The organism is Peribacillus sp. 05N428, from assembly GCF_056397085.1.
In genome coordinates, this window is sequence record NZ_JBFTMS010000025.1 from 1 (window position 1) to 57,671 (window position 57,671).

Sequence of the window (57,671 nt, forward strand, 5' to 3'; positions counted from 1 at the left end):
GTAAGGTAAGATCCCTGAAAGATGATCAGGTTGATAGGTCAGAGGTGGAAGCATGGTGACATGTGGAGCTGACTGATACTAATAGATCGAGGACTTAACCAACGCTTTTAAAAAAATGAAATACCTTCTTATTATCTAGTTTTGAAGGAATGAATTCTTCAAAAATGAATATAGTCTGGCAATGATGGCGAAGAGGTCACACCCGTTCCCATTCCGAACACGGAAGTTAAGTTCTTCAGCGCCGATGGTAGTTGGGGGTTTCCCCCTGTGAGAGTAGGACGTTGCCAGGCTGTTCATTTAAATCTTTAATGGGTTTTAGGAAACATTATATTATTCCGCAGTAGCTCAGTGGTAGAGCATTCGGCTGTTAACCGAACGGTCGTAGGTTCGAGTCCTACCTGCGGAGCCATATGCTTCCATAGCTCAGTAGGTAGAGCACTTCCATGGTAAGGAAGAGGTCAGCGGTTCGAATCCGCTTGGGAGCTTCCCGATCTATCTATGAACAAAAAAACAGTTCGGCCCGTTGGTCAAGCGGTTAAGACACCGCCCTTTCACGGCGGTAACACGGGTTCGAATCCCGTACGGGTCACCATTTTAAATCATTAATCCGGAGGATTAGCTCAGCTGGGAGAGCATCTGCCTTACAAGCAGAGGGTCGGCGGTTCGATCCCGTCATCCTCCACCATTTTATTCTTTACTTGCCGGTGTAGCTCAACTGGTAGAGCAACTGACTTGTAATCAGTAGGTTGGGGGTTCAAGTCCTCTTGCCGGCACCATTTACAACCATATATTGCGGAGGGGTAGCGAAGTGGCTAAACGCGGCGGACTGTAAATCCGCTCCTTCGGGTTCGGCAGTTCGAATCTGCCCCCCTCCACCATTTTAATAAAATCCTGTGGATCAGTTATATATTCTCTGTATTGGGGAAATATATGATTGCCACCTTTTTATTTTGTTGTACATTAATTATTGCATATCATATATTGGGCTATAGCCAAGCGGTAAGGCAACGGATTTTGATTCCGTCATGCGAAGGTTCGATCCCTTCTAGCCCAGCCATTTGCGGAAGTAGTTCAGTGGTAGAATACAACCTTGCCAAGGTTGGGGTCGCGGGTTCGAATCCCGTCTTCCGCTTAATATATTTTAAATTCCTTAGGGGCCTTAGCTCAGCTGGGAGAGCGCCTGCCTTGCACGCAGGAGGTCAGCGGTTCGATCCCGCTAGGCTCCACCATCAACTACATACACCAAAACTTACGTCTTAAGCCAAAAATGGTTTAAGACTTTTTTTTGTTTAAGGCATAGTTGGGTAAACTAATCCCCAGAAAGATATTTTTTCACAAAAAACATATGTTATCGGAAAACGTGCATCATTATACATGGAAATGTCGAGTTGAACCAATTGGCATATACGATATAAAATGGTGGAAAGGGGGAATTGTATGTCTATTCAGAAAATTTCCGTCATCGGATTGCCTATGGACCTTGGTCAAGCAAGGCGAGGGGTGGATATGGGACCTAGTGCCATCCGCTGCGCAGAGATTGTCGAGCGTCTTGAAAAGTTGAATATAGAAGTAGAGGATTTAGGGGATATAATTGTAGGGCGTCCTGAAAATGCAGATGAGCCCGGGACAAATTTAAAAAACTTACAGCTTGTAGCAAAAGGTAACACCCAGTTAGCTACAAGAGTTGATGAAATAATAGAAGAAGGTTCCTTTCCGCTTGTATTGGGAGGAGACCATTCAATAGCGATAGGCACACTGGCAGGAGTCGCAAAGCACTATGAGAATCTAGGTGTGATTTGGTACGATGCACATGGCGATTTAAATACGGAAGATACTTCACCATCAGGAAATATACACGGGATGCCCTTGGCTGTCAGTATTGGGATTGGACATCCGGACCTGATCAATATCCATGGTTTTGCTCCAAAAGTGAAACCGGAAAACATCGTAATCATCGGAGCGAGGTCTTTGGATGAAGGGGAAAAGGAACTTATCCGTGAGAAAGGGATTAAAGTATTCACGATGCATGAGATCGACCGGTTGGGAATGACACGGGTCATGGAAGAATGCATTGATTATTTAAGGGAAAGAACGGATGGCGTCCACCTTTCACTGGATTTGGATGGAGTGGACCCAGCAGATGCACCCGGAGTCGGGACACCTGTGATTGGTGGTATAAGTTATCGGGAAAGTCATTTGGCCATGGAAATGCTTGCGGAATCCAACTTGATTACATCCGCTGAATTCGTTGAAGTGAATCCCATTTTAGATGAGCGAAATAAAACGGCAATCGTTGCCGTGGCCTTAATGGGTTCGCTATTTGGAGAAAAATTATTATAACTAATAATTAAAAGAAACAGTAACCGGCTTGTAATGGGTTACTGTTTTTTATATGCTAGAAGACGTAGGTTTATTTACCAGGGTGTATGTAACAGAAACATATCTATAGATAAATGGTTGCAATTTTCTATCCATATTCACTTAAGAGCACGTCTGTCCATGAGATCTTCATTTTTAGTTAAATGGATGTATTGAATGATTAAAGAATCCAGTTTGCTGCTAACTTCAATAACTTCATTATCCACCATCGAAGAACGGGAAGCCAAAAACATCATTTTCTGTCTGCATTGTTCAATATGGTCTAAAATTTGTTCAGTACTCATATAGAGAATCACTCCTTTGGATTTTACAATTTCTTACTATATAGCCCTGTTTTTTTTTTCTTAAACATAAAATGTAAAACTTTGTTAAAATTAATGTATTAAATTTTTGAAACCTTTCAGCTTACGATTCGTAGTAATCGTATAGCCGCATGAGCGGGGGTAATACCGGAAAATGGATGCACTCATTAAAGAGAGAATTAATCAAGTATTAAAAGGAGACCATAATGCTTTTGGGGAAATTGTCGAAATTTACAAGGACAAAGTTTTCCAAATATGTTTCAGGATGCTCGGAAACAGGCAAGAAGCAGAAGATTTGGCACAAGAGGCCTTTGTAAGGGCCTACGTGAACATTCGAAGTTTCAATATAACAATGAAATTTTCTACATGGTTATATCGGATTGCGACCAATCTTTGTATTGACCGGCTTCGCAAGAAAAAACCGGACTACTATCTGGATGCAGAGGTGGCAGGAACAGAGGGATTGAATATGTATTCCCAAATTGCATCGGATATGGCGAAACCCGAGGAAGAGGTTGAATCATTAGAACTGCAGGAAACCATTCAAGTGGAAATAATGAAATTGCCCGAGAAATACCGATCGGTAATCGTATTGAAGTATATTGAAGAGTTATCTCTAAAGGAAATCAGTGAGATACTCGATTTGCCGGTCGGTACGGTTAAGACGAGGATACATCGCGGTCGCGAAGCCTTGCGTAAACAACTACGCCATTTATAAAAAGAAGGTGAGAAAAATGAACTGCCATGAGGAAATCATTGAATATATGCATGATTATTTAGATGAGGACATCAAACCGGAGCATAAAGAAGTTTTACGGGAGCACTTGCATGACTGTGCTGAATGCCGGGATTACTTTCATGAAATGAAAAAGGCGGTCGCTCTTGTACAAAGCACTTCCCATATAAAGGCCCCGGATGATTTTACAGCGAAGGTTATGGCTCAATTGCCAAAGGAAACGAAAACAACAGGTGCCAAACGTTGGTTCAAAAGCCATCCTTTCATGACAGCGGCAGCGATGTTCATCATATTGATGACAGGATCTGTTTTTTCCACTTATAATCAGGACGAACATTTTTCAGTTTCAAAGCAGCCTAACTTAGTGGTCGAAGGTGAAACGGTTATTGTGCCTGAGGGTGAGACAATCAAGGGAAATGTGGTAGTTCAAAATGGTAATATTCAAATAGATGGTGAAGTAGAGGGAGATGTGACAGTCATAAATGGGCATAAGTATATGTCTAAAGCAGGTAATGTGACCGGAAGCATCCATGTTATTGACCAAGCTTTTGAGTGGATGTGGTATAAAGTGAAGGACACTGCAACCTCGTTGGTTCCTGCCAAAGAGGAGAAAAAGGAATAAGGAATAGAAGCTGGGCAGGGGCATCGTTTTTGATTTACGATGACTTCGCCCAGCTTTATTTTTTTAAGGAAGGGGAACCATTTTTAATGGTTCTTTTTTCCTGTGTAAATTTCTCACACTAGTTTTTAGATGAATCATTTAAAAAATGGTATACTATTAAGGTTATTGTAAATAAAGATTGTAATTGGTATTTGGAGTAATACTGACTGGAGGAAACAACATGTCTTTAACCAATTTGACTGTTTGGGACTATGTAGTAAATTTCATTGATATTCTCCTTGTATGGTTTGTGATATATAAATTGTTAACTATTATTCGAGGCACGAAGGCTATTCAGCTGCTAAAAGGAATTTTTGTAATTGTCATTGTAAAAAGCTTAAGCAACCTGTTTGGTTTCAATACACTCGGATGGTTAATGGCACAAGTCATGAATTGGGGAGTATTGGCAATTCTCGTCATTTTTCAACCTGAACTGAGAAGGGCACTTGAACAATTAGGACGCGGGAAGCTCTTTGCAAGGGGCACCGTTCCAGAAGAGAATCAGCAAGAGCGTTTAGTCGAGGAAATCCTAAAGGCGTCCACCTATATGGCAAAAAGGCGGATTGGTGCCTTGATTACGATAGAAAAAGGTACGGAGCTGGGGGATTATGTTGAAACGGGGATACCTCTGAAATCCTATATTTCTTCAGAACTGCTCATTAATATCTTCATCCCTAATACGCCGCTCCATGATGGCGCAGTTATTTTACAAAATAACCAGGTGGCAGCTGCAGCTTGCTATTTGCCATTATCAGAGAGTCCATTCATATCAAAGGAACTTGGCACACGGCATAGGGCAGCCATAGGCATGAGTGAAGTTACGGATAGTCTGACGATCGTCGTATCAGAAGAAACGGGAGGAATATCCGTCACTAAAAACGGGGAACTTTACCGGGATTTGAATCAAGAATCATTTAGGGCCATGCTTACAAGTGAACTGGTAGTGGAAAATATCAAATCAACTTCCTCAAGCATCTTTAACTGGAGGGGGAAAAAGAATGGATAAATTCACCAATAGCGCTTGGTTTATGAGAATCGTAGCTTTTGCCTTGGCAGCACTTTTGTTCATTTCCATTAACTTTGAGATGGAGTCGGATAAAAAATCCCTTGGTTTATCGACTGCCCCTGAAATCAGTACGGAGACCATTGAAAATGTACCGGTTGAAGTGTACTATGACCGCGAGAATCTAGTGGTGAGCGGGGTGCCTGAGACAGTTGATGTTACTCTAAAGGGAGCAAAAAGCCTATTGATTAATGCGAAAAACCAAAGGGATTTTAAAGTGTATGTAGACCTTTCTGATCCTGCAATCTCAATGGGGGATAGAACTGTCACATTTAAAATAAGTGAGTTGAATGAAAAGTTAGTGGCGACGATCGATCCGGAATATGCGGAAGTCAACGTTCAGGAACGGGTGACGAAGGAATTCTCCGTTGAAGCCGAGTATAACAGCTCTTTACTTGAAGAGGGGTATACAGCTGGTCAGCCAACAGTCAGCCCGAAAACTGTTAAAATAACGGGTGCTAAAGATGCAATTGAACAAATCTCCTATGTAAAGGCAAATCTTGAAATAAGTAAGGGACTTAACGAAACGGTGAACAGTAAGGCAACCGTTAAAGCCTTGGACAGGGATTTGAATAAGCTGGATGTGACGATCGAGCCATCTTCTGTTGCCGTTTCCTTAAAAGTGAGCATTCCTTCCAAGACGGTGTCGATAGCACCGAAGCAAACCGGCAAGGCAAAGGATGGCATCAGGATCACGAGTATAAGCGTCGATCCAAAAGAGGTCACCTTATTTGGTTCGGAAACGAGCCTGGAGAAAATAGATGAAATAAATCTTCCTGTAAATATCTCGAAAATTGATGGTGATACAGAACTGGAACTCGATCTTAATAAACCGGATAGTGTACAAAAAATGTCCTTGGGTAAGGCGCAGGTCAAGATTCGTACAGAAAAAGTTGATGTAGATGAAGAGAATGCGGAGCCAGTCGTGGAAGAGGAAGAACCAGAAACCGAACAAAAACAAGAAGAACAAATAGTCGAAGAAAAACCAGAACCAGAAGAAGAAGATGAAGCGGCTGCCATTGAGTCCAAAACTTTCAACGATATACAAATAGTTCCTGTGGGCATACGGGATGACCAAGATGCCGAATTGGAATCCGATGTAACCAGCATCACTTTGCTTGGTGAGGCGGATGATTTGAAGAAAATAACTAAAGACGACATTAATCTTACAGTAGATGTGAGTAATTTAGATGAAGGTACGCATGATGTGGATCTGGCGGTAACAGTGCCTGAGGGAGTGGAATGGGAACTGGATTCTAAAACGGTTTCGGTCACCATCACACAAAAAGACGAAGAGACATGACCTTCCTTTAACATCATCATTAAATTCAGTAACGATTCGAAGAAGGAGCGATAAAGATGGGTAAATATTTTGGAACAGACGGAGTAAGGGGTATAGCGAATAGCGAGTTAACACCGGAGTTGGCATTTAAACTAGGCCGTTTTGGTGGCTACGTCCTTACTAGAAATACAGAAAAACCCAAAGTGCTTATAGGGCGCGATACTCGTATTTCAGGTGAAATGCTGGAAGGTGCGCTTGTTGCAGGTCTTTTATCCATTGGGGCTGAAGTGATGCGCCTGGGTGTCATTTCGACACCGGGAGTAGCCTATTTAACAAAGGCCTTAAGTGCTGAAGCAGGTGTCATGATTTCCGCTTCGCATAATCCGGTAGCGGATAATGGCATTAAATTCTTTGGACCGGATGGGTTTAAGTTATCCGATGATCAAGAAGCGGAAATTGAAGCACTATTAGATAAGGAAAAGGATGAGCTTCCACGCCCGGTTGGCGGAGATTTAGGCCATTTGAACGATTATTTCGAAGGAGGGCAAAAGTATCTCCAGTATTTGAAACAATCAGTGGATGAAGATTTTACAGGCATTCATGTTGCTCTTGATTGTGCACATGGGGCTACATCTGCCTTGGCCATGCATTTGTTTGCAGATCTTGATGCAGACATCTCTACAATGGGGGCATCGCCCAATGGCTTGAACATTAATGATAAGGTAGGTTCCACCCACCCTGAGGCACTTGCTGAATTCTTAAAAGAAAAAGGTGCGGATGTTGGGCTTGCATTTGATGGCGACGGAGACCGCGTCATTGCAATAGATGAAAAAGGTAATATAGTGGACGGCGACCAAATCATGTATATCTGTGCGAAATACTTGAAAGATAATAACCGTTTGAAACAGGGAACAGTGGTTTCTACGATCATGAGTAACCTTGGTTTTTATAAAGGTCTTGAAGAGCATGGTATACAAAGCGCCCAAACGGCAGTGGGGGATCGCTATGTGGTCGAGGAGATGCGTAAAGGCGGCTATAACCTTGGCGGAGAGCAATCCGGACATATCATCTTCCTGGACTATAACACGACAGGAGATGGCTTATTGACGGGCTTGCAGCTTGTGAACATCATGAGCGACACCCAAAAAACCTTATCCGAGCTCGCTGGAGAGATGAAGAAATATCCACAAACGCTGATCAATGTCAGAGTTACCGATAAACACGCTGTAACAGATAATGAAAAGGTACAGGAAGTCATCAAGGCAGTCGAAGGGGAAATGAACGGAAACGGTCGCATTTTGGTGAGACCATCCGGTACTGAACCTCTAGTCCGTGTTATGGCTGAAGCACCGACAGCTGAGGAATGCACTAATTATGTAGATCGCATCGTCGCAGTTGTAAGAGCGGAAATGGGAATGAACGAATAACTAATCCTATGCATAAAAGGAACGAAATTTCCTTTTATGCATATTTTATTTTTATAAAGAAGTCTTTTTTGTTGGTAAAGGTAATAAAGAATTGACCTATGTCCCTTGTTTAAGGTATGATTATCCTGATTTACAACTCATTTTCTAAAAATGGTTGTTCTAAAAAGGAGGGTAGGCAAGGAGAGAATGGATTCACAAAAGCGCCTGAACTAAGTCTGGACGAGAAATGACTTAGTTGACGAGGAGGAGGTTTATCGAATGATCGGCGGATACCTCCCGGCTGAAGTGCACAGCCGCAGTAATTCCAATCTTAAAACAGTAGGGCAACTTACTGCACAAAGGGTCGGAAATGCACAATGGGAAAAAGTGCTTTAGGGCATTTCCTTTATAAAAATATATATCAGAGATGAGGGGGCAGGGATGCCCCCGTGCATTCCTGTTCCCTCGAATCGGTTGGAGGAACAGAAATTATGTGTGGAATTGTTGGATATATTGGACTTAACGATGCAAAGGAAATTTTATTAAAAGGTCTTGAAAAACTTGAATACCGCGGTTATGACTCTTCAGGGATTGCTGTGAGAAATGAAGCAGGAGTGACAATCTTTAAGGAAAAGGGAAGAATCGCGGACTTACGAGCAGCCGTGGATGAAAATACTATGGCGCATACTGGAATAGGACATACGCGCTGGGCTACACATGGTGTGCCAAGCCGTGAAAATGCCCATCCTCACCAAAGTAATTCAGGTCGATTGACTTTAGTTCATAATGGGGTCATTGAAAACTATGCGATTCTAAAACGTGAATATTTGAAGGATGTTGCCTTTAAAAGTGAAACGGATACGGAAGTCATCGTTCAACTCATAGAGAAGTTTGTGAACGAGGGCATGGAAGTGGAAGAGGCGTTCCGTCAAACACTCACTCTATTAGAGGGTTCATATGCCATTGCCCTATTGGATGCTGAAAATGATGAAACCATCTTAGTCGCCAAAAATAAAAGCCCGCTGCTGATCGGTGTCGGAAAAGACTTTAACGTTGTCGCTTCGGATGCAATGGCGATGCTGCAAGTCACAGATCAATTCCTTGAACTGATGGATAAGGAAATGGTTATCGTGACAAATGAAGAGGTAACGATCAAGAACCTTTCCAACGAAGAAGTCATGCGTGCTCCTTACACGGCTGAACTGGATGCAAGTGATATTGAAAAAGGTACGTATCCTCACTATATGCTCAAGGAAGTCGACGAGCAGCCAGCCGTAATACGTAAAATCATTCAAGCATACCAAAATGAAGAAGGTAAACTTGCAATCGACTATAACATTACTGAAGCCGTAAGTGAGGCTGACCGTATTTATATCATCGCTTGCGGAACCAGCTATCATGCAGGGTTGATTGGTAAGCAATTCATCGAAAAAATGACTGAAATTCCGGTTGAGGTCCATGTGGCATCGGAATTCACTTACAATATGCCGTTATTATCGAAAAAACCGCTATTCATCTTCATTTCACAAAGTGGTGAAACTGCAGATAGCCGTGCCGTGTTAGTGTCCATCAAAGCGCTTGGTCATAAAGCCCTGACCATCACGAACGTACCTGGCTCTACATTGTCACGTGAGGCGGATTATACGCTCTTGCTGCATGCTGGTCCTGAAATTGCCGTAGCCTCTACAAAGGCCTACACAGCCCAAGTGGCAGTCTTATCCATCTTGGCGAATGTAACTGGCCAATTCCGTAACATGGAGTACGGTTTCGACCTTGTAAAAGAGCTTGGAATCGTTGCGACGGCTATGGAAGCCCTATGTGATTCGAAAGAAGAGATGGAAGACATCGCCCGTGAATATTTGTCCGTTACGAGAAACTGCTTCTTCATCGGCCGTTCCCTTGACTACTATGTTGTACTTGAAGGGGCACTTAAGCTGAAGGAGATTTCTTACATCCAGGCTGAAGGCTTTGCTGGCGGAGAGCTTAAACATGGAACGATTGCCTTGATTGAAGAAGGTACACCTGTCATAGCCCTTGCTACTCAAGCAGGCGTCAACCTAAGCATCCGTGGTAATGTGAAGGAAGTGGTTGCCCGTGGCGCCAACCCTTGCATCATTTCCATGAAGGGTCTGGAAGAAGAGGATGACCGTTTCGTCATCCCGGAAGTGAATGAACTATTAACACCCCTTATCTCTGTTATCCCGCTGCAGCTCATTGCCTACTACGCAGCCTTGCACCGCGAATGTGACGTGGATAAACCGCGTAATCTTGCGAAAAGTGTAACGGTTGAGTAAGTTGGAATGAATGCAATGTAGATTATAAAAAGTTGCGAAGCTTTACCCCTTTGGCTATGATTAGCCAAAGGGGTATTTTTTATGTTTAAAACAACGAGAACCTCTCAAGTTGACAAGTGGATTAGAAGACCGAGGTAATAAGAATCGGTGGCAGTCTAATGCAATCTATCAAATTCATCATTTGGTAGTCATGGCACCCATTAGAGCAATGTTAATGATCTTCCTATGGTGCATTGTTGAAAGAAACCCATATTGGCATTAAATTTAGGTGATGTTGAAAATGAAGTCTTCATAAAAATTTTTTAATTTAGGAGAGAATAGCATGGAAGTCTTTGCAGAGTTTTTAGCGAATATTGATAACCCGCAACATAGGGAACGAACGGAAGAAGTCCTGGCTTGGGTAACTAAGAAATTTCCACATCTAATGCCGAAGATTGCGTGGAATCAGCCTATGTTTACCGATCATGACACATATATTATTGGCTTTAGCGTAGCCAAACATCATTTGGCTGTTGCCCCTGAAAAGGCAGGGATCGATCATTTCTCTGATGAAATCGTGCAGGCTGGCTATGATCACACCAAGCAGTTGGTACGTATCAAGTGGGACAGTCCGGTTGATTACCCATTACTTGAGAAAATGATAGAGTATAATATTTTTGATAAAGCAGACTGTTCAACTTTTTGGCGGAAATAAATAAAAATCGGAGGGCTGAATCTCTATTAAAGTGGCCATTATTCGGGGTTCTGTCAATATTAGAAGTGAAACGATGTGGTCCTGAAGTTATAAGCTCTCCATATATGCCGCCTGATCTAGCTCCATAGGCAAAAAGGCAGATTCTCCATCCTTAATGACCTTACCTTTACGGTTGCGACTCCATAAATAGTTTAAGTTCAAAAAAAGCACAAGGAGTTCCAAATTTGGAACTCCTTGTGCTTTTGTTTTTTGATAAAATCGAGATAACAAATATTACAACCAAACTACTTTAAATATTAAATCAAAAATTCATAACGGGTATCTAAGGAAAAAATATTAGGTGGGGTGAAGAAATGAAGAAGTTACTATACCTTTTTATATTAATAATTCCTGTATTTTGGTTTGGATTTAATCCCATATCAACCTTTGCAAGTTCTCCAACTGAATTAAAAGAGGAAAGCCAATCAGTTGAGTTTCTGACAGAGTATACAACTCAATCAGACTCTTATGTACCTTTAGGCCAAGAAATACCTATACTTGTAGATGAAAAAACAGGAGAGGTGACGAATAATAGAATTGGTATATCTCCAGTGTGTGCTACTTGTAATCAGTATACTTGGAAAACAGCCACAGATAAACGACAATCAAGTGTCTTTCACAAAAAAGTGACTGATACTACAAACTGGAGTCTTAACCTTACCTTCAAGGTGGAGATAGCTGGTAAATTAGTTATTTCTGGTGGGGGAGAAAAGGTATATTCGGCAACGAAAAAATGGAACCAATACAAAGAAACATGGAAATTGACTGGAACTCTAAAAACATATAGTCCAACTGGTAATTTGATAAAAACAGAGCAAAGAAATGCAACTTACATTAAGTATAAAAAAGTGGCAATAAAATAAGTTGAAAAAAGTGCAAATACAAACCCTTATTCTAAAAAATGGCTTCTTTGAAATTATTGTATAACAAAGGGGTAAGAATGGATACTGATATTAAGCAAACACATCGCTTTATATTATATATAACAATACTAATTATGATTATTTTTCCTTTTGCCCAACTTACATTGCAAGAACTTTTTTTGCAAATAAACAAACAATTATTTTTCTTTATAAGTAAACTGGTTATTATCTATGTTCTTTTTCTTTTCTTAAAAAAGAAAAAAATAACCTTATCGAGCATTAGGCTTAATAAGGTACATATTAAATATATTCTTCTTGGTATTTTAATGGGGAGTATAGCTCACATGCTAACTGTGTTTTTTGGTAGGACCCAACATTATCTACTAACGGACGAATGGCTTACTGCTGAAAAAATTGTTGGTACACTTATGGAGAGTAGTAAAAACATAAGTTTTTACAGCATTATGATGATTGGCTTTTCAGTGGCGATTAGTGAAGAAGTTCTTTTTAGGGGTATATTATTAAAACAATATCAGAGAATGAACATAAAATCGGCCATAATTTTAAGTGCTTTTATTTTTAGCATTTATCATATGACGGTAGGGAATTTTGTTTTTGCATTTGTAATGGGTATTTCTCTTGCACTATTAACTATCTATACCGGGAGTATCGTCCCGGCTATCTTTTTTCACTTTTTGGTGAATGAAATAATGAGGATCATCATGCATTTCCCAGAAAAGGTTACTGAAACTTATTTTCAGGTAATGGTGTCGCCAATTACTACCATAACAGGTTTAATATTTTTTCTATCTATATTAACTTTTCTATTTATAAAGGTAAGAAAAAATAATCAATTTCAAAGTGAAAAAGTTAAATTCTTTGATGGATATATTATTTTGTTGTTTTTGATGTATGTTCTTTTCCTAACAATAAAATAAAGTTTAATCAAAGATAATACAGGTATTATAACGATTTAATTTAAGAGAAATGTCCATATTTATTGCCACCAACAATTTTTCCGGCTTGTTAATCGTTGGGTATCAAATTCGTTTTTTGTACCCAACGTTTATAATATAAGTAATACTAGCATCATTAAATTATCCAATTCCTATTTCAATCTTTGAGGAAGTTTCCGCAAAATATCACTCAATCGCCTGCTTTTAGTAGAAGTGTTGATATTACAATATAATCATCAACGAACGGGCAGTGTTTTTAAAAAAAGCAGCAGCATGAATGATTTATAAAAAGGTTTTTAACAATCACAAAACCCTTCACGAAATAGGAAGCAGAATGGTGAAGGTCGTTCCCTTTTCGAGTTCGCTTTTCACGGATATGGTCCCTTCATGCATCTCTATAATCTTTTTCACGATAGATAGTCCTAAACCGCTGCCGCTTTTTGAGCGTTCCCTTGCCAGGTCGGCTTTATAGAATCGCTCGAATATATGGAACTGGTCGGTTTCGGAAATGCCGATTCCATTGTCGGATATCGTTATGGATGCCAGGTCATCAATCTGTTGTAATCGAATCGTGATCTTTCCGCGATGGCGGGTGAATTTGATGCTATTGTGTATTAAATTTGTCCATACTTGGCTCATCAAATCCTGGTCTGCCACTATTGGAATCTTTTCCAAGGTTATATCCAATTCGAGTTCTTTGTCCGACCAGGCGGGTTCACAAGCCAAAATAATGGTCCGTATTTGCTGATCCAGCCGGAAATCTGTCCTTTCAAAAGGATGATGCTCGGATTCAAGGGATGTAAGCTTTAGAAGGTTATCACTTAATTTGGATAATCTCCTGCTCTCTGTCTCTATTATATGAAGATAATGATTTCGTTCTTCGATTGTCAGCTTATTAAATTGAAGTGCTTGGGCAAATCCTACAATGGAGGTAAGGGGCGACTGTATTTCATGTGAGACGTTAGAGATGAACTCCTGCCGCATTTCTTCCATTTGCTTCAATTGTTTGGCCATGTGATTGAAGTGGTTAATGATTTCGGTCATTTCGTTTCTTTTGTCCATATTAAAATCCAGTTGTACATTATAATCGCCATTTGCTATTTTCCTTAAGGCATCTATGATCTCAAGGTAAATATTTACCCGTTTATTATGATGGATAGCATGGATAAGGTGACCAATTAATATCATGATTGCGATGCTTGTCACGATTGTAGCCAGATACCGAACATAATTGGTTAACCTTAAGGGCAAAAGCTCAATGATATAGTACCCGGCGGAAAAGGAAATTGAAATAAACGTTACAAAAAACAGCATGCCAAGCATTTGTTTGAAAAATCGATTGCCTCTCATCTCGTTATCTCCAAACGGTAGCCCAATCCCCAGATCGTTTTAATCCGGAAGGGGAATTCCGATTCAGGAAACCGTTCCCTCACTCTTTTTATATGAACATCGACAGTTCGTTCATCACCTTCATAATCATAGCCCCAAATATCTTCGATAAGATCTTCCCTGGAAAAAGTTTTTCCAGGATAGCTTGCTAATTTAAACAGCAATTCGAATTCTTTTAATGGAATCGTATATTCCTGTTCTTTGAATGACATTTCATGCGTGTTACGATTCATCTTTAATTCGCCGATATTTAATGTTTGTGAAATAGTGATTTTATACCGTTTTAATAATGCCTTTATTCTAAGAACCAATTCGATCGGTTCAAATGGCTTTACAAGATAATCATCTGCCCCAAGCCCGAATCCTTTTACTTTTTGTGTTGTTTCCCCTTTTGCAGTCAGCATTAAAATGGGGATATCACTAAATTCCCGTAACTCTTTGCATAATTGCCATCCATCCATGTTAGGCATCATAATATCGATGACTGCCAAATCGATTTTCACTTTTTCCATTACTTTTAATGCCTGTATTCCATCTGACGCTTCATATAGATCAAAGCCTTCTTTTCTTAACAATAGGTTTATAAGTTCGCGAATATGTGCATCATCATCGACTATCAATATTTTTGTCATCCTTCTTCTTTCCTTTCGGCGAATTAGGCCAGTTCAAGCTTGTGCAACTGCTGTTCAGCAAATTCGCGATATAATGAGTGCGTATTATATAGCTCTTTATGTGTTCCGCTGCCTGTTATTTTCCCTTTTTCAAGGAAGATGATTTGATCCGAACTGATAACGGTCGATAGGCGGTGGGCGATGACTATTGTTGTTCTTCCTTTCATTAAATGATTTAATGCCTGTTGAACCACTTTTTCTGATTTGCTGTCCAGGCTGGAGGTAGCTTCATCCAGCATTAATATTTTCGGGTTTCTTAAAAATGCACGGGCGATTGCAATTCTTTGTCTTTGACCGCCTGATAATTTCATGCCCCTTTCACCGACCTCTGTATCATATCCGTTCGGAAGCTCAGAAATGAATTGATCTGCATACGCCATTTTAGCCACTTGATTTAATTCTTCATCTGTTATATCCCGATCGATGCCATAACAAATATTATCTCGAATTGTACCGGATACAATCGGGCTTTCTTGTGAAACATATCCAATCTGGCTTCTCCATGAAAGCAGTGTGAAATCATTTATGGATGTCCCGCCTATGGATATGGATCCTTCCTGTGGTTTGTAGAAACGCTCGAATAATGAAAAAAGGGTCGTTTTTCCGCTGCCGCTTGGGCCGACTATTGCAGTGACCTTACCGGCCTCAACGTTAAAGCTTATATCTTTAAGTACCTGTTCTCCATTATTGTAACTATAGTTCAGGTGATCCACGCTGATAGATTGACTCATATTTTGAACGGGCTGCTTCGCATCTTCTTCCTCCACAGAATCCAGAATGGAAATGATGCGCTCTGTTGCACCTGTTGCTTTTTGGAATTGGGTAAAGAAACTGGCCAATTGAGCCATTGGCATGATTATTTGGAAAAGATACATGATGAATGCAACTAGAGCTCCAGCAGTCAGTGCTCCTGAAGAAACACGCATTCCCCCATAACCTAAAATCAGGACGAGTAATGCCATCATGACAAAACTCATTAGCGGCGCAATCAACGCTTGGATTTTTGCCTCTTTTAATCCGAATTGAAATAATTTCTGGATTCCTTTTTGGCCATTTTGATATTCCAAAGCTTCTGCATTTGATGCTTTAACAAGACGTATTTCCGTTAGAACCTGCTGAAGGACTGCGGTGAAGCTTGCTGTCTCGTCCTGCATCCCTTTTGATATTTTGTGCATTTTTTTCCCTAGCGGCATTAATATCAAAACAGAGAGTGGAATTGCAGTGAACATCAATAATGTCATTTTCCAATCCAGTACGAATAACACGATCATGGAACCTACGATGGAAATGATTCCTGTAACGAAATTAGAGAGATGTTCAGAGATTAATCCCTTCACTACAGTTGTATCATTTGTCATTCGGCTGACTGTTTCCCCCGATGGATGATCATCAAAATAACTCACGGGTAATACGAGTAATTTTTTCCATAGTTGATCGCGGATACCTGCCACTACGGATTGACCGATCCGATTTAATAAATAGATGGAAAATCCACTGGCCAATGCTTGAACAATGATGGCAAAAACGAGAAGTGTGATCCTTTCAGCGTTTAGTGAACTGACTGAAAAATCATTGATTAGATTTTTTGTGAATAATGGGACTAATAAAGCTACACCTGTTGTGCCTAGGCTTAATGCTAATGCTATCCCTATCATTAGTTTGGAAGGCTTCGTTTGTTGAACCAATCGAATGAACTGGCGCCATCCTTTTTGTTTTTTTGCTTCTGACATATGTAAATACATCCTTTCTCGATTTTCATTACAGAGAAGTATATAAAGAAGTTATGAATTGAATATGAACGAGTATTAGTTATTCCACGAAAATTTTGGTGAACCTTTTCTGAATGATAAATTGAAAAAATATGGCAGACACTTAAAATAGTGTCGGCTTTTTTTTCATGAAGATACAAGGGAATTAAATATTCGATGGTTAACAGTAAGGAATATGTGTAAGGATCTCAAGTCTATGACTGATAGGTAAAAAGATATAGTGATATCTTGATTTTTAATTCATTTTTAATAATAAATACCTATATAAGCTAAAAAATTACCCGTTTTAACCGATTAAATATGGAGATACAAAAAACAGTATAAGTTAGGTGGAAAAAATGATTATTTTGAATGAGTCGATTGTGTCGCCAATTCTTCTAAAGGTGTTAGAGGAACAGCAAATTCCAGTATTGGAACAAGGTCAATGGGAAGACACATTAACATCAGAAAAGCTAAACATTCAAAAGGATACAGAATTTTTCAAGTCCATGGAAAAGGACAAAAGAATTCTTACAAACTCTGAAAATGGCATAACACTATTAGGGCATTTTCAACCGGATAGCAATGAATACATTTGGTCAAAGTTATTGAAGGATAAGAGTCAGGTGCGAAATTTGACGAAATCTTTATATCCTGATTTCTATTTCCAAGATATCGATTTATCCATGATAAGTGAGCTGGATATAAATCAAATACCGTTTCCGGTAGTTATCAAACCCAATATTGGCTATTCCAGTGTAGGTGTGCACAAAGTCAAGAATGAACAGGATTGGGATATAGCCGTGAACCAGCTTAAAGCGGATTTACTTCATTCGGATGGATTATATGATTCAGAAGTGGTCGGTTCCCAGACCGTTTTAATAGAAGAGTGGATTCAGGGTGAAGAGTATGCCATTGATGGTTATTACAATCAAGATGGTGAACCGGTCATTTTGAATGTCTTCAAACGATTATTCAAGGATGATTACGATACTTCCGATCGAATTTATTATACTTCGAAGTTGGCCATTGATGAAATCTATCATGATGCACTGAAGTTCATGAAGAATATCCAAACGGTCCTTCCGCTTAGGAATTATCCTGTACACTTTGAAATCCGCAAAAAGGGAAACCGGGTGATACCCATCGAAATCAATCCCCTGCGTTTTGCTGGGGCGGGTACAACAGATCTAGGTTACCATGCCTATGGAATGAATATGTATGAACACTATTTTTCAGGAACGAAACCCGATTGGAATCGGATATTGGAAGAGATGGACGATCGAATATATAGCTTTTTCTTTGCAGAGGTTCCGCTTGAAATAAATCCGGAAGATGTTGCACGTATTGATCATGATGGACTTCGTCATGAATTCGAACATGTTTTGGAATATAGGCAGCTTCCTTTTCAAAATGATCGGAGCATGGCTATCATCTTTTATAGAAGTGAGGATTTGAATGAAAATCTCCAATTGCTTCATTTGGATTTAATACCATATTTGACTATAAAACACCTGGTTTTCAACTAAGGGGGGCATCGAAATGAGATTTTCAAAGCTGAATCCTAAAAAATCTCTATTGGCAAAACTATTCTTGTTTTATATTATTCCTTTCGTGATTTTCGCAGGGGCCATGGGCCTTTGCTTTTCCTATATTACTAATAAAATGATCAATGAGAATGTCCTTCCGCAATTCGATGATCGCCTTTCTGAAAATGCCCACAGTTTAGCAGCGAGCCTCAATCCCACTTTGATAAACAAGGCTTCCGAACGGGGCGAAGAGATTAAGCGGAAACTGGATGCCTTTGTTAAAGATAAAAAGGGAATTGAATATGTTTATGTTTTGAAGCGGGAGAATGATGCCGACATGATTGTAGCCTTGAGCGGCAGCGATGACTATATGGTGGAATCCCCCTTCACACCGGAACAGGCAAAATCGATAAATGGAAGCGAAGACGTCTTGAGTGAAATATATAAAGATAAGTGGGGAACACATAAGTCGTACTTTACGCCAATCGAAGGAACGGACGCGATTGTCGGAATCGATATGGATGCAAGCTTCATTGATGAATTGAAAAGCACAATGATATTCTATAATATCTTATTTCTTGCAAGTGCCGTTATATTGGGTGTGCTATGCGCCGTTGTCATCGGGAAAAAGATCTCGGGACCCGTCAATGAACTTGTTGGTTACACGAATGAAATGGCAAAAGGGGACTTAAGTAAATCGATTCCCGTTGGCAGAGAGGATGAGATTGGCGATCTGTCAAATGGATTTGAAGATATGAGATTAAGTTTGTCCCATATTATCCAGAATGTCCGTGAACACGCCCAAACGATGAATCAAACGACAGTTTCCATTCAGCAATCCTTTGAAGAGATGGTGGAATCCTATGGCCATATAGTGACGGGGACAACGGAAGAAGCAAAGGCTTCAGAAGAACGTGCCCATCATATTGACCGGATTTCCAATATGATCAGTGACTTAACGGATACGATCCGTTTAATGAACGAGCAAACGAATGAAATGAATGAATTTACGATGCATGCAAATACACTTGCTGAACAAGGGAGTAAACAAGTGCAGGATGTAACGAGCCAGATGGATAAAATCATGGAAAACGGCCAAGCGAATAAAGCCAATTTGGTGAGCCTGGAAGAGGATGTAGTGAAGATAAATGAAGTGATTGGCCTAATAAGGGTGATTGCTTCCCAAACGAACCTGCTGTCCTTGAATGCGTCCATAGAAGCGGCACGGGCGGGTGATGCTGGCAGAGGTTTTGCCGTAGTCGCTCAAGAGGTGCAAAAATTGGCTGTGCAAACCGATGAATCCATCGATATCATTTCAGAATCGATTATGCGGATTAATGAACAAACAGCCAAAGTCATCCAAAATAATGATGAGAGTTTTCAGGATATACTAAATGGTGTTTCCTTAGTGGAAAACAATGGCGAGATTTTCAATAAGATATTCGAATCCGTAGAGAGATTGCTGAAAGGCACAGAACAATTGGCCGCCCATTCGAAAAAAATCAATGAGTCTTCGGATGAAAGCCTGGCATCCATACAGGAAATTGCAGCGATTTCCGAAGAAGGAGTCGCAACAACGGAGCAAATCTCGGCAGCTGCCATTCAACAAAGTACCATAATGGCTGGATTGAAGGAACAAAATGAAGATTTAGCAAAAGAATCGGCGATTTTAGAAGGAATGGTAGAAAAGTTCATTACGGAAAAATAAATATTTGAAGTAAACATCTACAAAAACCTTTCTTAATTTTGTTTACGGGAGGTTTTTGGAGATAAAATGGGTTCTATCTGAGTTTTTAAACATAGCTGATTGGAACGGAAGGTACGAGACTCCTGCGGGAAAGCGGGTCCAAGGGAGACCACACAGGCGCTAAGCGCGCCGAGGGCGGACCGCCCGCGGAAAGCGAGTGCCTGGAGAGGAAATCAACGTTCCGTTTTACACTCCTTCAAAAAAATGTGACAATCATAAATAATATCGAGTTTATCTACAGTTTGAAACCTCTTTAAACGAGAGGTTTTTGTTTGGAGTAATGCATGTAAGAGTTCCTGTGTAATAGATAGAGTCACTTTCGTTGCTGCTTATTTTTTAATCGAATTGAGAGAGTATTAAAAATTGCTGGAAAAAAGTTTCCCCAAACTATTTGCAATCGCTACCATTTAATGTTATGCTTAGTCTTAATTATTTTTGTTCGGTACTAAGGATACTAAAAGTACTACTTTTCGTTTTCGATGATGACTTAGAGCAAGGATAGTAATACATTGTGCTTAGATGCACTAGGAGGCAACAACAATGGAACAAGGTAAAGTAAAATGGTTTAACGCAGAAAAAGGTTTTGGATTCATCGAACGCGAAAACGGAGACGACGTATTCGTACATTTCTCAGCTATCCAAAGCGAAGGTTTCAAATCTTTAGACGAAGGCCAAGAAGTTACTTTTGAAGTAGAACAAGGTCAACGCGGACCTCAAGCTTCTAACGTTCAAAAAGCATAATTTCAATAACAAAAAAGACGGATCCTTTTTAAAGGGTCCGTCTTTTTTGTTTTGTGAAAATACATAACAAAAAACCCTGCTAAACGATAAGCAGGGTAAATGGTACAAGTAAAGTAAAACGCTTAAAAAGGTTTGACTAAGTATATCATAGTTTTTCTAAAAAATACTAAATTAAATATATTATACGTATCAAGGTAACGATAGGTAATTACTGAAATCATTGATTGAAGGGGCGTAAAGGAATTTATGTCCCTTCTTTTTTTCGCCTGAAGATCAGGGAAGAGGGCAGCATGACCTTTTTGTTAGCAAAAAGGGAAACAAAAAAACGATAGCCCACATATAAAAACATATGGGCACTTTCATTCATTTCTTTGGGAAGTGGAAAAGATTCTTATACATTCAAATATGGATTTGAATATTCAGGGAATTATGTTATATTATAATCAAACGAAGATTTGAATGAGAGGTGTGAGAAGATGACGGAACTGAAAGATATATGTGATGTTCACCTGCATGATGAAGTGAAGGTCAATCGCATTCAAGAGGAAATGGGCCAGGTGGATATATCCAGCATGTCGAAGCTGTTTAAGGTTATAGGCGATGAAAATAGGGCGAAGATAGCTTATGCGCTCTGTACGGACGAGGAATTGTGTGTGTGCGATCTGGCCAATATCATTGGTGCTTCGATGGCGACGACGTCACATCATCTTCGTACCCTTTATAAACATGCAATCGTAAAATATCGAAAAGAAGGTAAGTTGGCTTTTTATTCTTTGGATGATCACCATATTAAGCAATTGATTCTCATTGCATTAGAACATCAGCAGGAGGTAAGGGCCGATGGCTGAGTCCCCAATGAAAACATATCGTATCCAGGGTCTATCCTGCACGAATTGTGCGGCTAAATTCGAGAACAATGTCCGTGAACTAGAGGGTGTAAAGGATGCCAAAATCAACTTTGGCGCCTCGAAGATATCGGTACAGGGCAGCGCGACCATTGAACAGATTGAAAAGGCGGGAGCTTTCGATAACCTGAAGATCCGCGGTGAACAGGAACAGGCAACTCAAAAGGAACCATTTTGGAAGCAAAAAGAAAATATTAAAGTGGTGATTTCGGTTATCTTATTGCTGGTCAGCTGGATATTGGATAATCGATATGCTGATGGAAGCATCATGCCGGTAATCGGTTATGCGGCTGCAATCATAGTTGGAGGATATTCATTATTTGTCAGTGGTTTGAAAAACCTTGTAAGGCTTCGCTTTGATATGCACACCCTTATGACGGTTGCCATTTTCGGGGCGGCCGTGCTTGGTGAATGGGGCGAGGGCGCGACCGTCGTCATTCTATTTGCGATAAGTGAAGCATTGGAAAAATATTCGATGGATAAGGCACGTAATTCCATCGAATCATTAATGAACATCGCACCTAAAGAAGCTTTGATCCGCAGAGGGCATCATGAAATGATGGTTGCTGTTGATGAGATTGAAGTGGGCGACATCATGATCGTTAAACCTGGTCAAAAGCTTGCAATGGATGGCCGGATCATGAAGGGCGCCTCGACACTTAATCAAGCAGCCATTACTGGTGAATCCGAGCCGGTTTTTAAAACGGTTGAGGGTGAAGTATTTGCCGGAACCCTAAATGGTGAAGGGCTGCTCGAAGTGGAGGTCACGAAGCGGGTCGAGGATACGACGATTGCAAAAATCATCCACCTTGTTGAAGAAGCACAGGCCGAAAAGGCTCCTTCCCAAGCCTTCGTGGATAAATTCGCAAAATTTTATACGCCGGCCATCATGCTCATTGCCCTGGCCATTGCGGTATTACCCCCGATCGTGATGAACGGGGATTGGAGTGAATGGATTTATCGGGGATTGGCTGTACTGGTTGTCGGCTGTCCTTGTGCTTTGGTCATTTCTACGCCCATCGCCATCGTGACAGCAATCGGAAATGCTGCGAAACATGGTGTGCTGATTAAAGGCGGGGTCCATTTGGAGGAAGCGGGAGCCTTAAAGGCAATCGCGTTTGATAAAACGGGTACTTTAACAAAGGGCGTACCTGAGGTGACCGATTTCAAAATGTTATCTGATGTGTTGAATGAACAGGACGTGCTGGCTATCGCCGCTGCTTTAGAAAGCAGATCACAGCATCCCCTTGCTACGGCCATTCTTCAAAAGGCGGAAACCTCCGATGTGGACTATCATTCTTTATTGGTGGAGGATTTTACTGCGATCACGGGTAAAGGGATAAAGGGGAAAATCAATCAAGAAATCTATTACATTGGTAAACCCCACCTTTTTGTGGAAGAGGCAGGTTTCGTTTTCTCTGATGATGTGCTTAAATTAATCAGTGGCTATCAAAATACAGGGAAAACGGTGATGGTGCTTGGCGATCAAGTGAAGCTCCTGGCACTCATCGCGGTGTCTGATGAAATAAGGGAAAGCAGTAAGGAAGCCATTCGGAAACTGCATGCTTTGGGCATTGAAAAAACGATCATGCTGACTGGCGATAATATCGGAACGGCAAAAGCGATTGGAGCGGCAGCTGGCGTTCATGAGATTGAGGCGGAGCTATTGCCGCAGGATAAATTGACCATCATCAAACGATGGAAACAAAAATACGATCGAGTGGCCATGGTAGGCGATGGTGTCAATGATGCTCCGGCCTTGGCAGCTTCCACGGTAGGAATCGCAATGGGAGGGGCGGGCACGGATACAGCACTTGAAACAGCCGATATTGCCTTAATGGGTGATGACTTATCGAAGCTGCCTTATACAATCCGCTTAAGCCGCAAAACATTAAAAATCATTAAGCAGAACATCACGTTTTCATTGGTGATTAAAGTCCTGGCCTTATTATTGATAGCGCCGGGCTGGTTAACACTTTGGATGGCGATTTTTGCCGACATGGGTGCGACGCTATTAGTTACATTGAACAGTCTTAGGTTATTGAGAATAAAAGAATAGAATAATATGGGCTCCCAGGTGCATCTTAAGGTGCACCAGGGAGCTTTTATTTTGAGCTTTCCAATTGTTTCATGTGAAACTTTGAAAAAAATAGTCGGTCGTCATATTTTTTATTGAAAGTAAAAGGAAGTCCAATAAAAACGCTTTGCTAAGGGCAGCAACCGTTATGCAAGCGATGCCTGGTATGCAATGTGGCTCGCTTTTAGGCAGCATGACAGTTTGTTTAAGTATAATATAGGGAGTAAGGTATGTACGGAAGGGATTTGAAATGATGGAATTACAGCAGAGGGCAATCTTGGTTGGAGTCAATCTCAACGGTTCAAAGGATTTTGAGTATTCGATGGAGGAATTGGCCAATTTAACGGAAGCATGTGAGGTAGAGGTTGCAGGGACCATCACACAAAATTTGCATCGGGTGAACTCATCACATTTTATCGGTACCGGGAAGATCGAGGAAGTGAAAAATCTCGTTGAGCATAAAGAAGCTAATGTCGTCATTTTTAATGACCAGCTCTCCCCTTCGCAACTTCGTAATCTGGAGAGGGACATGGATTGCAAGGTGATTGACCGGACAATCTTGATTCTGGATATTTTTGCGCATCGGGCGAAAACGAAGGAAGCACAGCTTCAGGTAGAAGTGGCAAAGCTGCAGTATATGCTCCCGCGTCTCGTTGGTTTAAGGGAGTCACTAGGGCGTCAGAGCGGCGGGGTTGGTACAAACAAAGGAGCAGGTGAAAAGCAGTTAGAGCTTGACCGCAGGAGGATCGAGGAAAATATAAGTGTTTTGAATAAAGAACTGGAAGACCTTGTTGCACACAGGCAAACGCAGAGGAAACAGCGGAAAAAGAATGCCATCCCTGTCGTATCCTTAGTCGGTTATACCAATGCAGGTAAATCTTCGATCATGAATGCACTGATTGAGATGTTCCATCCAACTGCAGAGAAGCAGGTGTTGGAGAAGGATATGCTGTTCGCTACGCTTGAGACGTCCGTCCGAAACATTCCGCTGCCGGATAAAAAGGAATTCTTATTGACGGATACGGTGGGATTTGTGTCTAAATTGCCGCATCATCTAGTGAAGGCATTCCGATCCACATTGGAAGAAGTGGTAGAAGCGGATCTGTTGATCCATGTTGTCGATTTTTCCAATCCTAATCATGAGCAGCAAATAGAGATAACGGAAAAGACTTTAAACGATATAGGCATTAAAGGGATTCCGACGATCTTTGCGTATAATAAATCGGACCTTACCGATTTGGTTATCCCTCAGGTGAATCGTGGCTCTGTATATATGTCAGCAAAAAACAAAGTTGGCATCGAGGAATTGATAAATCAAATTCGCAAGCGTATTTTTGTCGACTATACTCACTGTGAAATGCTGATTCCATTTGATCAAGGGCAGCTGGTTTCTTATTTCAATGAAAATGGCCACATAACGGAAACTGAATATGAGGCACTCGGATATCGAATAAAGCTTGAGTGCAAGAAAACCGATTATGAGAAATATAAACGATACGTTATACATCCGGAATGAGCCTGCCTGTTGATAAATTGTTAATGGGTTGTTGATAAGTGGAAAAGTCGATTCGTTAATGTGGATAACTTTTGGTGAAGTGCCTCTGTTCTGCAAAAACAAAGAGAATAACGCCATATAATATGTGAATAAGTTGTGGATAAAAGTGAAAAGACCCAGGAAACCAAGAATTTTCGTTTCTGGGCTTTTTTTTATGTGGACAAAGTGTTGATAAGCAGGTAATCGGAACAAATCAGCCAAAAATATCAGTAAGTATGATGAAAAGTAAGTTTGGATGTAGAAAAATGACGAGGTTTATCACTTATTGTTAGGAAATATAACATGAATATTACATATTGCAAATTTAGTGCCTGGAAATACTTTACACTTTGTATAATGTAACTTGCTTTTCAACATTATAGAATAAAGAATACTCAATTCTCTGATTTATCAGCAGGATTTGAGTTTTTAAGATTAGTAGGGGGGGCTTTTTGTGTTTGAAGGAAACAGGGACCGGGGCGTGGCCAGTGAGAGAATGAGAGAGAAAATAATAAACAAAATGAGAGGTTTTTGGCTGGGAAATCGCCATGACTTGTTAGGTGATTAAATTGATGGAAACCATGTTGGCAATGCTTTCAATCGTTTAAATATGAGGACAGTAGAGAGAATGCACGCAATTCCTCCCTTTTTATTTTTCAAAAATAAATGTTTGGAAGGAGAAATAGTGGATGAGTATGACGAGCCCGTTAAAAGGTGGTCTAGAGATTAACTTTCAGGAAGCGGAGAGGGGATTATCCCCAAGGGAAGCTTTGGAAGAATCAAATCGATGTTTATACTGCTATGATGCCCCATGTATCCAAGCCTGTCCGACAGGAATAGATATTCCCGGTTTTATCAAGAAGATAGCATCAGGTAATTTTAAAGGATCGGCCAAGACAATCATGACGGCAAATCCTGTCGGTGCCAGCTGTGCGCGGGTATGTCCGACTGAAGAGTTATGTGAGGGGGCATGTGTCCTGAACCATTCTACAAAGCCGATCATGATCGGCAATCTCCAGCGTTATTCCACAGATTGGGCCATCCAAAATAAACAAGCCCTATTCAAGGCCGGGAAGAAGAATGGCAAAAAAGTTGCCATTGTAGGAAGCGGTCCGGCGGGTTTGTCTGCAGCAAGGGAGCTAGCCTTGCTTGGCTACAGTGTAACCATTTTCGAAGCTGAAAAGAATCCAGGCGGATTAAATACTTACGGAATTGTATCGTTCCGTTTACCTCAGAGCATTTCTTATTGGGAAGTCGAACAAGTAAAGAGTTTGGATGTTGATATTAAAACGAATACACGGGTCGGGGTGGATGTTTCCGCAAATCAGCTGACTGCCGACCATGATGCGGTCATTTTAGCGATAGGCATGTCCGATGTTCCTAAGCTTGGGATTGAAGGGGAGGATTTAGCTGAAGTTTATGATGCAATCGATTTCGTAAAGGCAACGAAAACAGGGACAATCACTGATAAATTCATTGGGAAGAAGATGGCGGTGATTGGGGCTGGAAACACGGCGATCGATGCCGCGACCTGTTCTATTCGCCTGGGCGCCGAACAGGTGAGCATTATTTATCGTCGTACCCAAAAGGAAATGACTGCCTATGATTTTGAATATGAGTTTGCCAAACAAGAAGGTGTCGGTTTTCACTGGCTGACTGCCCCCTCCAGGATCCTATCGGATGAAAGCGGTCAGGTAACGGGTATCGAGTGCGTAAAAATGGTGCTTAGCGAGGCAGGTGAAGATGGCCGGCGCCGTCCAGTCCAAATTACCGGATCAGAGTTCGTCATTCCGGTCGATGGCGTCATTCGTGCCATAGGCCAATCAAGGTATGTAGGATTGATTGAACAGTTCGGCATCCAACATGATGATGGCGTCGTAACATTGGAGGGTGATTCCTACAGGACATCGAATGAAAAGATATTTGCGTGCGGTGACGTGATCTTCGGAAAAGGCCAAGGTGAGGCAATGGTTGTTTCAGCTGCCCAACAAGGGAAAAAGACAGCCTATGAAATTGACTCGATTTTGATGGGCGAAGCGGTGGATATTGCTTAAATAACTATGAAAAATAGGAGGCTTATCATGGCTGATTTATCAATTGATCTTGCAGGTATTAAATCTCCCAATCCTTTTTGGCTTGCTTCAGCACCACCTACTAATTCGGGTTATCAAGTTCAGCGTGCATTTGAAGCTGGCTGGGGAGGAGCTGTTTGGAAGACATTGGGTGACCCCATCCTGAATGTCTCATCACGTTTTGCAGCGGTCAGTTTTAATGGACAAAGAGTTGCCGGGTTCAACAATATAGAATTGATAACGGACCGTCCGCTGGAAGTGAATCTGAAGGAAATATATGAAACGAAGAAGAGGTTCCCTGATCATGCAATCATTGCATCGGTGATGGTGGAGCCACAACAGGAAAAGTGGCATGAGATCATCAAGCGCATAGAAGATGTAGGGGTCGATGGTTACGAGTTGAACTTTGGCTGCCCGCACGGTATGGCAGAGCGTGGGATGGGAGCTGCTTCGGGACAGGTTCCAGAACTGGTTGAAAAGCAAACATACTGGGCGAAGGAAGCTGCATCCAAACCAGTCATCGTCAAGCTTACACCCAATATAACCGACATTACGGTTACGGCCGAAGCGGCGGTGCGCGGCGGTGCGGATGCAATAAGCATGATCAATACGATCAACAGCTTGGCAGGAGTGGATATCCATTCATGGAATACGATTCCCCATGTAGGCGGCAAGGGTGCTCACGGAGGGTATTGCGGTCCCGCTGTGAAGCCGATTGCTTTGAATATGGTGGCAGAGTGTGCAAGGAATAAAATGATCAATGTTCCCATTTCGGGAATTGGCGGCATTTCAAATTGGCAGGATACGGTGGAATTTTTGCTGATGGGTTCGACTGGAGTGCAAATTTGCACGGCTGCCATGCATCACGGTTTTAGAATAGTTGAAGACTTGATCGATGGACTGTCCAATTATCTTGATGAAAAAGGGATATCCTCCGTGATGGATATTGTCGGTAAGTCCGTACCGCGCTATTCCGACTGGGGGAACTTAGATCTTAATTATAAGGTCGTTGCGCGCATTAATAATGATGTGTGCATTAACTGCAATAAATGCCATATAGCGTGTGAAGATACATCTCATCAATGTATAGATATGTTAAAGGACACGTCAGGCAGCTCATTCTTGAGAGTGCGCGAAGAGGATTGCGTAGGCTGTAATCTTTGCTCGATCGTCTGTCCGGCAGATGGGGCGATCGATATGATCGAATTGACAAATGAATTACCGCCAATGACGTGGAATGAACGCCAATCGTTCCTTGGGGGCATAAGCAGTGAAAGTGTTGATTTCGTAAAATGATGGAGGGGTCGAATATGAAGAAAATCATTAAAAATGGAACGATTGCAACGGCTGCAGATACGTATCAAGCGGATATATTGATTGAAAATGAGAAGATTGCAATGATTGGCAAGGACCTGTCGGCTGAGGGGGCTGAAATCATTGATGCAAAAGGCGCTTATATTTTTCCGGGGGGCATTGATCCGCATACCCATCTCGATATGCCGTTTGGCGGGACAACGACAAAGGATGATTATGAAACAGGTACAATCGCTGCTGCTTATGGCGGCACGACAACGATCATCGATTTTTGCCTGACCGAAAAAGGGGTGCCTTTAAAGAAAGCAATTGAAACATGGCATGAAAAGGCCAATGAAAAAGCGGCCATAGATTATGGTTTTCATTTAATGATCAGTGAGATTAATGATGAAGTATTGGCTGAGTTGCCAAGTATCATCGATAATGAAGGGATTTCGTCCTTTAAAGTGTTCATGGCTTACAAGAATGTTTTTCAAGCGGATGATGCCACGCTATACCGCACTTTGTTGCATGCAAAGGAACTTGGCGCACTTGTCATGGTTCATGCTGAGAATGGTGATGTCATCGATTATCTTACAAAGCAGGCGCTTGCCGAAGGGAACACCGATCCAATTTACCATGCATTAACAAGGCCTCCGGAGCTTGAAGGGGAAGCAACTGGACGTGCAGCTAAACTGACGGAAATGGCAAATGGCCAGCTCTATGTCGTTCATGTCACCTGTGAAGATGCGGTTGAAAAGATCACTGAGGCAAGGAATAAAGGGGTGGATATTTGGGGTGAGACTTGTCCGCAATATTTGGTTCTTGACCAGTCTTATCTTGAAAAGCCCCATTTTGAAGGATCTAAGTATGTATGGTCCCCGCCGTTAAGGGAGAAGAAAAACCAGGAAGTGCTATGGAATGCTTTGAAAATGGGGCAGCTGCAAACGATTGGCTCCGATCAATGCTCTTTTGATTTTAAGGGACAGAAGGAACTTGGACGTGAAGATTTCACGAAAATACCGAACGGCGGCCCAACGATCGAGGACCGCATGAGTATCCTCTTTTCTGAAGGGGTCATGAAAGAGCGCATTACTTTGAATCAATTCGTCGACATGACCTCTACGCGTGCTGCCAAACTATTTGGGTTATTCCCTAAGAAAGGGACGATTGCCGTAGGATCGGATGCTGATATTGTCATTTTTGACTCGAAAGTTGAAAGAGCCATTTCTGCAGATACTCATCACATGGCGGTGGATTATAATGCGTTTGAGGGTATGGAAATTACGGGTGAGCCGGTTTCCGTTTTATCGAGAGGTCAATTCGTCATTAAAGACAAACAATTTGTAGGCGAAGCTGGAAAAGGACAATTCTTGAAACGGGCAAAATATAATTCGGCGCTGAAGCCGGATACCGGGAAAAAGCTTACAGTCTAACTTCGGTAAGGAATCTTGCAAATTAAATTAGGGGGATTTTTATGAGTGAGAAAAAAGATTATTTAAAGTCTCCCGATTTGCTGCCTATACCTCATAGTGAGAAAAACATAAGTGCAGCCGGATTTGGTTTCATTTGGGTGGGCATGGCTGTAGTATTGGCTGCCTTCGCGATCGGTGGGAACGGTGTTCAAAGTTTATCCTTAGGCTGGGTCGTTCTTGCAACGGTCATTGCCTGTGTGGTTCTCGGCTTTTTGATGACAATGACAGGGGATATTGGTATTGAACATGGAATATCATTTCCAGTCTATATGAGGGCGCCGTTCGGTACGATTGGCACCCACATCCCTTCGGTTGTACGCGGTTTTGTAGCGTCATGCTGGTTCGGCCTCAATACTTACTTTGGAGCCACTGCAATGAACGCTATCTTTACAACTCTTTTTGACTTTGATAATTGGTTTATCTACTTCCTCATTTTTGCCGTTTTACAATTAGTCAACACGGCAATGGGAATAAAGTCGATTGAACGATTCGCCGACTTGGCGGCGCCCGTCATCATTCTAATTTCTGGATGGATGTATTTCACCCTATCCGATCAGGCTGTGGCCCAAGGAAGGGAGGTATGGTCCTGGATTGAAAGTCCGGTCACTGGCGGGGCCGCCGCAACGGCTTTCATGGTCGTCATTATGGCAAATATGGGATTTTGGGGCACATTGACTGCAGATATGCCGACGCTTTCCCGCTATATAAAGGCACCAAAAAATGAAAAAAATTGGTTCAAGCGCAATAAGGGGCAAATAATTGGGAATATTATCACCTATCCCATCACCCAGACGTTCATGGTGATTATCGGAGCGGTTTCTTATATGGCTGTTTCCAATTATGACCCTGTAGTTGCCATACAGGGATCAGCAAATGGAATTGCTCTCGGCGTCCTTTTGATCATGATCGTATTTGCTCAATGGTCGACGAATACTACGGCCAATGTCATTCCCGCAGCTACCATTTTCTCCAATGTCATGGGTCCTAAAATGCCATTTTGGGCGGGAGTCGTTGTAGCGGGGGTTATTGGGATAGTAGTTCAGCCATGGAGCCTGTTCGGCATCATCATAGAAGTTTTATTAATAATAGGTGGAATCCTGGCATCGATTGTCGGCATCTTGGTAGCGGATTACTATTTCCTTCGTAAACGGAGAGTGAATGTAGAAGAACTCTATGAAAGTGAAGGCCAGTATAAGTACTTGAATGGAGTGAATTGGGCAGGAATCATTTCTTGGGTGATTGGAGGAATCGGTGCCACGATTTTTTCAAATTATTCGTTTATTATCGGTTTTCTTCTCGGCGGTGCTAGTTATTTTATATTAGCTAAGTATTGGTGGTTCAAGCGATATGAACAAGCTGAAATCATCGATCCGAGCGATGAGAAATATTTAGGCATTTCAGTTGGAAGGGATTGGATAATTGGGGAAGGTCCAGAACTTGAGGAAGAGTTGGTTTTTACGGCTTCGACCGGCAAGGAGAACGTTTGAAAGGGGGAATGGAAATGTCCGAATATCAAGAGTATCGCTTAGAAAGGGAACAAATCGATTTTTTGCTTGAAAGAGGATATCGAATCACCCGAGTTTCCGAAAGTTTAAGTGGAGCCTTTCTCGATTTTGAACTGATTGAAGGAACGAAGCAGGAATGGAAGCAATTGAACATCAAAACCCCGGAAGGAAGGAAATACTTCTCTACATTGCTTTTCAAAAAAAAATTGAATTGAAATAGTTGCGGACCGGGCCTATTCCTCACGAATGGGTCCTTTTTGTTCGAGTTTTTTGTAGAATTTTGACGTTAGATTTTCTGACAAGTGTCTGGAGATTTAAGGGTTGTCCGTTTATAATAGATTTTAAAGCAGTTTTATAAAAGGATGTGGCTGGATGAATACATCGATTACAATCGAGGAAATTCTAACACGCAAGCATTTTAATCTGACGGATATAATTGCAGGCAGCAGTGGGATAAAGCGTCAAGTGAAGTGGGTCCACTGCATGGAAGTCACCCAAATCAGCCATTTGTTAAATGGAAACGAACTGATACTGACTACCGGTTTAGGGTGGAAAGACTGCGATGACACATTTCTATCCTGCTTAAGACAATTAATAGAATGCGATGCAGCTGGACTCTGTATAGAGATTGGCGCCAACACCATGGCAGTGCCGCAATGTGCCATCGATCTCGCTAATGAACGGCAATTCCCTATCATCCTATTTCATGAAGAAGTCCCTTTCGTGGAAATCACGCAGGATATACATTCCCTTATCATCAATAAACAATATCAGATGATCTCCAACTTAGAAAACTACTCACAGCAGTTAAATAAAAATCTCCTCGAAATTGACCATTATGAACCAATTCTAAAATTTCTCCACAGCTATTTAAATGTACAGGTTATTCTTATCTTTAATGAAAATGATATAGCCAGCATTCCAAAAATAAAGAAAAAAACAACCTATCAAATGGTAGCGGACATATATGAAGAGAAGCGGAAATTGGATAAAACCGTTCTTGGACAGCCGATTCAAGTGCTTGGTGAAAATTATGCTGAACTGCTCATTTGCAGCAACGGCAGGGAGTTGACTGATTTTGATTCATTGATCTTGGATCGAACGGCTACCGCATTGGCACAGCATCTATTAAGGGAGTTATATATAGAAGAAAAGAAAATGTCGGAAGAAAGTATATGGCTTACAAATTGGATCGAAGGTGAATATAGTGACGAAGCAATCCGGGAAAGGCTTTCCTATATTGATCCGAAAATGCAGTTGGATGGCGGAATTGTTTGCATTTGCAAACAACACCCAAAGTATAATAAAAATTCTGCAAAATTAGATGGAACCTATTTTAAGATAATGTTTAGAACTGTTTTTGAACAGTACGGCTTTCAGATATTTTCCATGGAAATACATCAGCATCTTGTTTTTATTTTAGGTGATAACCGTTCATCCGAAGATTGGAAATCAAGGGTTACAAGCGCGGTGGATCGAATCATGAAAATGGATGTAAGCGGGCGTAATCGTATGGGGCTGCTTTCCATTGGTTTTGGTAAGCATGTTCAAAGGTTAAGTGAGATTTATAAAAGTTATGAAACGGCCCGTGAGACGTTGCTGCTTCAGGATACATTACCAGAGGATAACAGGAGCTTCTTTTATCAGGACTTACATATGCATCGCATGATTTCACTCATAAATAAACATGGCAATCTGGAGGAAACGGTATATGAATATTTAGGTCCTGTCATTGAATACGACAAGCAAAACAATGGAGAGCTAATGCCTACCCTGAAGACATACCTTGCCTGTAACGGTTCTAAACAGGAGACATCAAAACAATTATTCATTGTCCGGCAAACGTTATATCATAGGCTTGAAAAATTGGAGAAACTGCTAGGTTCTGATTTTATGCGTTCCGATAAGCGTCTGGGCCTTGAATTCATGATTTTTGCATTGGACTTCTTACAATACAGCAGCAGGAAGATCAGCGGGAAGTATGTAGATAAATATATTGGGAGATGAAAAGATAGTAAGACTGAAGGGTGTCCAGGGGACATCCTTTTTTTGTATTCAAGGAAAGGGAGGCAGATAACAAGGTTAATGCTGACATCAAAATGGCCTATATAGCTCCTTGATGTCAGCATCTTTTATTAATATTCATCTTTTTTGGAAAGGCAGCGGTCACATTCCAAGAGGTAGGATTCAGCTTGTTCAATGATATGGGTCCCGCATTCCGTACATTGTTTAGGCGGCAGTGTCCTGAAGAATTCCAATGGGTTTTTGGTTTGCATGATGATTCCTCCTTATGATTTGGTTTAATCAGTCTTCGTGTTTGGAAAGGCAGCGGTCACATTCCAGGAGATAGGATTCAGCTTGTTCAATGATATGGGTCCCGCATTCCGTACATTGTTTAGGCGGCAGTGTCCTGAAGAATTCCAGTGGATTTTTGGTTTGCATGATGATTCCTCCTTATGATTTGGTTTTAATCAGTCTTCGCGTTTGGAAAGGCAGTGGTCACATTCCATCAAGTAAGATTCAGCTTGTTCAGTGATATGGGTTCCGCACTCCGTACATTGTTTAGGTGGCAGTGTCCTGAAGAATTCCAGTGGATTTATAGTTTGCATGATGGTTCCTCCTTTTTGATTTTGGTTTAATCAGTCTTCGCGTCTGGAAAGGCAGCGGTCACATTCCATTAAGTAGGATTCAGCATGCTCGATAATATGGTCACCGCACTCAGGGCAATGTTTAGCAGGGATATTGTTAAAAAACTCAATGGATTTTTTCATTTGCATGATGATTTCCTCCTTTTAATGTTAGATATATTTTCCGGTCGCTTTATTCTTCACGTTTGGAAAGGCAGCGATCGCATTCCATCAGATAGGAATTTGAATGGTCCACCTGTGTTTCACCACATTCCGGGCAATGTTTAAATGAATCGATTATGAGTAAATCTGATTGATTTGCTTGCATGTCTCGCTCCCCCCCTCTTTATAGTACAGTTTTTGCTGTTTGCTTGTTGTTATAATACAGTATATACCCGAATCTGAAAAATGTATAGGTATTTTACAGAAAATTTGAAATTTTTTTCACCCATAGTGTGAAAACCCTATTGGAAAGGGATTTATCATCTGTATATTTTTTTATTTTTCTCCACGGCAAGTAGGAAATGAAAGAAATAATGCTTTTTATAAAACGAAAAAACAATCAGGGACTGAAACGGACAAACAATTTTCAATGTGTTGAGTGGGGCATTAATATAACAGATGGGAAACAGGAAGTTGAGTGATTATTGAATGCCTGTTTCACAGTCGATGTAACATAAAAGAGCTTGTTCTAAAGTGTCAGCCAAATCCAAACGGCAGCGATTATATGTAAGTTCCTGTCAGTATGGTTTTAATACTTCAGTAAAGAGGTAACTTGCTAGTAGAAGTACAATAATGGGAGGTAGCATATGTCGAAAGCGATGATTATCGTCAATCCATCTTCAGGCAAGGAAAAGGCAGGGAAGATTTTGCCGAAAGCGGAAAAGGCACTAGGGCAACTTTTTGATGAGGTATGCGTTCGTAAAACGGAAGGAGAGGGGGATGCGACGGGTTTTGCAAAGGAGGCCTGTGCAGATAGATTCGATGCTGTCATTTCCATGGGTGGTGATGGAACGGTGAACGAGATAGTGAATGGCTTGGGCGAACAGCAGCATCGGCCTATCTTCGGGATCATTCCACTAGGAACCATCAATGATTTCGCCAGGTCTTTGGGAATACCACTGAATCCCAATGCAGCCATCGAGATATTGAAGGATATGCATATTAAGGAATCGGACATAGGGAAGATCAATGACCGTTACTTCATGAATGTGTTGGCGGTAGGGGCAATCGCGGAGGCCACCTATAATGTTACCGTTGAACAAAAAACCCGTCTTGGGTCTTTTGCCTATTTCATTGAAGGAGCAAAAGCGATCATTAAAAAGACTCCGTTTCCTTTAACGGTTGAACATGATCACGGGAAGTGGATGGGGGAGGCTCATTTACTAATTGCAACCATGACTAACTCTGTCGGCGGTTTTGAACAACTTGCACCAGAGGCGGAAGTGAATGATGGAAAGCTGCACACATTCATCATTAAGGATTTATCTCTTCCTCTCATCGTCAAGATCATTCCCAGTTTGATCAGGGGGGAGATCATGGGGAATGACGAAGTTGAATATATTAAAACATCCAAGCTCCATTTAACCACGTCAGAGGAACTTGCAGTCAATATCGATGGCGATGAAGGCATTCTTCTACCTTGCCAGGCAACTGTACTGCATAAACATCTTCGTCTATTCGTCCCGGGAACTAAATGAGTCGTTTAGTTCCCATTTCTTTCAACATGTGGGGAAAGCTGATCATGGTTTAGCCAATCAGCTTTTATCTTTGCGGGTGTTCATCGTACACAACGTAAGCTCCTTCGCTTTTGATAAAAGGTATCATTATTCAGAGGGATTCCAGGTTAGAATAGTTAATGCATGATTGACTGGGTATAAATATGTTACGCTTATAGTTATGATTATAGATGAGAGAGGAAGTTAGATGTTTGTATGGAGTTTTTTCTTGTTATATTAGCGCTTCTTATATTGATTGGAGTGTCTAATGTAATTAACCATTTTATACCCTTTATACCTGTACCATTAATACAAATAGCACTCGGTGTCATATTGGCACTTTTACCCCTGGGTATGCATGTTGAGATGGAGACGGAATTATTTTTGCTATTATTCATCGCACCCCTATTGTTCAATGATGGCAAAAATGTACCCCGAACAGCACTGTGGAAGTTGAGAGCACCCATTCTGATGCTTGCACTGGGCCTCGTATTCATAACGGTTTGGGCAGGCGGATATTTAATTAATTGGATGATCCCTTCGATCCCATTGCCGGCAGCGTTCGCTTTGGCGGCCATTTTGTCACCTACGGATGTAGTGGCAGTAAGCGCTTTGGCGAGTCGGGTCAAATTGCCGAAGAGCATCATGCACCTTCTCGAAGGCGAAGGGCTGATGAATGATGCCTCAGGTTTAGTTGCCTTTAAGTTTGCCGTTGCAGCTACAGTCACAGGTGTTTTCTCCTTAGTCGACGCAACCTTCAGTTTCATATGGATTGCAATTGGTGGGTTTGTAGGTGGAGCGGTACTAGCTTTCATCATTATCAGGCTTCGCGTATTCCTTCGCCGTTTAGGGATGGAAGATGTCACGATGCATATGCTTATCCAAATCCTGACTCCTTTTATTATTTTCCTCGCTGTGGAACATTTCCACCTTTCTGGGATTTTGGCAGTCGTGGCTGGGGGAATTGTCCATGCCATTGAACGAGATCGGGAAATTTCACCAACAGTGGAACTTCAAGTCGTTTCAAAGAGTACCTGGTCCGTCATTTTATATGTATTGAATGGTCTTGTATTCGTTTTGCTTGGCTTGCAAATCCCAAGCGTTGCGAAAACGATCTTTCAAGATCCAGCCTTTAATAATGGACAAGTGATCCTTTATATCGTGATCATTACACTTTTCCTTTTCGCTTTACGATTCATTTGGCTTACGGCTGCCTGGTCGATTGGCTGGATGACGAAAAAAGCTGGAGCCCAAAAACCGGACTTCAAAGCGGCCGGGATCATTACCATTTCCGGTGTTCGCGGAGCTGTAACGTTAGCGGGTTCGTTCTCGATTCCATATGTGTTGGCAGATGGAAGTCCTTTTCCTGAGCGTTCGTTAATCATTTTCATTGCAGCAGGTGTCATATTGCTGACACTGATTGTTGCGAGTGTATTTCTGCCAATCGTGGCACGATCGGAAGAAGAGGAAGTGGTGGATAAGCAGGCTGACAAAACGAAAGCTGCTGCCATCCAATCACATCAAGCCGCTATTCGGGTGATTGAGTCCCAAATGACAGATGAAAACCGGGAAGCGGCTTTGTCGATCATTTCCAGGTATTGTACCAAGATCAATGAACTGTCCTATGTAGAACAGGAGAAAGAACCGGCTGCATTAAGGGAAGAAGAGAAGGATCTTCGCTTCAAGGCCCTTGAAGCAGAGCAAAGATTCCTGGATAAACTTATTAAGGATGAAAAAGTGGACCGGGAGACGGCGTATATATGCAAGGAATATATCCAGCGTATGGAAGGTGCCGTAACAAATCGACTGAAGTTCCGTTTTTTTAGGTCAGTAACGCTGTTCAGGAGAAGTATGCTGAGGGTTTTAAAATTATTTTTCCCTAATAAAAGTGAAATAAGAAAAATCAATCTTAAGAGATTGGAAAAGGTCAGGGATCTTAAAATCAGGATGTATAAAGCCGCCATCCAAGAGATACAGGCCGGAATTACAGCCGATAATCATAAGACATCCTCGATGATCATAGACGAGTATAAAGTGTTAATTTTAAAATGCAAGCGTGAGAACAGAGGACGTACCCCGAGTAAAATGGCCGAGTATGAAAGAGAGCTGTTCTATAAAGCGATCCAGGCAGAACGGGACGAAGTGCAGGATATGTTTGAAAAACGACAAATCTCCCGTGATGTTGCCAACATACTCCGCCAGCAAATAAATTTACGAGAAGCACTGACTATCAATGAAAATACACATTGATTATACAGAAGGAGCACTGTCGATATATTCGACAGTGCTCCTTCCGGTTTGGGAAGGGAATATCCGACGGGGCATCGAATCATTATTGTATCCAATAATTGATGAAAGAGAGTGTGCTTAATGGAAAAGGAAATCGAGACCATAACTTTAATGCCTTATTTACCGGAACACCTTAACCAGCTTTCCCAGTTTTATTTACCGAATACACAAACCCCTTTTTCAGCTCTGCCGGATGAGTCACTGAAATATTGCCGGGAAGATTGCGACAGGCACCCTGTCGTAATATTGGCTAAGGGTATCCCAGTTGGCTTTTTCGTTTTACACATTGGCGAAAACATCACCCCTTTCACCAGCGATAAAAAAGCGATATTGCTCCGGGGATTCCTTGTTGATCAAAAACATCAGGGAAAAGGGATTGGAAAGAAAGCCTTGCAAAGCCTTCCGGAATTCGCAAAAGGGATTTTTCCAAACAAGGATTCGATCATTCTGGCAGTGGACGTCATGAACGTGAACGCAAAAACGCTTTATGCGAAATCGGGGTTTCAGGATACAGGCATTCAGAAGGAAGGCAGAAGCGGGTTGATGGAGATAATGGAATATAGATTGGATATGGTGAACAAGGATATCGAATAAGGGGAGGAATAACAAATAAAATTGGCTAATGGACTTTTCCAAAAGGGGAGGTCTTTTTTGTCCAATTTGTTACAGGTTTCGTTATGTATCCGATGATTTTAGAAGGGCTGCTTTTAATAATGCTGCTGCCTTATGGTACACTTTACTTATTGCAAAATCTTAATCGAGGTGTAGTCCTAATGAAAACAGTCGTAGTCGTAGGTGGAGGCATTACCGGTTTATCAACCATGTATTATTTACAAAAGGCAGTTAAAGCGAGGAGTCTCTCCGTACGATTAATATTAATAGAAGGAAATGAGGAACTAGGCGGTAAAATAAGGACTGTGCACGATGGTCCTTTTAAAATTGAAGCGGGGGCCGATTCGATCGTTGCCCGGAAACAGAATATACAGCCATTTCTTAAAGAATTGAACCTGGAGGATCAAGTCGTCTATAATACGACGGGAAAATCATTCATCCATACTGATGGGATGCTGAAGGGAATCCCCGAAGATGCCCTATTCGGAATACCAATGAGCCTGGAGTCACTGGCCAAAAGTGATCTGGTTTCCGCCCAAGGGAAGGTCGACGCCTTAAAGGATTTCTACACAAAAAATGAGACATTTACGAAGAATGACTCCATCGGTTTATTTCTTGAAAGTTTCTTAGGCAAGGAATTGGTGCAAAAGCAGATATCGCCAGTCCTATCAGGTGTTTACTCAGGAAAATTAAATGAATTGACCATTGCCAAAACACTGCCGGAGATGCTGGATTATAAAAATGAATATGGCAGTATAATACGAGGCCTATCGGAAAATAAGCAGAAATACAAAAGCAAGGGGAATAAGAAGTTCCTTTCGTTTAAAAATGGCTTATCAACACTGGTGGAAAGAATAGAGGAAAGCCTCGATATGGTCGAGATATTAAAAGGGGTCAGTGTAGATGAAATCGGAAGAAATGATGAGGCGTACATCGTTTCATTGGCAAACGGTGAAACGCTGGAAACGGACTTTATCGTATTGAGTACACCGCATACAATTGCCCAGAAATTATTGGGGGATCGGGAGTTGGATGAGGATTTCGACGGCTTGATCAATAGTTCGATGATTAGCGTTTATCTTGGATTCGATATCCCGGACAGCATGCTTCCAAAAGACGGGACAGGTTTCATTGCAGGTGATAATAGTGATTTGATCTGCAATGCATGTACCTGGACAAGCCGGAAATGGGAGCATACTTCTGAAAACAGTCAGCTTTTGGTAAGGCTTTTTTATAAAAGCTCAAGTCCGGAATATGAAAGATTACGGTCCCTTACAAACCAGGAATTGATCTCTGTGGCTTTACACGACATTAAGAACAGTCTAAGCATTTCTGGGAATCCAATTACGAGTGAAGTGACGAAATGGCATGAAAATATGCCGAACTACCATATTAAACATCCTCAAATCGTTCAATCCCTGGAGGCGAAAATCTCCGAGAATTATCCGAATGTTTTACTTGCGGGCTGTTCATACAATGGTGTCGGAATCCCGGACTGTATTGCTGATGGGGAAAAGAAAGCGCAAGAGATATGTCTGAAGTTGTAAAAGGGGGACTGCCAGACGGCAGTCCTTTTTTTAATGAATGCCGGAAATTCCGTTTGAAGTTTCCGGCATTTCCTGTATAATGATATTCGTAAAATTAAACTGAAAGTTTACTTATATAAAACTTTATCTACTGTGTGTTTACTATAAGTAAACCGATTGAGGGTTATGGAATGCAAATTGGAAAAAAAATAAAGAACCTTCGCTTGAAAAAAGGATTGACCCAGGAAGAATTGGGCGAAAGAACGGATTTAAGCAAAGGATATATCTCACAGTTGGAAAGGGATCTTAGTTCCCCTTCGATTGAAACTCTTTTCAATATTTTAGAAGTACTCGGCTGCAAGCCTAAACAGTTCTTCGATGATGAGGATCAAGTCCAAAAAGTAGTGTATGAAGAAGAAGCACAAACATTTTTCATCGATGAAGAACGGGGATACCAAATTCAGTGGCTCGTGCCTGAATCGAATGAAAAGGAAATGGAACCTATTCGCCTGACTCTCCAGGAAAAAGGGGAGTTCAAACAATTTGAACCATCCTTGTCGGAAACATTCGGTTATGTATTAAGCGGAAGAGTCATTGTAAAGCTGGGTACACATACGTATTTCGTCAAGGCAGGGGAATCGATTTATTTTCATGCTTCAGATGAACATCAAATCATCAATGATTTTGAAGGTCCGTCCGAGTTATTACTCGTGGTGACGGAATCATACTTATAGAATTCAAAAAAATGCAATCGTTGAAGATTGATGAGTAAGGGAATGGAGAGAGGGAAGAAGCTATGGCAAATGGGAATATAATACGCTTCGATCAGGTTACGAAGCAATTTGATGATGAAACGGTGGTTCTCGATAATGTTAGTTTTGAAATCGAGAGAGGGAAGTTCTATACGCTATTGGGTCCTTCCGGGTGTGGGAAGACCACGATCCTTCGTTTGATTGCCGGATTTACGGAAGCTTCCAAAGGTGATATTTACTTTGAAGGGAAAAAGATCAATGATGTGCCAGCCAATAAAAGGCAAGTGAATACGGTATTTCAAGATTATGCACTGTTTCCGCATTTAAATGTGTTTGAAAATGTAGCATTTGGTCTTCGGATCAAAAAAATGAAGAATTCGGAAGTGGAAATCAAGGTGAAGGAAGCCCTCAGCTTTGTTAATTTGGAGGGGTATGAAAAACGGGAGATCAGGGAAATGTCCGGCGGTCAGCGGCAACGGGTAGCGATTGCGAGGGCTATTGTTAATGAACCTGAAGTCATCCTCCTGGATGAACCGCTATCTGCCCTTGATTTGAAATTGCGTACAGAAATGCAATATGAATTGCGGGAGCTGCAACAGAGGCTGGGAATCACGTTTATCTTCGTCACTCATGACCAAGAGGAAGCATTAGCGATGTCAGATGAGATTTTTGTCCTTAACAAAGGGAAAATCCAGCAAAGCGGGACCCCTACGGATATTTATGATGAACCGCTGAATCGATTCGTTGCCGATTTCATCGGTGAGTCCAATATTGTAAAAGGAAAAATGATTGAAGATTACCTCGTGGAATTCGTCGGCAGACAGTTCGAGTGTGTTGACCAAGGATTGAACAGTAATGAAGCTGTCGATATTGTCATCCGCCCGGAAGATTTGGAGATTACTTCCGTCGATCGCGGAAAACTGCAAGTTCGGGTGGACTCCCAGCTATTTCGCGGTGTTCATTATGAAATCAGCTGTTATGACCATGATGGAAATGAATGGCTTGTCCAATCAACGAAAAAAGTGGCAGTCGGAGATGAAATAGGTCTTTATTTCGAACCGGAATCGATCCATGTCATGCGATTGGGTGAAACTGAAGAAGAATTCGATAAGCGTCTGGAAGCGTATCATGATGGGGAAAGTCATGAAGAATAAAATATCCCGTAATATTTACTTCATACCCTATGTCTTATGGATTGCTTTATTCGTGATCGCACCCATTTTGTTAATCCTTTACTATTCCTTCTTTGACATTGAAGGCAATTTATCATTGATTAACTATCAAAAGTTCTTTACGCCAGTATATTTAAAAATGACATTAAGCTCATTTTGGTATGCTTTCCTGATTACGGGGATATCCCTTTTAGTCGCTTACCCGACAGCTTATTTGTTAACGAAAACCAAGCATAAGCAATTGTGGCTTTTGCTGATTATCGTGCCTTCCTGGATCAATTTACTTTTGAAGGCTTATGCCTTCATTGGAATTTTTGGCACGTATGGTGTGGCGAATGGTTTTCTGGAGGCAGTAGGAATCGGAAAGCAGCAGATTCTCTTTACGGATTTCAGCTTCATATTCGTCTCGGTTTATATTTTCATACCGTTTATGATTTTACCGATATTCAATGCGCTTGATGAAATGAATCCAACCCTTTTGGATGCGGCCAATGACTTGGGAGCGTCCCGATGGATGACATTCCGCCGTGTCATTTTTCCGTTGACATTAGATGGGGTAAAGACGGGATGCCAAGTAGTCTTCATCCCGGCACTTTCATTGTTCATGCTTACAAGATTGATTGCCGGTAACCGAGTCATTACGCTTGGTACGGCTATCGAGCAGCACTTCCTTGTAACACAGGATTGGGGAATGGGTTCCACGATCGCGGTATTTTTGATTATTATAATGTTCCTGATTATGTTTGTAACGGGTAACCGAAAGCAGGGTGTGTAAATTGGGCAATAAATTATCACCAATATCAAAAGCGTTTCTCGTTTTGATTTTTCTCATTCTCTATGCACCGATTTTCTTTTTAGTCTTTTACTCTTTTAACAGCGGTGGAACGATGTATGACTTCAAAGGGTTCACGATGGAGTGGTACAAGGAGCTGTTCCAAGATACGAGGCTGTTGATCATTGTATTGAATACACTTGTGATAGCTTTATTATCTGCACTGATCGCAACGATCATCGGGGTGATAGGGGCAATTGGAATTCGCTCCTTTACGAGCAGTAAAGCTAAGAATACGGTATTGTCATTGAATAATGTATTGATTGTCAGTCCCGATGTGATCATCGGTGCTTCCTTCCTGATTTTATTCACAATGGCCGGGATCAAGCTTGGATTCTACTCGGTACTGTTGTCACATATCGCCTTCAGTATCCCGATCGTTGTGCTGCTGGTCCTTCCGAAACTTCAGGAAATGAGCCCTACTTTAATTGATGCGGCCCGGGATTTAGGGGCAAGCCGGTGGGATGTATTGACGAAGGTCATCCTTCCATACATCTTGCCAGGTATCTTTGCTGGTTTTTTTATGGCATTGACTTATTCACTTGATGATTTTGCGGTAACGTTCTTTGTGACCGGTAATGGTTTCTCAACTCTTTCCGTGGAAATCTATTCATTGGCCCGCCGTGGAATTTCATTGAATATCAATGCACTATCGACACTGCTGTTCGTCGTGACACTGCTGTTGGTTGTCGTCTATTACTTTATAACTCAACGTGTTAGGCAAACGGGAATGGGGGGGAAACGATGAAAAGGCTTCTCCAAATGTTTTTGCTCATTTCCCTCGTATCCGCTTTGCTGCTTTATGCGATTTCAAGATTGAATTCAGCGCAGGGATTTACGAGCAGCAATACGCTTACCATCTATAATTGGGGCGATTACATCGATACGGATCTAATCGATCGTTTTGAAGAAGAAACAGGTATAAAGGTCATTTATGAGACGTTCGATTCGAATGAGGCCATGATGACTAAAATTGAACAGGGCGGTACCACTTATGATATTGCCATTCCGTCTGAGTATATGATCGATAAGATGAGGCAAGAAGACTTGCTGGTTCCCTTGGATCATTCCAAGCTTCCGAATTTGAAAAATATCGATGAGCGATTCATCGATCTGCCATTCGATCCTGAGAATAAATATTCCGTCCCGTACTTCTGGGGAACAGTTGGAATTGTTTACAATTCCAAGATGCTCGGTGGCAAAGAAATAACGGCCTGGGCGGATTTATGGGATAAAGATTTAAAAAATGAAATCCTTTTGACGGATGGCGCTAGAGAAGTGATGGGCATGGGTCTGAACTCTTTGAATTATTCATTGAATGATACAGATGAAGAACACCTTCAAGAGGCAAAAACCAAACTTGATGCCCTCACCCCGAATATTAAAGCGATAGTGGGAGATGAAAGCCGCATGCTATTGGAAGCCCAGGAGGCGGCGATTGGCCTTGTTTGGTCGGGAGTTGCTTCTGAAATCATGGCTGAAAATGAAGATCTCGAATACGTTGTTCCAAAAGAGGGGTCCAATTTATGGTTTGATAATATGGTCATCCCGAAAACAACGAAAAATGTCGATGCGGCCCACCAGTTCATCAACTTCATGCTGGACCCGAAAGTTGCAGCTCAAAATGCTGAATATGTAAGTTACTCGACACCTAATAAAGAAGCACTTAAATATATGCCTGAAGAAGTGGTGAAAGATGAACGGTTCTATCCATCACCTGAACTGACGAAGAAACTGGAAGTGTACGAAAACCTTGGGAAGAAAAACTTGGCCCGTTACAATGAACTCTTCCTTGAATTCAAGATGCATCGTAAATAACAAAATAAATAAAGCATGGTGTAGGAATTCCCTCCGTACACCATGCTTTTTAGTTTGCTCGAAACTCACGAGTAAAGGCCGAATTACACTCTGTTACCTATATATCAAAAGTTGATATAACGGTATAATACCGTATTTTGTAATGATCAACCAAAATTTTAATGTAAAATCTGTAGCAGAATGAAATACTCTAAAATATCTGTTGGGATATAAGTATGTTAGTATAATGATTGAGTTAGTGCATCCTGAAGGTTGAGTTAAAATCTTAAGGATTAATTAATATTTCCAAGCTATCATAATAGAAAACTTAAGGGAGATTATTCATGAAACTATTAAAAAGCACGAAGGCATATATTTGGGCAGGGAGCATTTTAATCATTGCCGGGATCATGGCATTTGCGATGATTTCGTCCATGGATAAGACAATTGCGAGTATCGATGGCGAGAAAATCAATGAGGATGAGCTGTATGACGCGCTTGTTGCGGGATACGGAGCAGATACTTTAGACCTGTTAATTACGAATAAATTGGTGGAATTGGAAGCGGAAAAAGCAGGAATCAAAATTAAGGATGAAGAAATCCAGAAAGAAATCGATGTTATGGTTGAGTCCTATGGTGATGAAAAGTCGTTAAAAGAACAATTGGAAGCAAGCGGTTCTTCAATGGATGCCTTAAAAAAGGACATCGTGGTTTACCTGCAAACGAAAAAACTGGTCGAACCGAGAATTACCGTGACGGACGATGAAATCAGTACGTATTTTGAAGATAATAAAGATACATTTGCTCAAGCGGAACAAGTGGAAGCTAGTCATATTTTAGTCGAAGACGAAAAAACGGCTAAAAAGGTTGCGAAAGAACTTGCAGCAGGCGGTGATTTCGCTAAGTTGGCAGCTGAATATTCCACTGATACTGAAACGGCGGATAACGGTGGAAGCCTAGGGTATTTTGGGAAAGGCGATATGGTGGAAGAGTTTGAAGATGTTGCCTTTAATCTTGATAAAAATAAAGTCAGTGATCCAGTCAAAACCGAATATGGGTACCATATCATAAAAGTAACCGGTAAGAAGGAAGCAAAAAAAGCTAATTTAGAAGACAGTAAAGAAGTAATTAAAGAAACGCTTCTTTCTGAAAGATTACAAGAGGAATATCCAGTTTGGTTAGCCGAAGTGAAAAAAGACCATGATATAACGAATAAATTGGAAGACTCTAACTAAGGTATCAAGTGAAGGATATACCGAAACAAAGAAGCTGAGGCAAAATGCCTCAGCTTTTATTATGGCTTGTACGATTTGGATGTTGATTTCCGCTTCAGGCACTCGTTTTCCGCGGGCGGTCGTGGAGCCTCCTCGGCTTGCGCCTGCGGGGTCTCCCCTAGACGCGCTTTTCTAAGCAGGAGTCTCGTACCTTTCACTCCAATCAACTCTGTTTTTAAATTTAGATATAACCATCCCTATTTAGTTGAAGGTGTTGTTTTGGTTGTTCGGGAACTTCATTTGATGAAGCGCACATTTTCCGGGCCCATTTTCTCTACAAAAAAAGCTGAGGCATAATGCCTCAGCTTTTTTATATATTAGAAGTTGGATGAGATGGACTTTTGATTGGATAATCCTGATTTTTTAACGATTTCATCACTCTCTTTTTCACCTATAACATTATCGGATTTCAATGATTGTGCTGGCGTTTCCTTCAGCTGTTTACCGGCAACGACCACTTTTGAACTGATGTCTTTTAATTCACTTGTTGCGTCCTTCGCTGTACCAAGGGCATCAGTGGAGATATCCTTTACTTCGGATACTTTACCCACCACGTCTTCATTGACGGTTTCATATAGTGTTTCAACGTCATTGATTGCCTCTTTAATCGTCTCCGTTGCCCCTTTGACTCCTGATACCATCTGTTCCTTCATTTCGCCGGGATTTTCCTTGACCTGTTCAATCATATTCATGGAGTTGTCTTTTAAAAGGATGGCAGATCGCTTTACTTTATTTCTCGTGTTGGAGTCAAGCAAGGTCAATGCACCGCCGACAAGCCCTCCGATTAAAATCCCTTTTAAAAGTTTGCTATTCGTTTGAGTTTCGATAGTTGTTTGAGTCATTTATATTTCCTCCTTTAGAATAGTAGATTGTTTGCTTACTTTGGGTTTTCCCTTATTTACCATAAGTTAAACTGGAAATAATAAACTATCATGGGATTGACATGATAAATAAAACAATAGTACTCTACATATAGTTAAATGACTGAACTACTTTTTGGGAGGTGCAACGATGTCTAATGAAAAAGTTTCTGGATTGATTGATCGATATATGAAGGTTTCTTTCTATGTAAATAAGATGGGGGAGCTTTTAATAAAAGATCAGATTTGTGATGTGCTGACGAACGAACAATACTATACTTTACGGTTCATTCAACAACAGCGGTTGTGTACATCGACGGAAATCAGTGATGCCTTTTATATTAATAAGAGTGCCGTCACGTCCAACATCAACAGGCTGGAAGGCAAAGGATTGATAGAACGGGAACAGGACCAGGTTGACCGAAGGGTCTTTCATTTGAAGCTTTCCAAAGAGGGGGAAGCGTTGTTACAGGAAACGGAAAATAAGATTCATAAATTGGTAGAGAGCATCATGACGAAATTCGATTATGAAGAGATTGTTAAATTCCTTGATACATATGAGAAGCTTTCACAAATTTTCATTCAAATGAAGAATGAGGAATGGGAGGAATATAAATGAGGGGGATCATAAAGGGAAGATGGCTGGTCATTATCGCTTGGATTGCCATTACGGCAGGTTTATTGTTTGCGGCACCGGATATGGCGGAGCTTGTCCGGAATAAGGGCCAGCTGGATGTACCGGCAGAGTATTCCTCTGGGATGGCCAATGAGCTAATGAAAGAGATTCAGGATAAGGATGAGTCACAAGTGGCTCTCGTATTTCATGGTGATAAGAAGCTGTCTTCCCCGGAATTGAAAGAGATTGAGATAGCGATCCAAAAGCTTGAAAAGAATAAAGCAGAGCTTGGCATCAAAGAGGTCATGACCCATTTTAAAGAGCCCTCGCTAAAAGGTCAGTTGGTCTCGGAGAACGAAACAACGGTTTTGACATCCATCACGATGGTCAAGGGGGACCGGGAAGCTAAGGAAGTGATCGATGCCCTTTATAAAGAGCTGGAGCAAGTGGATGTCGAGCATTATTACACAAGCAGCTGGATGATCGATGAAGATCTTAATGCCAATTCCCAAGAAGGGCTGAAGAAAACTGAAGGCATCACGGTGGTCTTCATTCTGGCTGTATTGCTGATAGTCTTCCGTTCAGTGGTGGCACCGATCATTCCGTTGGTAACAGTAGGTTTCACTTATTTATGCTCACAATCCATCGTCTCATTCCTGGTGGATAAATGGGACTTTCCGATTTCGTCTTACACCCAAATATTCCTGGTAGGTATTTTATTTGGAATCGGGACTGATTATTGCATCCTGCTGCTTAGTCGTTTCAAGGAAGAGCTATCGTCACAGGAGTCCTTGCATGAAGCGATCGTTGAGACGTACCGAACCTCCGGTAAGACTGTTTTCTTCAGCGGGCTGACCGTAATGATTGGTTTTGCGGCAATTGGCTTTTCCACTTTTAAGCTCTATCAATCTGCGGCGGCCGTTGCCATAGGGGTTTTCATTTTAATGATCACCCTTTATACGATCGTTCCATTTTTCATGGCGGTTCTTGGCAAAAAGCTATTCTGGCCGGCAAAAGGGAAACTTGAGCATAGTGAAAGTAAACTATGGGGAATTCTCGGTAACTTCTCCCTGAACCGTCCATTGTTGGCGCTGGTGATTGTTGCAATCGTCTGTGTTCCCTTTTTGTTTATATATGATGGGAAGATTTCATATAACTCCCTTGAAGAAGCGGGTGATGATGTTCCTTCCATCATGGCATTTAATATCATTTCCGATGAATTCGGACCGGGACAATCGATGCCAACACAGATTGTCATAAAGAATGACGAACGCATGGATTCGGAAGAGTACGTCGCACTTGCTGAAAAAATCAGCCAGGAAGTAGTAAAGGTGGATGAAGTCGATGTAGTTCGATCCATGACCCGCCCGACAGGTGAACCGATTAAGGATTTATTTGTAGCGAACCAGGCCGAAACCTTGGAAAAGGGAATTGGGGAAGGAAATGAAGGCATTAAACAAATAAGCGATGGATTGAAAACGGCAGGCAGTGAGCTTTCCGATTCAGGACCGCGATTGAAGCAAGCGACGGACGGAATAGGGGGGCTCATATCCGGGACCAATGAATTAAAGAGCGGCGTAGGTCAGGTGGAGAAGGCATTAACAAGCATTGAAGCAGGCATCCGCGATGGGTCTTCAGGGACCGGGGACATAAAAAACGGATTGAATGAGGTCAAGGCAAACTTGGATAAGCTCGCCACCGGAAGCGGGCAGCTTCTCGAAGGCTATAAACAATCAGCTAATGGGTTAAGTGAGCTCACAGGTCGATATAAAGAAATTCAAACTAACCTTACGGGTGTATCACAAAGCCTTGCCGGTTTAAATCCTTCCTTTGAGCAAATGGAAGCCACTCATCCAGAATTACAGGCTGATCAGTCCTATCAAACGATCAAGCAAACAGTGCAAGGGGCACAGGGTGGCTTGGAGCCCATGGCAGCAGGCCTTTCAGAGCTCAATAGGAATCTTGGTTCAGTGTCCGGCGGTTTGAATACGGCGAATGAAAATATGGAAGAAATCGTAAAGGGTCAAAATTCTCTTGGGGAGGGCCTTAACCAATTGGTTTCAGGCGTTGACACTTTACAAAAGGGTCTAAGCACCATGGCTAATGGTCAGGGGGAAGTCATAAATAATCTGTCAGGATTTAAAGGAGGCCTTACTAGCTTAAGTAATGGGCAGCAAGAACTCCTAAATGGTTTTTCAAGCCTCGGCGGGCAGCTTACTGATTTGACTGATGGCTTAAATGAAAGTGCTGATGGTCTGAATGAAGTCCATGATGGACTATCGTCCGCACAGGGTTATTTATCAGGGCTGGCAAAAACGGATAAAACGGTAACAGGCATGTACATTCCCAAAGAAGTAGTGGAAAGCGAAGAATTCGGGGAAGCATTGAACGCGTATTTATCTGAAGATGGTAAAATCATGACCATGGATGTGGTATTCAAGGCGAATCCTTATTCCAATGAAGCAATCGAGCAAATCGATTCGATTGAGGCAACCGTTGAAAGAGTAACGAAAGATACAAAGCTTGAAAACGCGCAGGTGGCGATAGGGGGAATCACAAGTACACATCATGACTTGGGCATGATGTCTGGGGAGGATTTCTCAAGGACGGTCGTTTTGATGCTGTCGGGTATTGCAATCATTCTCTTTTTCATGCTGCGATCCTTGATCATGCCTATCTATTTGATAGTGTCGCTCGTTTTGACTTATTATACAGCGGCAGCCATTACAGAGTTGATTTTTGTTAATATTCTCGGTTATGCCGGCATTGGCTGGGCAGTTCCTTTCTTTGCCTTCGTCATCTTGATTGCTCTTGGCATTGACTATAGCATTTTCTTGATGGATCGCTTTAACGAGTGGAAAGATAAGCCGGTCAAAGAAGCGATGTTACTGTCCATGAGAAAAATGGGAACGGTGATCATCTCGGCGGCTGTCATTCTGGGCGGAACCTTTGCTGCCATGATGCCAGCAGGAGTTTTATCGCTCTTGGAAATAGCCACTTTAATATTGGTGGGGCTTGCTTTATATGCGTTTGTCATCTTGCCATTGTTTATTCCGGTGATGGTTGCAACGTTTGGAAACGCGAATTGGTGGCCGTTTTTAAAAAATAAGGAATAAAAGGGACTATAAAATAAAGAAGGCCTCCATTCGGATGCCTCCAGACTGTAGACATAAAGGGTTTCGGAATGCTCTTATTCCGAAACCCTTTTTGAATGATTATAAGATGGGAAATGGATTTAAAAGCTTACCCGGTGGGGGAAGAAATAACAATCATAAGTTCCATCATACACATAATCAGGCGTACTGGTTTTGTAAGCTGCATCTGCAACAGCTTCAAGATTAACAACTTTCTCAATCGGTGTTACACTCGTCTACAACACAAATCTGTTACGGTCTGCTGGTGCATGAAACGAATGTGTGGAATCAACAAATACATGCTATGCGTTAAATGAAACTTTTACTTAAGATAGGATGGAAAAGCTTTTCAATAAAGGTTGCAGAAAGACTGTTGGCACATGGAGTTCTGTCTAATTACTTAAACTCTGTTGATTGGAAAGGAAGGTACGGGTCTCTTGCGGAAAAGAGAGTCCAAGGGAGACATACCGTGCGCTAAAGGCGCCGAGGATCTCACGGACCGCCCGCGGAAAGCGAGTGCCTGCAGAGGAATTCAACGGTCAACTTCCAAACTCTCAAAAAAACTGTAGACCAACTCGATGGAGTTTGCCTACAGTAAGAAATAAACAACCGAAACAAAAAAACTATGTATTCCATTTCATAATTGGGGAATTCTTGTTTTATATTTCGCGATGATCTTTTGATTGTGTTCATCTGCCCCTTCGATATTACTGCTTAGGAATACGGGAGGGGTTTCCCCTGATTCAATAATCGTTTGGATGACTTGCGTGAAAACCATATTGAGGAGAACGGCCCCGACCACGGTCGATCCGGAACCAAAAGGTATATTATTTGATTTCAGTAATGTGTCACCTTTGGCAATATGATTGTCTATGACCAAATCAACGACATCGTGGAGATAATGCTTCTGTTTATGCCGTGAAGAACAACTTTTTGCATACTCCGGTGATGTTAGTCCAATGACGAATGCCCCTTTTTCTTTTGCGATAGTGGCGACATCTATCGGAACGGGATTTACGCCGGATGACGAAATGACAATACAGACATCACCAGGACGGATATCTTCATCATGCATGAATTTCTCTGATAGGTCATTTTGGCGTTCAAGTTGGGATGCCCTTGAAGCTCCTTTAAAAAGCATTAGATCTTCAACGAAAATTGGACGAATTGCGGCTAACCCACCTGCCCGGTAGAATACCTCTTCGGTCAAAATGTGGGAGTGCCCGCTCCCGAATAGATGGATGATCCCATCCGACATGACTGCTTTTGAGATATGTTCCACAGATTCCTTAATTGATTGCTTTTCCTGTTCTCCCACAATTGTGAGTAATACCTGCACTTCTTCAAAGTATGAGTTCATATTTGTGACACCCTCCGATTACCTTTGGCAATTAAAAGACTATAGTGATGAAAATATTCAATTTTATCTGCTTATGTTGATAGTGAACTTATACCTGTCCGCACGATAAGCCGATTTAACATATTCAAGGGGAGTTCCGTCTATTAAGAACGTATTCCTTTGAATGAATAATATGGGTGAGTGCTTCGGAATTGCTAAATGGGTCACTTCCAATTCAGAAGCAATCGATGATTCCAACGTTTGTGAAGCATAGTCTATTTTTAGTTTAACGTAGTTCTCCACATACTGGTAAAGGGAAAGGTTAATGATTTCTTCCGTTAATCCTTTAATTAAATTGGCAGACATGTACACGGTCTCGAGCGCCATTGGAACATCATCAGCCAACCGAATGCGTTTTATTTCATAAACGGGAGCATAAAGGGAAATGTGCAATTCACTGGCAATCTTCTTATCTGCCGGAATGATTTCAAAGCTCAGCAGCTTGCTGCTTGGATTTAATCCCCTGGCCTTCATGTCCTCGGTAAAACTGGTCAGCCCATTGAGCTGCTGCTCCAATTTCTTATCGGCGACAAAGGTTCCCCTTCCTTTCTGACGGTATAAGTATCCGTCATTCACCAAATTATTTATGGCTTGGCGGACGGTCATCCGGCTAATTTCGAATTGCTCGGCATATTCACGTTCAGATGGAAGGGCATCGTGCGCTTGGAACTCACCGTTTTCTATTTTTCTTTTTATTTGTTCTTCGATTTGAAAATAAATCGGAAGAGGTGAGTTTTTATCAATCATCGACTTTCGCTCCTTTAGGGTATTATCACTCCGGATAACGCTTTTTGGTCTGCGATAATTGTAACACTATTATGTTTTTTTAGGATAGATGCAGGAAATTCCTCGGAAATGTCACCGTGTATCAATTTCTTCAGTGTTTCGGCTTTTTCTTCACCAGAAATCAGCAGCAGAATTTCTTTGCTTTTCATGATTGTTGAAATGCCCATCGTAACGGCATGTGTCGGAACTTCGTCTATGGAGTCGAAATAACGTGCATTCGCTTGGCGCGTTGAATCTTCAAGTGTCACGACATGTGTCCCGGATGTGAAGGAAGTTCCAGGTTCATTAAAACCAATATGGCCATTTTGGCCAATGCCAAGTATCTGAAGATCGATCCCACCTACGGAATCAATCATTTCGTCATACCGTTGACATTCTCCGTTCGTGTCATCGGCTGTGCCATTAGGCAGGTGAGTACGCTCTTTATTTATATTGATGTGAGTGAATAAGGAGTCATCCATATAAAAATGGTAACTGTTTGGATCATTTGGTTTTAAGCCGATATACTCGTCAAGATTAAAAGACGTTACATGTTCATATGAAGTATGATTGCGCACGTGATCTTCAATCAAATTATCGTACATTCCTTTAGGGGTACCGCCTGTTGCAAGGCCCAATTTGATATTTGGATTTCCTTTGACTTTTCCGATCAATATTTCTGCGGCTGTCCGGCTCATTTCCGTGTAGTCCTGCACTTGTATGATATTCATTATACATTCTCCTTTTTAAAAGCTAAATTTCCTCTGCAGAACGTCATTTCGACGTCCAAGCGATCATTCAATATTACAAGATCTGCCTCTTTGCCGACCTGGATGCTTCCTTTTCTGTCAAAAATCCGAAGTTGTTTGGCAGGGTTTTCCGCCGTCATTTTTATAATGTCAGTCATGGAACAATCGGTATATTTCATTGTGTTCTTGATGGCATCGTTCATTTTCAATATACTGCCGGCTAGTGTGCCGTCTGAAAGCGTTGCTTTAGTTTCGTCAACATTAACAGGCTGACCACCTAAATCATAGGTTCCCTTTTCAAGCCATTTGGCACGAAGCGAGTCCGTTATCAGTATCATTCGTTCGCTGGTAATTTGGTTATATGCCAGCTTGATCATTTCCGGCCTGCAGTGAATGCCATCAGCAATAAGTTCAACATATAGCTCGTCTCGAAGATAAGCAGCTCCCAAAACACCTGGTTCGCGGTGATGGAGTCCACGCATCCCATTATAAAGATGTGTAACGTGGGTAGTCCCTGCCTGGATTGCTTCATCTATTTGGTCATATGTTGCATCTGAATGGCCGATGGAGGCGACGACGCCAGTTCCCCTTAAGTGGGCGGCAAGATCTAATCCGTTCGGTTGTTCAGGAGCAAGCGTTACAAGTTTGATTTGATTTTCGGCCATTTCCTGCCATTTTTTAAATAGAGTGACATCGGGATCAACGATATAATCCTCAGGCTGTGCTCCTTTACGGGCCGGTGAAATGAAAGGACCTTCTAAATGAATTCCAACTATTTCAGCGTGTTCTTGAGTTTGATTCTCGATATATTTACCAGCGTTAAGAAGTGCTGATTCAATGGCTTGGGTGGATTGGGTCATTGTAGTGGCCAGAAAGCTGGTGGTTCCTTCTTTAGGAAGGGTCTTTGCCATTGTGGATAATGCGTCATGTGTGGCATCCATTGCATCGGAATTGGATGCTCCGTGAATATGAATGTCGATGGCACCGGGAATTACCTGATAATCCGGTGAAAGAGTAATTACCTTGGCATCATCGTCCTGTTTGTATTGGCTGACTGGACCAACTTCGGCAATTTTTCCATCCACGACTTTAATGAATCCATTTTTGTATGTTTCCTTTTCGCTGTAAACCATTAGATTATTAATAATGAATGTTTTCATACATAATCTCCTTTATGAAAGTAAAACTTAATGAATGAGTCATGAAATGGTCTCATATATTTTGCCCTCATTTTATCGTTTTTATTAAAAGTTGTCTAGACCAGTTAAGGAGTATCAAGAACAAAAATGATATTTTTACTTTGTTTTCGAAGAATATAGTATATTTACAAGTAAATTGGTATAGACATCTATATATTTTCTGTGCTAGTATAATCCCAAAGAAAAGTTATTATATTGATAAAATGAAAACGCTTAATACATCTTGTTGTTGATCAAAGAAGTTAGGTACAAGGGAGATGAGTTCGATGTTAAATTTTTTACAAAAGATTGGGAAAGCTTTAATGTTACCGATTGCCGTTTTACCAGCAGCCGCGTTATTGCTTCGTTTAGGGCAACCGGATTTACTTGATATTGCCTTTATTGCCGCAGCTGGAAAGGCGATATTCGATAACCTTGCGATATTGTTCGCCTTGGGAATAGCGATAGGATTATCCAAAGATGGAAGTGGCGCTGCGGCATTATCAGGCCTTGTTGGATACTTTGTATTAACGAATGGTACACAAGCGATTGATAAAGAAATCAACATGGCTGTTTTAGGCGGTATTATATCGGGTATAGTTGCCGCTCTTCTATATAATAGATACTCCGACATAAGACTCCCTGAATGGCTTGGATTCTTTTCAGGGAAACGATTCGTCCCGATCATCACTTCGCTTGCGATGATCATACTTGCGGGAATATTCGGTTTTGTGTGGCCTCCGATTCAAGATGTAATCAATAGTGTCGGTGACTGGATTACAGGTGCAGGGGCATTGGGTGCCGGCGTATTCGGCGTATTGAATCGCTTATTGCTTCCAGTAGGATTGCATCATGTCTTGAATAGTATGGTTTGGTTCGTCTTTGGTGAGTACAATGGAGCGACGGGTGATATAAATCGTTTCTTCGCAGGGGACCCGACTGCTGGGCCCTTCATGACCGGCTTTTTCCCGATCATGATGTTCGGTCTTCCAGCTGCGGCATTAGCGATGATTGCAGCTGCTAAGAAAGAGAAACGTAAATTGGTGACAGGGATGCTTGTTGGGTTGGCTTTCACTTCTTTCCTTACAGGAATCACTGAACCGATTGAATTTCTGTTCATGTTCATCGCACCGGTGTTATATGTAATACATGCCCTTTTAACCGGGGTCTCTCTGGCACTTGCTGTTATATTGGATATCCATCATGGGTTTGGATTCTCCGCAGGAGCCATTGATTATTTCTTGAACTTTGGTATTGCGCAAAAACCGCTATGGTTAATTCCGATTGGATTGATATACGCGGCAGTTTACTTCGTGATTTTCTATTTTGTCATCAAGATCATGGATTTAAAAACACCTGGCCGTGAAGACGATGAGGAAGAAGTGGAAGAAGAAACAATTGTAAAAACAGGGGATAAATATACCGATATGGGATCGCTTTTCATTCAAGATCTTGGCGGTAAAGAGAATATAAAGCTAATTGATAACTGTGCAACACGCTTGCGTTTACAAGTGGCCGATTCAGGAAATGTGAATGAAGCAGCCTTAAAACGGCATGGTGCGCGCGGTGTCATGAAGTTGAATAAATCGAGTGTACAGGTCATTGTTGGAACGAATGTTGAATTCGTTGCAAATGCAATGAAACAACTTGTCAAGAATGGCGTCGATCCAAGCCAAGTGAAAGCAGGTCCTTCTGCACAAGTGGCAGAGGATATAGTAGAGGAAAACCAAGCTTTGGGTGCAAATGACTTTGTCCTTCCAATTGAAGGAACCGTTTTACCGATAGAACAAGTTCCCGATCAAGTGTTTGCCATGAAAATGATGGGGGATGGCTTCGCTATCGAGCCGGTCAACGGAAAACTAGTATCCCCAATCGATGGGGAAGTGCTAAGTATCTTCCCGACAAATCATGCACTGGGCTTGAAAATGGATAATGGTCTGGAAATTCTGATCCATGTTGGCTTAGATACAGTTAAATTAAATGGAGAAGGGTTCACAGCTCTTGTTCAAGAAGGCCAAAGAATAACAAAAGGAACACCTCTTTTGGAAATTGATTTAGACTTCATTAAACGGAATGCACCATCAACGGTCACTCCTATTATATTCACTAACTTACCTGAAGGAACGGCAGTGAAGTTGCAAAAGTCAGGGATCCAGAAACCAAATACACCAGATATCATCCAGTTGGAAAAACTATAAAACGGTTAAAAAAGGGATGTCGACTTGTCGACATCCCTTTTGACTTTAGACTGTAGACAAACTAAAGTGAGTTTGCCTGCAGTTTTTTTATGGCTAGTACAATTTGGATGTTGATTTCCAATCCAGGCACTCGCTTTCCGCGGTCGGTCGGGGAGCCTCCTCGGCTTGCGCCTGCGGGGTCTCCCCTAGACGCGCTTTTCTAAGCAGGAGTCCCGTACCTTCCTCTCCAATCAACTATGTTATAAAATTTAGATGGAAACCATACCTGAGGAGTTGGAGGTGTTGGTTTGGGTCAGTTGATTCGGGAATATCATTTGATGAATTATACGTTTTCCGAACCACACCTTTCAATTGGATAAAACGGCTTCTTTATATACTTCTTGCTGTGATAAATTGTCATAACCTAAACAAACGGGTGCTCCATTGGCCGGATCTATCATCACCCTTGCATGAATACGAAAGACTTCCTCTAAAACGGCAGGTGTGATGATTTCCCCTGGGGTACCGATTTTAACGATTTCCCCTTCCTTCATCGTTATGATTTCATGTGAGAACCGTGACGCATGGTTAATGTCATGCAATACCATGACAGTCGTTATTTTTTGTTCTTTATTAAGCTTTTCAACTATTTGCAAAACCTCTAGTTGATGTGCCATATCAAGGTAGGTGGTTGGCTCATCCAATAATAAAATCTCCGTTTTCTGTGCTAAAGCCATTGCCAGCCAAACCTTTTGTCTTTGACCACCGGATAGATTGGCGATTTGCCGGTTTCGAAATGGCTGGAAGCCCATCTCTCCATTGGAACAAAAAGT

The 57,671-nt window shown here is 41.6% G+C and carries 50 protein-coding genes, 9 tRNA genes and 2 rRNA genes; 46 read left to right on the top strand and 15 right to left on the bottom strand.

Annotated features, from left to right (window positions below; all coding sequences use genetic code 11):
- From AC1DIV_RS20160 to rocF, 12 genes are all read left to right on the top strand, one after another.
- Positions 1–102, top strand: a 23S ribosomal RNA gene (locus tag AC1DIV_RS20160); the annotation flags it as partial.
- Positions 103–174: 72 nt separating this feature from the next.
- Positions 175–290 (top strand): 5S ribosomal RNA (gene rrf, locus AC1DIV_RS20165).
- A 44-nt stretch (positions 291–334) separates the two neighbouring features.
- Positions 335–409 (top strand) — tRNA-Asn (locus tag AC1DIV_RS20170).
- Between the two features lie 3 nt (positions 410–412).
- Positions 413–485 (top strand) — tRNA-Thr (locus AC1DIV_RS20175).
- Between the two features lie 32 nt (positions 486–517).
- Positions 518–592 (top strand) — tRNA-Glu (locus AC1DIV_RS20180).
- Positions 593–609: 17 nt separating this feature from the next.
- Positions 610–685 (top strand) — tRNA-Val (locus tag AC1DIV_RS20185).
- Between the two features lie 15 nt (positions 686–700).
- Positions 701–776, top strand: a tRNA-Thr gene (locus AC1DIV_RS20190).
- 18 nt (positions 777–794) lie between these two features.
- A tRNA-Tyr gene (locus tag AC1DIV_RS20195) sits at positions 795–878 on the top strand.
- A 104-nt stretch (positions 879–982) separates the two neighbouring features.
- Positions 983–1,057 (top strand) — tRNA-Gln (locus AC1DIV_RS20200).
- 3 nt (positions 1,058–1,060) lie between these two features.
- A tRNA-Gly gene (locus AC1DIV_RS20205) sits at positions 1,061–1,132 on the top strand.
- A gap of 21 nt (positions 1,133–1,153) precedes the next feature.
- Positions 1,154–1,229: transfer RNA gene (locus tag AC1DIV_RS20210), tRNA-Ala, on the top strand.
- Between the two features lie 208 nt (positions 1,230–1,437).
- Complete coding sequence (rocF, locus tag AC1DIV_RS20215) at positions 1,438–2,340, top strand: arginase (protein ID WP_057276360.1); 903 nt, start codon at positions 1,438–1,440, stop codon at positions 2,338–2,340.
- 137 nt (positions 2,341–2,477) lie between these two features.
- Here rocF and AC1DIV_RS20220 read toward each other — a convergent pair whose 3' ends face one another.
- Positions 2,478–2,663: an aspartyl-phosphate phosphatase Spo0E family protein gene (locus AC1DIV_RS20220; protein WP_048685725.1), complete on the bottom strand. Its 186-nt coding sequence runs from the start codon at positions 2,661–2,663 to the stop codon at positions 2,478–2,480.
- Between the two features lie 172 nt (positions 2,664–2,835).
- On the opposite strand from AC1DIV_RS20220, the gene sigW reads away from it, so the two are divergent.
- The 9 genes from sigW to AC1DIV_RS20265 all read left to right on the top strand — a co-directional run bounded on the left by sigW (position 2,836) and on the right by AC1DIV_RS20265 (position 12,657).
- Positions 2,836–3,399, top strand: coding sequence for an RNA polymerase sigma factor SigW (gene sigW / locus AC1DIV_RS20225; protein ID WP_048685727.1), 564 nt, complete (start codon positions 2,836–2,838; stop codon positions 3,397–3,399).
- Between the two features lie 16 nt (positions 3,400–3,415).
- Complete coding sequence (locus AC1DIV_RS20230) at positions 3,416–4,039, top strand: anti-sigma factor family protein (protein ID WP_048685729.1); 624 nt, start codon at positions 3,416–3,418, stop codon at positions 4,037–4,039.
- 220 nt (positions 4,040–4,259) lie between these two features.
- Positions 4,260–5,084, top strand: coding sequence for a diadenylate cyclase CdaA (gene cdaA / locus AC1DIV_RS20235; protein ID WP_034304935.1), 825 nt, complete (start codon positions 4,260–4,262; stop codon positions 5,082–5,084).
- Complete coding sequence (locus AC1DIV_RS20240; RefSeq protein WP_477577283.1) at positions 5,077–6,444, top strand: CdaR family protein; 1,368 nt, start codon at positions 5,077–5,079, stop codon at positions 6,442–6,444. Before cdaA ends, AC1DIV_RS20240 begins: the two co-directional genes overlap by 8 nt.
- A 56-nt stretch (positions 6,445–6,500) precedes the next feature.
- Positions 6,501–7,850 carry a phosphoglucosamine mutase gene (gene glmM, locus AC1DIV_RS20245; protein WP_034304929.1) on the top strand — a complete coding sequence of 450 codons (1,350 nt, stop codon included), beginning with the start codon at positions 6,501–6,503 and terminating at the stop codon, positions 7,848–7,850.
- Positions 7,851–8,320: 470 nt separating this feature from the next.
- The gene (gene glmS / locus AC1DIV_RS20250) at positions 8,321–10,123 is read left to right on the top strand and encodes a glutamine--fructose-6-phosphate transaminase (isomerizing) (RefSeq protein WP_072274057.1); all 1,803 of its coding nucleotides are present in this window, start codon (positions 8,321–8,323) and stop codon (positions 10,121–10,123) included.
- Between the two features lie 322 nt (positions 10,124–10,445).
- On the top strand, positions 10,446–10,817 hold the full coding sequence (locus AC1DIV_RS20255; RefSeq protein ID WP_202317018.1) for an iron chaperone: 372 nt from the start codon (positions 10,446–10,448) through the stop codon (positions 10,815–10,817).
- A 353-nt stretch (positions 10,818–11,170) separates the two neighbouring features.
- Complete coding sequence (locus tag AC1DIV_RS20260; protein ID WP_477577285.1) at positions 11,171–11,719, top strand: hypothetical protein; 549 nt, start codon at positions 11,171–11,173, stop codon at positions 11,717–11,719.
- A gap of 77 nt (positions 11,720–11,796) precedes the next feature.
- Positions 11,797–12,657, top strand: coding sequence for a CPBP family intramembrane glutamic endopeptidase (locus AC1DIV_RS20265; RefSeq protein WP_340878294.1), 861 nt, complete (start codon positions 11,797–11,799; stop codon positions 12,655–12,657).
- A gap of 333 nt (positions 12,658–12,990) precedes the next feature.
- Here AC1DIV_RS20265 and AC1DIV_RS20270 read toward each other — a convergent pair whose 3' ends face one another.
- Genes AC1DIV_RS20270 through AC1DIV_RS20280 form a run of 3 tightly spaced genes read right to left on the bottom strand, consistent with a single transcriptional unit; the run spans position 12,991 to position 16,477 of the window.
- Entirely contained in the window at positions 12,991–14,025 is a 1,035-nt protein-coding gene (locus AC1DIV_RS20270) for a sensor histidine kinase (RefSeq protein WP_477577286.1), read from the bottom strand.
- Positions 14,022–14,696: a response regulator gene (locus AC1DIV_RS20275; protein WP_477577287.1), complete on the bottom strand. Its 675-nt coding sequence runs from the start codon at positions 14,694–14,696 to the stop codon at positions 14,022–14,024. Before AC1DIV_RS20275 ends, AC1DIV_RS20270 begins: the two co-directional genes overlap by 4 nt.
- Before the next feature lie 23 nt (positions 14,697–14,719).
- Positions 14,720–16,477: an ABC transporter ATP-binding protein gene (locus tag AC1DIV_RS20280; RefSeq protein ID WP_252268224.1), complete on the bottom strand. Its 1,758-nt coding sequence runs from the start codon at positions 16,475–16,477 to the stop codon at positions 14,720–14,722.
- A gap of 365 nt (positions 16,478–16,842) precedes the next feature.
- Between AC1DIV_RS20280 and AC1DIV_RS20285 the strand changes: the two genes are divergently transcribed.
- The 12 genes from AC1DIV_RS20285 to AC1DIV_RS20340 all read left to right on the top strand — a co-directional run bounded on the left by AC1DIV_RS20285 (position 16,843) and on the right by AC1DIV_RS20340 (position 33,368).
- Entirely contained in the window at positions 16,843–18,012 is a 1,170-nt protein-coding gene (locus AC1DIV_RS20285; RefSeq protein ID WP_477577289.1) for an ATP-grasp domain-containing protein, read from the top strand.
- 13 nt (positions 18,013–18,025) lie between these two features.
- The gene (locus tag AC1DIV_RS20290; RefSeq protein ID WP_477577290.1) at positions 18,026–19,720 is read left to right on the top strand and encodes a methyl-accepting chemotaxis protein; all 1,695 of its coding nucleotides are present in this window, start codon (positions 18,026–18,028) and stop codon (positions 19,718–19,720) included.
- 579 nt (positions 19,721–20,299) lie between these two features.
- Positions 20,300–20,500, top strand: a complete 201-nt coding sequence (locus AC1DIV_RS20295) for a cold-shock protein (RefSeq protein WP_034304915.1) — start codon at positions 20,300–20,302, stop codon at positions 20,498–20,500.
- A 476-nt stretch (positions 20,501–20,976) separates the two neighbouring features.
- A complete protein-coding gene (locus tag AC1DIV_RS20300) occupies positions 20,977–21,348 on the top strand; it encodes an ArsR/SmtB family transcription factor (protein ID WP_048685756.1) in 372 nt (123 codons plus the stop codon).
- Positions 21,341–23,464: a heavy metal translocating P-type ATPase gene (locus tag AC1DIV_RS20305; RefSeq protein ID WP_477577292.1), complete on the top strand. Its 2,124-nt coding sequence runs from the start codon at positions 21,341–21,343 to the stop codon at positions 23,462–23,464. The genes AC1DIV_RS20300 and AC1DIV_RS20305 overlap by 8 nt, the downstream gene beginning before the upstream one ends.
- Positions 23,465–23,732: 268 nt before the next feature.
- Entirely contained in the window at positions 23,733–24,998 is a 1,266-nt protein-coding gene (gene hflX, locus AC1DIV_RS20310) for a GTPase HflX (RefSeq protein ID WP_340878299.1), read from the top strand.
- Positions 24,999–25,711: 713 nt separating this feature from the next.
- Positions 25,712–27,070 (top strand): NAD(P)-dependent oxidoreductase, encoded by a 1,359-nt coding sequence (locus tag AC1DIV_RS20315; protein ID WP_404826769.1) that lies wholly within the window; start codon positions 25,712–25,714, stop codon positions 27,068–27,070.
- A 27-nt stretch (positions 27,071–27,097) separates the two neighbouring features.
- Positions 27,098–28,384: an NAD-dependent dihydropyrimidine dehydrogenase subunit PreA gene (gene preA, locus AC1DIV_RS20320; RefSeq protein WP_034304903.1), complete on the top strand. Its 1,287-nt coding sequence runs from the start codon at positions 27,098–27,100 to the stop codon at positions 28,382–28,384.
- Positions 28,385–28,398: 14 nt separating this feature from the next.
- Positions 28,399–29,817 carry a dihydropyrimidinase gene (hydA, locus tag AC1DIV_RS20325; RefSeq protein ID WP_477577293.1) on the top strand — a complete coding sequence of 473 codons (1,419 nt, stop codon included), beginning with the start codon at positions 28,399–28,401 and terminating at the stop codon, positions 29,815–29,817.
- A 41-nt stretch (positions 29,818–29,858) separates the two neighbouring features.
- Positions 29,859–31,343, top strand: coding sequence for an NCS1 family transporter (locus AC1DIV_RS20330; RefSeq protein ID WP_477577294.1), 1,485 nt, complete (start codon positions 29,859–29,861; stop codon positions 31,341–31,343).
- 14 nt (positions 31,344–31,357) lie between these two features.
- Complete coding sequence (locus tag AC1DIV_RS20335) at positions 31,358–31,576, top strand: hypothetical protein (protein ID WP_034304894.1); 219 nt, start codon at positions 31,358–31,360, stop codon at positions 31,574–31,576.
- A 157-nt stretch (positions 31,577–31,733) separates the two neighbouring features.
- The gene (locus AC1DIV_RS20340; protein ID WP_251543045.1) at positions 31,734–33,368 is read left to right on the top strand and encodes a PucR family transcriptional regulator; all 1,635 of its coding nucleotides are present in this window, start codon (positions 31,734–31,736) and stop codon (positions 33,366–33,368) included.
- Positions 33,369–33,496: 128 nt separating this feature from the next.
- Here the strand turns inward: AC1DIV_RS20340 and yhfH (AC1DIV_RS20345) are convergent, their stop codons facing one another.
- Genes yhfH (AC1DIV_RS20345) through AC1DIV_RS20365 form a run of 5 tightly spaced genes read right to left on the bottom strand, consistent with a single transcriptional unit; the run spans position 33,497 to position 34,316 of the window.
- On the bottom strand, positions 33,497–33,637 hold the full coding sequence (yhfH, locus tag AC1DIV_RS20345; RefSeq protein ID WP_072274044.1) for a protein YhfH: 141 nt from the start codon (positions 33,635–33,637) through the stop codon (positions 33,497–33,499).
- A gap of 28 nt (positions 33,638–33,665) precedes the next feature.
- Complete coding sequence (yhfH, locus tag AC1DIV_RS20350; protein ID WP_072274043.1) at positions 33,666–33,803, bottom strand: protein YhfH; 138 nt, start codon at positions 33,801–33,803, stop codon at positions 33,666–33,668.
- A gap of 29 nt (positions 33,804–33,832) precedes the next feature.
- Positions 33,833–33,970, bottom strand: coding sequence for a protein YhfH (gene yhfH / locus AC1DIV_RS20355; protein WP_082196596.1), 138 nt, complete (start codon positions 33,968–33,970; stop codon positions 33,833–33,835).
- Between the two features lie 30 nt (positions 33,971–34,000).
- Positions 34,001–34,138, bottom strand: coding sequence for a protein YhfH (yhfH, locus tag AC1DIV_RS20360; protein WP_082162914.1), 138 nt, complete (start codon positions 34,136–34,138; stop codon positions 34,001–34,003).
- A 43-nt stretch (positions 34,139–34,181) separates the two neighbouring features.
- Positions 34,182–34,316: a hypothetical protein gene (locus AC1DIV_RS20365; RefSeq protein ID WP_260088880.1), complete on the bottom strand. Its 135-nt coding sequence runs from the start codon at positions 34,314–34,316 to the stop codon at positions 34,182–34,184.
- Positions 34,317–34,797: 481 nt separating this feature from the next.
- Between AC1DIV_RS20365 and AC1DIV_RS20370 the strand changes: the two genes are divergently transcribed.
- The 10 genes from AC1DIV_RS20370 to AC1DIV_RS20415 all read left to right on the top strand — a co-directional run bounded on the left by AC1DIV_RS20370 (position 34,798) and on the right by AC1DIV_RS20415 (position 45,921).
- Positions 34,798–35,688, top strand: coding sequence for a diacylglycerol/lipid kinase family protein (locus AC1DIV_RS20370; protein ID WP_340878304.1), 891 nt, complete (start codon positions 34,798–34,800; stop codon positions 35,686–35,688).
- Between the two features lie 234 nt (positions 35,689–35,922).
- Positions 35,923–37,956, top strand: a complete 2,034-nt coding sequence (locus AC1DIV_RS20375) for a Na+/H+ antiporter (protein ID WP_323599464.1) — start codon at positions 35,923–35,925, stop codon at positions 37,954–37,956.
- 120 nt (positions 37,957–38,076) lie between these two features.
- Positions 38,077–38,589, top strand: coding sequence for a GNAT family N-acetyltransferase (locus AC1DIV_RS20380; protein ID WP_251543052.1), 513 nt, complete (start codon positions 38,077–38,079; stop codon positions 38,587–38,589).
- 179 nt (positions 38,590–38,768) lie between these two features.
- Complete coding sequence (locus tag AC1DIV_RS20385; protein WP_340878305.1) at positions 38,769–40,154, top strand: protoporphyrinogen oxidase; 1,386 nt, start codon at positions 38,769–38,771, stop codon at positions 40,152–40,154.
- Between the two features lie 170 nt (positions 40,155–40,324).
- On the top strand, positions 40,325–40,867 hold the full coding sequence (locus AC1DIV_RS20390; protein WP_034304877.1) for a helix-turn-helix domain-containing protein: 543 nt from the start codon (positions 40,325–40,327) through the stop codon (positions 40,865–40,867).
- Between the two features lie 62 nt (positions 40,868–40,929).
- Complete coding sequence (locus tag AC1DIV_RS20395) at positions 40,930–42,039, top strand: ABC transporter ATP-binding protein (RefSeq protein WP_034304875.1); 1,110 nt, start codon at positions 40,930–40,932, stop codon at positions 42,037–42,039.
- A complete protein-coding gene (locus AC1DIV_RS20400; protein ID WP_034305104.1) occupies positions 42,029–42,832 on the top strand; it encodes an ABC transporter permease in 804 nt (267 codons plus the stop codon). The genes AC1DIV_RS20395 and AC1DIV_RS20400 overlap by 11 nt, the downstream gene beginning before the upstream one ends.
- Before the next feature lies 1 nt (position 42,833).
- Positions 42,834–43,637: an ABC transporter permease gene (locus tag AC1DIV_RS20405; protein WP_034304873.1), complete on the top strand. Its 804-nt coding sequence runs from the start codon at positions 42,834–42,836 to the stop codon at positions 43,635–43,637.
- Positions 43,634–44,707: an ABC transporter substrate-binding protein gene (locus AC1DIV_RS20410; RefSeq protein ID WP_323599468.1), complete on the top strand. Its 1,074-nt coding sequence runs from the start codon at positions 43,634–43,636 to the stop codon at positions 44,705–44,707. The genes AC1DIV_RS20405 and AC1DIV_RS20410 overlap by 4 nt, the downstream gene beginning before the upstream one ends.
- A gap of 323 nt (positions 44,708–45,030) precedes the next feature.
- Complete coding sequence (locus tag AC1DIV_RS20415; protein WP_072274037.1) at positions 45,031–45,921, top strand: peptidylprolyl isomerase; 891 nt, start codon at positions 45,031–45,033, stop codon at positions 45,919–45,921.
- A gap of 356 nt (positions 45,922–46,277) precedes the next feature.
- Here the strand turns inward: AC1DIV_RS20415 and AC1DIV_RS20420 are convergent, their stop codons facing one another.
- On the bottom strand, positions 46,278–46,802 hold the full coding sequence (locus tag AC1DIV_RS20420; RefSeq protein ID WP_340878306.1) for a YtxH domain-containing protein: 525 nt from the start codon (positions 46,800–46,802) through the stop codon (positions 46,278–46,280).
- Between the two features lie 169 nt (positions 46,803–46,971).
- Between AC1DIV_RS20420 and AC1DIV_RS20425 the strand changes: the two genes are divergently transcribed.
- Both AC1DIV_RS20425 and AC1DIV_RS20430 read left to right on the top strand, forming a co-directional pair.
- Positions 46,972–47,439, top strand: coding sequence for a MarR family winged helix-turn-helix transcriptional regulator (locus AC1DIV_RS20425; RefSeq protein WP_048688729.1), 468 nt, complete (start codon positions 46,972–46,974; stop codon positions 47,437–47,439).
- Positions 47,436–50,552, top strand: coding sequence for an MMPL family transporter (locus AC1DIV_RS20430; protein WP_340878307.1), 3,117 nt, complete (start codon positions 47,436–47,438; stop codon positions 50,550–50,552). Before AC1DIV_RS20425 ends, AC1DIV_RS20430 begins: the two co-directional genes overlap by 4 nt.
- Before the next feature lie 655 nt (positions 50,553–51,207).
- On the opposite strand, the gene AC1DIV_RS20435 is transcribed toward AC1DIV_RS20430, so the two are convergent.
- The 4 genes from AC1DIV_RS20435 to nagA form a co-directional block, all read right to left on the bottom strand.
- The gene (locus tag AC1DIV_RS20435; RefSeq protein ID WP_340878308.1) at positions 51,208–51,930 is read right to left on the bottom strand and encodes an SIS domain-containing protein; all 723 of its coding nucleotides are present in this window, start codon (positions 51,928–51,930) and stop codon (positions 51,208–51,210) included.
- 63 nt (positions 51,931–51,993) lie between these two features.
- Positions 51,994–52,716 (bottom strand): GntR family transcriptional regulator, encoded by a 723-nt coding sequence (locus AC1DIV_RS20440; RefSeq protein WP_034304859.1) that lies wholly within the window; start codon positions 52,714–52,716, stop codon positions 51,994–51,996.
- 14 nt (positions 52,717–52,730) lie between these two features.
- Positions 52,731–53,465 carry a glucosamine-6-phosphate deaminase gene (gene nagB, locus AC1DIV_RS20445; protein ID WP_063595476.1) on the bottom strand — a complete coding sequence of 245 codons (735 nt, stop codon included), beginning with the start codon at positions 53,463–53,465 and terminating at the stop codon, positions 52,731–52,733.
- Entirely contained in the window at positions 53,465–54,643 is a 1,179-nt protein-coding gene (gene nagA / locus AC1DIV_RS20450; RefSeq protein WP_340878309.1) for an N-acetylglucosamine-6-phosphate deacetylase, read from the bottom strand. Before nagA ends, nagB begins: the two co-directional genes overlap by 1 nt.
- 305 nt (positions 54,644–54,948) lie before the next feature.
- Here nagA and nagE point away from each other — a divergent pair, with 305 nt between their 5' ends.
- The gene (nagE, locus tag AC1DIV_RS20455) at positions 54,949–56,859 is read left to right on the top strand and encodes an N-acetylglucosamine-specific PTS transporter subunit IIBC (RefSeq protein ID WP_340878310.1); all 1,911 of its coding nucleotides are present in this window, start codon (positions 54,949–54,951) and stop codon (positions 56,857–56,859) included.
- A 347-nt stretch (positions 56,860–57,206) separates the two neighbouring features.
- On the opposite strand, the gene AC1DIV_RS20460 is transcribed toward nagE, so the two are convergent.
- Positions 57,207–57,650, bottom strand: coding sequence for an ABC transporter ATP-binding protein (locus AC1DIV_RS20460; RefSeq protein ID WP_340878312.1), 444 nt, complete (start codon positions 57,648–57,650; stop codon positions 57,207–57,209).
- Positions 57,651–57,671: the final 21 nt, after the last annotated feature.

Excerpts from the sequence above, each read along its gene's own strand:
- rocF (WP_057276360.1), top strand. The coding sequence starts at position 1,438 with ATGTCTATTCAGAAAATTTCCGTCATCGGATTGCCTATGGACCTTGGT.
- AC1DIV_RS20220 (WP_048685725.1), bottom strand. The coding sequence starts at position 2,663 with ATGAGTACTGAACAAATTTTAGACCATATTGAACAATGCAGACAGAAA.
- sigW (WP_048685727.1), top strand. The coding sequence starts at position 2,836 with ATGGATGCACTCATTAAAGAGAGAATTAATCAAGTATTAAAAGGAGAC.
- AC1DIV_RS20230 (WP_048685729.1), top strand. The coding sequence starts at position 3,416 with ATGAACTGCCATGAGGAAATCATTGAATATATGCATGATTATTTAGAT.
- cdaA (WP_034304935.1), top strand. The coding sequence starts at position 4,260 with ATGTCTTTAACCAATTTGACTGTTTGGGACTATGTAGTAAATTTCATT.
- AC1DIV_RS20240 (WP_477577283.1), top strand. The coding sequence starts at position 5,077 with ATGGATAAATTCACCAATAGCGCTTGGTTTATGAGAATCGTAGCTTTT.
- glmM (WP_034304929.1), top strand. The coding sequence starts at position 6,501 with ATGGGTAAATATTTTGGAACAGACGGAGTAAGGGGTATAGCGAATAGC.
- glmS (WP_072274057.1), top strand. The coding sequence starts at position 8,321 with ATGTGTGGAATTGTTGGATATATTGGACTTAACGATGCAAAGGAAATT.
- AC1DIV_RS20255 (WP_202317018.1), top strand. The coding sequence starts at position 10,446 with ATGGAAGTCTTTGCAGAGTTTTTAGCGAATATTGATAACCCGCAACAT.
- AC1DIV_RS20260 (WP_477577285.1), top strand. The coding sequence starts at position 11,171 with ATGAAGAAGTTACTATACCTTTTTATATTAATAATTCCTGTATTTTGG.
- AC1DIV_RS20265 (WP_340878294.1), top strand. The coding sequence starts at position 11,797 with ATGGATACTGATATTAAGCAAACACATCGCTTTATATTATATATAACA.
- AC1DIV_RS20270 (WP_477577286.1), bottom strand. The coding sequence starts at position 14,025 with ATGAGAGGCAATCGATTTTTCAAACAAATGCTTGGCATGCTGTTTTTT.
- AC1DIV_RS20275 (WP_477577287.1), bottom strand. The coding sequence starts at position 14,696 with ATGACAAAAATATTGATAGTCGATGATGATGCACATATTCGCGAACTT.
- AC1DIV_RS20280 (WP_252268224.1), bottom strand. The coding sequence starts at position 16,477 with ATGTATTTACATATGTCAGAAGCAAAAAAACAAAAAGGATGGCGCCAG.
- AC1DIV_RS20285 (WP_477577289.1), top strand. The coding sequence starts at position 16,843 with ATGATTATTTTGAATGAGTCGATTGTGTCGCCAATTCTTCTAAAGGTG.
- AC1DIV_RS20290 (WP_477577290.1), top strand. The coding sequence starts at position 18,026 with ATGAGATTTTCAAAGCTGAATCCTAAAAAATCTCTATTGGCAAAACTA.
- AC1DIV_RS20295 (WP_034304915.1), top strand. The coding sequence starts at position 20,300 with ATGGAACAAGGTAAAGTAAAATGGTTTAACGCAGAAAAAGGTTTTGGA.
- AC1DIV_RS20300 (WP_048685756.1), top strand. The coding sequence starts at position 20,977 with ATGACGGAACTGAAAGATATATGTGATGTTCACCTGCATGATGAAGTG.
- AC1DIV_RS20305 (WP_477577292.1), top strand. The coding sequence starts at position 21,341 with ATGGCTGAGTCCCCAATGAAAACATATCGTATCCAGGGTCTATCCTGC.
- hflX (WP_340878299.1), top strand. The coding sequence starts at position 23,733 with ATGATGGAATTACAGCAGAGGGCAATCTTGGTTGGAGTCAATCTCAAC.
- AC1DIV_RS20315 (WP_404826769.1), top strand. The coding sequence starts at position 25,712 with ATGACGAGCCCGTTAAAAGGTGGTCTAGAGATTAACTTTCAGGAAGCG.
- preA (WP_034304903.1), top strand. The coding sequence starts at position 27,098 with ATGGCTGATTTATCAATTGATCTTGCAGGTATTAAATCTCCCAATCCT.
- hydA (WP_477577293.1), top strand. The coding sequence starts at position 28,399 with ATGAAGAAAATCATTAAAAATGGAACGATTGCAACGGCTGCAGATACG.
- AC1DIV_RS20330 (WP_477577294.1), top strand. The coding sequence starts at position 29,859 with ATGAGTGAGAAAAAAGATTATTTAAAGTCTCCCGATTTGCTGCCTATA.
- AC1DIV_RS20335 (WP_034304894.1), top strand. The coding sequence starts at position 31,358 with ATGTCCGAATATCAAGAGTATCGCTTAGAAAGGGAACAAATCGATTTT.
- AC1DIV_RS20340 (WP_251543045.1), top strand. The coding sequence starts at position 31,734 with ATGAATACATCGATTACAATCGAGGAAATTCTAACACGCAAGCATTTT.
- yhfH (WP_072274044.1), bottom strand. The coding sequence starts at position 33,637 with ATGCAAACCAAAAACCCATTGGAATTCTTCAGGACACTGCCGCCTAAA.
- yhfH (WP_072274043.1), bottom strand. The coding sequence starts at position 33,803 with ATGCAAACCAAAAATCCACTGGAATTCTTCAGGACACTGCCGCCTAAA.
- yhfH (WP_082196596.1), bottom strand. The coding sequence starts at position 33,970 with ATGCAAACTATAAATCCACTGGAATTCTTCAGGACACTGCCACCTAAA.
- yhfH (WP_082162914.1), bottom strand. The coding sequence starts at position 34,138 with ATGCAAATGAAAAAATCCATTGAGTTTTTTAACAATATCCCTGCTAAA.
- AC1DIV_RS20365 (WP_260088880.1), bottom strand. The coding sequence starts at position 34,316 with ATGCAAGCAAATCAATCAGATTTACTCATAATCGATTCATTTAAACAT.
- AC1DIV_RS20370 (WP_340878304.1), top strand. The coding sequence starts at position 34,798 with ATGTCGAAAGCGATGATTATCGTCAATCCATCTTCAGGCAAGGAAAAG.
- AC1DIV_RS20375 (WP_323599464.1), top strand. The coding sequence starts at position 35,923 with ATGGAGTTTTTTCTTGTTATATTAGCGCTTCTTATATTGATTGGAGTG.
- AC1DIV_RS20380 (WP_251543052.1), top strand. The coding sequence starts at position 38,077 with ATGGAAAAGGAAATCGAGACCATAACTTTAATGCCTTATTTACCGGAA.
- AC1DIV_RS20385 (WP_340878305.1), top strand. The coding sequence starts at position 38,769 with ATGAAAACAGTCGTAGTCGTAGGTGGAGGCATTACCGGTTTATCAACC.
- AC1DIV_RS20390 (WP_034304877.1), top strand. The coding sequence starts at position 40,325 with ATGCAAATTGGAAAAAAAATAAAGAACCTTCGCTTGAAAAAAGGATTG.
- AC1DIV_RS20395 (WP_034304875.1), top strand. The coding sequence starts at position 40,930 with ATGGCAAATGGGAATATAATACGCTTCGATCAGGTTACGAAGCAATTT.
- AC1DIV_RS20400 (WP_034305104.1), top strand. The coding sequence starts at position 42,029 with ATGAAGAATAAAATATCCCGTAATATTTACTTCATACCCTATGTCTTA.
- AC1DIV_RS20410 (WP_323599468.1), top strand. The coding sequence starts at position 43,634 with ATGAAAAGGCTTCTCCAAATGTTTTTGCTCATTTCCCTCGTATCCGCT.
- AC1DIV_RS20415 (WP_072274037.1), top strand. The coding sequence starts at position 45,031 with ATGAAACTATTAAAAAGCACGAAGGCATATATTTGGGCAGGGAGCATT.
- AC1DIV_RS20420 (WP_340878306.1), bottom strand. The coding sequence starts at position 46,802 with ATGACTCAAACAACTATCGAAACTCAAACGAATAGCAAACTTTTAAAA.
- AC1DIV_RS20425 (WP_048688729.1), top strand. The coding sequence starts at position 46,972 with ATGTCTAATGAAAAAGTTTCTGGATTGATTGATCGATATATGAAGGTT.
- AC1DIV_RS20430 (WP_340878307.1), top strand. The coding sequence starts at position 47,436 with ATGAGGGGGATCATAAAGGGAAGATGGCTGGTCATTATCGCTTGGATT.
- AC1DIV_RS20435 (WP_340878308.1), bottom strand. The coding sequence starts at position 51,930 with ATGAACTCATACTTTGAAGAAGTGCAGGTATTACTCACAATTGTGGGA.
- AC1DIV_RS20440 (WP_034304859.1), bottom strand. The coding sequence starts at position 52,716 with ATGATTGATAAAAACTCACCTCTTCCGATTTATTTTCAAATCGAAGAA.
- nagB (WP_063595476.1), bottom strand. The coding sequence starts at position 53,465 with ATGAATATCATACAAGTGCAGGACTACACGGAAATGAGCCGGACAGCC.
- nagA (WP_340878309.1), bottom strand. The coding sequence starts at position 54,643 with ATGAAAACATTCATTATTAATAATCTAATGGTTTACAGCGAAAAGGAA.
- nagE (WP_340878310.1), top strand. The coding sequence starts at position 54,949 with ATGTTAAATTTTTTACAAAAGATTGGGAAAGCTTTAATGTTACCGATT.
- AC1DIV_RS20460 (WP_340878312.1), bottom strand. The coding sequence starts at position 57,650 with ATGGGCTTCCAGCCATTTCGAAACCGGCAAATCGCCAATCTATCCGGT.